The organism is Ideonella margarita (assembly GCF_038066635.1).
Taxonomy (GTDB): Bacteria; Pseudomonadota; Gammaproteobacteria; order Burkholderiales; family Burkholderiaceae_C; genus Ideonella; species Ideonella margarita.
The window spans coordinates 112925-168739 of sequence record NZ_JBBUTI010000010.1 but is presented as its reverse complement, the minus strand read 5'-3'; the positions used below and the strand labels follow the sequence as shown (position 1 = coordinate 168739).

At 66.5% G+C, this 55815-nt stretch carries 54 protein-coding genes (2 of these 54 only partly in view); 8 read left to right on the top strand and 46 right to left on the bottom strand.

Features of this window, described 5'->3' with window-relative positions; genetic code table 11:
• From AACH00_RS15260 to flgB, 13 genes are all read right to left on the bottom strand, one after another.
• Positions 1 to 2448 carry the 5' portion of a PAS domain-containing sensor histidine kinase gene (locus AACH00_RS15260; protein ID WP_341400026.1) on the bottom strand. Its footprint begins 528 nt before the window's first position, so the window shows 2448 of its 2976 coding nt (coding positions 1–2448); it begins with the start codon at positions 2446 to 2448; the stop codon falls past the left edge of the window.
• A 68-nt stretch (positions 2449 to 2516) separates the two neighbouring features.
• The gene (locus AACH00_RS15255; protein ID WP_341400025.1) at positions 2517 to 3713 is read right to left on the bottom strand and encodes an EAL and HDOD domain-containing protein; all 1197 of its coding nucleotides are present in this window, start codon (positions 3711 to 3713) and stop codon (positions 2517 to 2519) included.
• Positions 3714 to 3719: 6 nt separating this feature from the next.
• Complete coding sequence (gene flgL / locus AACH00_RS15250; RefSeq protein ID WP_341400024.1) at positions 3720 to 4916, bottom strand: flagellar hook-associated protein FlgL; 1197 nt, start codon at positions 4914 to 4916, stop codon at positions 3720 to 3722.
• 17 nt (positions 4917 to 4933) lie between these two features.
• Positions 4934 to 6904, bottom strand: coding sequence for a flagellar hook-associated protein FlgK (gene flgK / locus AACH00_RS15245; protein ID WP_341400023.1), 1971 nt, complete (start codon positions 6902 to 6904; stop codon positions 4934 to 4936).
• Between the two features lie 16 nt (positions 6905 to 6920).
• Positions 6921 to 7805 (bottom strand): flagellar assembly peptidoglycan hydrolase FlgJ, encoded by an 885-nt coding sequence (flgJ, locus tag AACH00_RS15240; protein WP_341400022.1) that lies wholly within the window; start codon positions 7803 to 7805, stop codon positions 6921 to 6923.
• Between the two features lies 1 nt (position 7806).
• Positions 7807 to 8946, bottom strand: a complete 1140-nt coding sequence (locus AACH00_RS15235) for a flagellar basal body P-ring protein FlgI (RefSeq protein ID WP_341400021.1) — start codon at positions 8944 to 8946, stop codon at positions 7807 to 7809.
• Positions 8947 to 8992: 46 nt separating this feature from the next.
• Positions 8993 to 9721, bottom strand: a complete 729-nt coding sequence (locus AACH00_RS15230; RefSeq protein ID WP_341400020.1) for a flagellar basal body L-ring protein FlgH — start codon at positions 9719 to 9721, stop codon at positions 8993 to 8995.
• Between the two features lie 72 nt (positions 9722 to 9793).
• A complete protein-coding gene (gene flgG, locus AACH00_RS15225; protein ID WP_341400019.1) occupies positions 9794 to 10576 on the bottom strand; it encodes a flagellar basal-body rod protein FlgG in 783 nt (260 codons plus the stop codon).
• 120 nt (positions 10577 to 10696) lie between these two features.
• Positions 10697 to 11428: a flagellar basal-body rod protein FlgF gene (flgF, locus tag AACH00_RS15220; RefSeq protein WP_341400018.1), complete on the bottom strand. Its 732-nt coding sequence runs from the start codon at positions 11426 to 11428 to the stop codon at positions 10697 to 10699.
• A 34-nt stretch (positions 11429 to 11462) separates the two neighbouring features.
• A complete protein-coding gene (gene flgE / locus AACH00_RS15215) occupies positions 11463 to 12734 on the bottom strand; it encodes a flagellar hook protein FlgE (RefSeq protein ID WP_341400017.1) in 1272 nt (423 codons plus the stop codon).
• A gap of 49 nt (positions 12735 to 12783) precedes the next feature.
• Positions 12784 to 13440 carry a flagellar hook assembly protein FlgD gene (locus AACH00_RS15210; protein ID WP_341400016.1) on the bottom strand — a complete coding sequence of 219 codons (657 nt, stop codon included), beginning with the start codon at positions 13438 to 13440 and terminating at the stop codon, positions 12784 to 12786.
• A gap of 34 nt (positions 13441 to 13474) precedes the next feature.
• Complete coding sequence (gene flgC / locus AACH00_RS15205) at positions 13475 to 13924, bottom strand: flagellar basal body rod protein FlgC (RefSeq protein ID WP_341400015.1); 450 nt, start codon at positions 13922 to 13924, stop codon at positions 13475 to 13477.
• 13 nt (positions 13925 to 13937) lie between these two features.
• Positions 13938 to 14360, bottom strand: a complete 423-nt coding sequence (gene flgB, locus AACH00_RS15200; RefSeq protein WP_341400014.1) for a flagellar basal body rod protein FlgB — start codon at positions 14358 to 14360, stop codon at positions 13938 to 13940.
• Between the two features lie 199 nt (positions 14361 to 14559).
• Here flgB and flgA point away from each other — a divergent pair, with 199 nt between their 5' ends.
• From flgA to AACH00_RS15185, 3 genes are all read left to right on the top strand, one after another.
• Positions 14560 to 15294, top strand: coding sequence for a flagellar basal body P-ring formation chaperone FlgA (gene flgA, locus AACH00_RS15195; RefSeq protein WP_341400013.1), 735 nt, complete (start codon positions 14560 to 14562; stop codon positions 15292 to 15294).
• A 174-nt stretch (positions 15295 to 15468) separates the two neighbouring features.
• The gene (gene flgM, locus AACH00_RS15190) at positions 15469 to 15765 is read left to right on the top strand and encodes a flagellar biosynthesis anti-sigma factor FlgM (protein WP_341400012.1); all 297 of its coding nucleotides are present in this window, start codon (positions 15469 to 15471) and stop codon (positions 15763 to 15765) included.
• Positions 15766 to 15855: 90 nt separating this feature from the next.
• Positions 15856 to 16266, top strand: a complete 411-nt coding sequence (locus AACH00_RS15185) for a hypothetical protein (protein ID WP_341400011.1) — start codon at positions 15856 to 15858, stop codon at positions 16264 to 16266.
• A 68-nt stretch (positions 16267 to 16334) separates the two neighbouring features.
• Here the strand turns inward: AACH00_RS15185 and AACH00_RS15180 are convergent, their stop codons facing one another.
• The 6 genes from AACH00_RS15180 to flhB all read right to left on the bottom strand — a co-directional run bounded on the left by AACH00_RS15180 (position 16335) and on the right by flhB (position 24878).
• Positions 16335 to 18272, bottom strand: a complete 1938-nt coding sequence (locus AACH00_RS15180; RefSeq protein WP_341400010.1) for a phosphatase PAP2 family protein — start codon at positions 18270 to 18272, stop codon at positions 16335 to 16337.
• Positions 18273 to 18519: 247 nt separating this feature from the next.
• On the bottom strand, positions 18520 to 19233 hold the full coding sequence (locus tag AACH00_RS15175; RefSeq protein ID WP_341400009.1) for an RNA polymerase sigma factor FliA: 714 nt from the start codon (positions 19231 to 19233) through the stop codon (positions 18520 to 18522).
• 20 nt (positions 19234 to 19253) lie between these two features.
• Positions 19254 to 20036 (bottom strand): MinD/ParA family ATP-binding protein, encoded by a 783-nt coding sequence (locus AACH00_RS15170; protein ID WP_341400008.1) that lies wholly within the window; start codon positions 20034 to 20036, stop codon positions 19254 to 19256.
• 5 nt (positions 20037 to 20041) lie between these two features.
• Positions 20042 to 21658: a flagellar biosynthesis GTPase FlhF gene (flhF, locus tag AACH00_RS15165; protein WP_341400007.1), complete on the bottom strand. Its 1617-nt coding sequence runs from the start codon at positions 21656 to 21658 to the stop codon at positions 20042 to 20044.
• On the bottom strand, positions 21655 to 23745 hold the full coding sequence (gene flhA, locus AACH00_RS15160) for a flagellar biosynthesis protein FlhA (protein ID WP_341400006.1): 2091 nt from the start codon (positions 23743 to 23745) through the stop codon (positions 21655 to 21657). The genes flhF and flhA overlap by 4 nt, the downstream gene beginning before the upstream one ends.
• Entirely contained in the window at positions 23742 to 24878 is a 1137-nt protein-coding gene (flhB, locus tag AACH00_RS15155) for a flagellar biosynthesis protein FlhB (RefSeq protein WP_341400005.1), read from the bottom strand. The genes flhA and flhB overlap by 4 nt, the downstream gene beginning before the upstream one ends.
• 260 nt (positions 24879 to 25138) lie before the next feature.
• On the opposite strand from flhB, the gene AACH00_RS15150 reads away from it, so the two are divergent.
• Positions 25139 to 26815, top strand: a complete 1677-nt coding sequence (locus AACH00_RS15150) for an alkaline phosphatase D family protein (RefSeq protein WP_341400004.1) — start codon at positions 25139 to 25141, stop codon at positions 26813 to 26815.
• Between the two features lie 13 nt (positions 26816 to 26828).
• Here AACH00_RS15150 and AACH00_RS15145 read toward each other — a convergent pair whose 3' ends face one another.
• From AACH00_RS15145 to fliF, 14 genes are all read right to left on the bottom strand, one after another.
• Positions 26829 to 28529 (bottom strand): response regulator, encoded by a 1701-nt coding sequence (locus tag AACH00_RS15145; RefSeq protein WP_341400003.1) that lies wholly within the window; start codon positions 28527 to 28529, stop codon positions 26829 to 26831.
• Positions 28526 to 29290: a flagellar biosynthetic protein FliR gene (gene fliR / locus AACH00_RS15140; protein ID WP_341400002.1), complete on the bottom strand. Its 765-nt coding sequence runs from the start codon at positions 29288 to 29290 to the stop codon at positions 28526 to 28528. The genes AACH00_RS15145 and fliR overlap by 4 nt, the downstream gene beginning before the upstream one ends.
• 20 nt (positions 29291 to 29310) lie before the next feature.
• Entirely contained in the window at positions 29311 to 29583 is a 273-nt protein-coding gene (gene fliQ, locus AACH00_RS15135) for a flagellar biosynthesis protein FliQ (protein WP_341400001.1), read from the bottom strand.
• A 15-nt stretch (positions 29584 to 29598) separates the two neighbouring features.
• Positions 29599 to 30399 carry a flagellar type III secretion system pore protein FliP gene (gene fliP / locus AACH00_RS15130; protein ID WP_341400000.1) on the bottom strand — a complete coding sequence of 267 codons (801 nt, stop codon included), beginning with the start codon at positions 30397 to 30399 and terminating at the stop codon, positions 29599 to 29601.
• Positions 30383 to 30751 carry a FliO/MopB family protein gene (locus AACH00_RS15125; RefSeq protein ID WP_341399999.1) on the bottom strand — a complete coding sequence of 123 codons (369 nt, stop codon included), beginning with the start codon at positions 30749 to 30751 and terminating at the stop codon, positions 30383 to 30385. Before AACH00_RS15125 ends, fliP begins: the two co-directional genes overlap by 17 nt.
• Before the next feature lie 48 nt (positions 30752 to 30799).
• On the bottom strand, positions 30800 to 31237 hold the full coding sequence (fliN, locus tag AACH00_RS15120; protein ID WP_341399998.1) for a flagellar motor switch protein FliN: 438 nt from the start codon (positions 31235 to 31237) through the stop codon (positions 30800 to 30802).
• Positions 31227 to 32231: a flagellar motor switch protein FliM gene (gene fliM, locus AACH00_RS15115; protein WP_341399997.1), complete on the bottom strand. Its 1005-nt coding sequence runs from the start codon at positions 32229 to 32231 to the stop codon at positions 31227 to 31229. Before fliM ends, fliN begins: the two co-directional genes overlap by 11 nt.
• Positions 32232 to 32271: 40 nt before the next feature.
• A complete protein-coding gene (locus tag AACH00_RS15110; protein ID WP_341399996.1) occupies positions 32272 to 32892 on the bottom strand; it encodes a flagellar basal body-associated FliL family protein in 621 nt (206 codons plus the stop codon).
• A gap of 147 nt (positions 32893 to 33039) precedes the next feature.
• On the bottom strand, positions 33040 to 34197 hold the full coding sequence (locus tag AACH00_RS15105) for a flagellar hook-length control protein FliK (protein ID WP_341399995.1): 1158 nt from the start codon (positions 34195 to 34197) through the stop codon (positions 33040 to 33042).
• A 26-nt stretch (positions 34198 to 34223) separates the two neighbouring features.
• Positions 34224 to 34682, bottom strand: coding sequence for a flagellar export protein FliJ (gene fliJ, locus AACH00_RS15100; protein ID WP_341399994.1), 459 nt, complete (start codon positions 34680 to 34682; stop codon positions 34224 to 34226).
• A gap of 25 nt (positions 34683 to 34707) precedes the next feature.
• A complete protein-coding gene (gene fliI / locus AACH00_RS15095; RefSeq protein WP_423221945.1) occupies positions 34708 to 36135 on the bottom strand; it encodes a flagellar protein export ATPase FliI in 1428 nt (475 codons plus the stop codon).
• Positions 36132 to 37019 carry a FliH/SctL family protein gene (locus AACH00_RS15090; protein ID WP_341399993.1) on the bottom strand — a complete coding sequence of 296 codons (888 nt, stop codon included), beginning with the start codon at positions 37017 to 37019 and terminating at the stop codon, positions 36132 to 36134. Before AACH00_RS15090 ends, fliI begins: the two co-directional genes overlap by 4 nt.
• Positions 37006 to 38016, bottom strand: a complete 1011-nt coding sequence (fliG, locus tag AACH00_RS15085) for a flagellar motor switch protein FliG (protein WP_341399992.1) — start codon at positions 38014 to 38016, stop codon at positions 37006 to 37008. Before fliG ends, AACH00_RS15090 begins: the two co-directional genes overlap by 14 nt.
• 32 nt (positions 38017 to 38048) lie before the next feature.
• Positions 38049 to 39782 (bottom strand): flagellar basal-body MS-ring/collar protein FliF, encoded by a 1734-nt coding sequence (gene fliF, locus AACH00_RS15080; protein ID WP_423221944.1) that lies wholly within the window; start codon positions 39780 to 39782, stop codon positions 38049 to 38051.
• A gap of 186 nt (positions 39783 to 39968) precedes the next feature.
• On the opposite strand from fliF, the gene fliE reads away from it, so the two are divergent.
• Entirely contained in the window at positions 39969 to 40292 is a 324-nt protein-coding gene (fliE, locus tag AACH00_RS15075) for a flagellar hook-basal body complex protein FliE (protein WP_341399990.1), read from the top strand.
• 26 nt (positions 40293 to 40318) lie between these two features.
• Here the strand turns inward: fliE and AACH00_RS15070 are convergent, their stop codons facing one another.
• From AACH00_RS15070 to AACH00_RS15040, 7 genes are all read right to left on the bottom strand, one after another.
• Complete coding sequence (locus AACH00_RS15070) at positions 40319 to 41080, bottom strand: flagellar brake protein (RefSeq protein WP_341399989.1); 762 nt, start codon at positions 41078 to 41080, stop codon at positions 40319 to 40321.
• A 14-nt stretch (positions 41081 to 41094) separates the two neighbouring features.
• The gene (locus AACH00_RS15065; protein ID WP_341399988.1) at positions 41095 to 41394 is read right to left on the bottom strand and encodes a flagellar protein FliT; all 300 of its coding nucleotides are present in this window, start codon (positions 41392 to 41394) and stop codon (positions 41095 to 41097) included.
• Positions 41395 to 41427: 33 nt separating this feature from the next.
• Positions 41428 to 41865, bottom strand: coding sequence for a flagellar export chaperone FliS (fliS, locus tag AACH00_RS15060; protein ID WP_341399987.1), 438 nt, complete (start codon positions 41863 to 41865; stop codon positions 41428 to 41430).
• A 175-nt stretch (positions 41866 to 42040) separates the two neighbouring features.
• Positions 42041 to 43468, bottom strand: a complete 1428-nt coding sequence (fliD, locus tag AACH00_RS15055; protein ID WP_341399986.1) for a flagellar filament capping protein FliD — start codon at positions 43466 to 43468, stop codon at positions 42041 to 42043.
• Between the two features lie 139 nt (positions 43469 to 43607).
• On the bottom strand, positions 43608 to 44453 hold the full coding sequence (locus tag AACH00_RS15050) for a flagellin N-terminal helical domain-containing protein (RefSeq protein ID WP_341399985.1): 846 nt from the start codon (positions 44451 to 44453) through the stop codon (positions 43608 to 43610).
• Positions 44454 to 44744: 291 nt separating this feature from the next.
• Entirely contained in the window at positions 44745 to 45587 is an 843-nt protein-coding gene (locus AACH00_RS15045; protein ID WP_341399984.1) for a flagellin domain-containing protein, read from the bottom strand.
• A gap of 320 nt (positions 45588 to 45907) precedes the next feature.
• Complete coding sequence (locus AACH00_RS15040) at positions 45908 to 46750, bottom strand: flagellin N-terminal helical domain-containing protein (RefSeq protein ID WP_341399983.1); 843 nt, start codon at positions 46748 to 46750, stop codon at positions 45908 to 45910.
• Positions 46751 to 47012: 262 nt separating this feature from the next.
• Between AACH00_RS15040 and AACH00_RS15035 the strand changes: the two genes are divergently transcribed.
• From AACH00_RS15035 to AACH00_RS15025, 3 genes are all read left to right on the top strand, one after another.
• Positions 47013 to 48098: a glycosyltransferase gene (locus tag AACH00_RS15035; protein ID WP_341399982.1), complete on the top strand. Its 1086-nt coding sequence runs from the start codon at positions 47013 to 47015 to the stop codon at positions 48096 to 48098.
• Positions 48095 to 49996, top strand: a complete 1902-nt coding sequence (locus AACH00_RS15030) for an O-linked N-acetylglucosamine transferase, SPINDLY family protein (protein ID WP_341399981.1) — start codon at positions 48095 to 48097, stop codon at positions 49994 to 49996. Before AACH00_RS15035 ends, AACH00_RS15030 begins: the two co-directional genes overlap by 4 nt.
• Before the next feature lie 98 nt (positions 49997 to 50094).
• Entirely contained in the window at positions 50095 to 50469 is a 375-nt protein-coding gene (locus AACH00_RS15025) for a hypothetical protein (protein WP_341399980.1), read from the top strand.
• A gap of 241 nt (positions 50470 to 50710) precedes the next feature.
• On the opposite strand, the gene pseF is transcribed toward AACH00_RS15025, so the two are convergent.
• From pseF to AACH00_RS14995, 6 genes are all read right to left on the bottom strand, one after another.
• The gene (gene pseF / locus AACH00_RS15020) at positions 50711 to 51517 is read right to left on the bottom strand and encodes a pseudaminic acid cytidylyltransferase (RefSeq protein WP_341399979.1); all 807 of its coding nucleotides are present in this window, start codon (positions 51515 to 51517) and stop codon (positions 50711 to 50713) included.
• Between the two features lie 23 nt (positions 51518 to 51540).
• Entirely contained in the window at positions 51541 to 52596 is a 1056-nt protein-coding gene (locus AACH00_RS15015) for a putative sugar O-methyltransferase (protein WP_341399978.1), read from the bottom strand.
• A gap of 23 nt (positions 52597 to 52619) precedes the next feature.
• The gene (locus AACH00_RS15010; RefSeq protein WP_341399977.1) at positions 52620 to 53768 is read right to left on the bottom strand and encodes a hypothetical protein; all 1149 of its coding nucleotides are present in this window, start codon (positions 53766 to 53768) and stop codon (positions 52620 to 52622) included.
• 144 nt (positions 53769 to 53912) lie between these two features.
• Complete coding sequence (locus AACH00_RS15005; RefSeq protein ID WP_341399976.1) at positions 53913 to 54128, bottom strand: polysaccharide biosynthesis protein; 216 nt, start codon at positions 54126 to 54128, stop codon at positions 53913 to 53915.
• Between the two features lie 107 nt (positions 54129 to 54235).
• Positions 54236 to 54715, bottom strand: coding sequence for an adenylyltransferase/cytidyltransferase family protein (locus tag AACH00_RS15000; protein ID WP_341399975.1), 480 nt, complete (start codon positions 54713 to 54715; stop codon positions 54236 to 54238).
• On the bottom strand, positions 54712 to 55815 hold the 3' portion of the coding sequence (locus tag AACH00_RS14995; RefSeq protein WP_341399974.1) for a CDP-glycerol glycerophosphotransferase family protein. 336 nt of this gene lie beyond the right edge of the window; 1104 of the gene's 1440 nt are visible here — the last part of the coding sequence; its start codon lies beyond the right edge, outside the window — the gene reads right to left on this strand; it ends in the stop codon at positions 54712 to 54714. The genes AACH00_RS15000 and AACH00_RS14995 overlap by 4 nt, the downstream gene beginning before the upstream one ends.

Sequence of the window (55815 nt, the reverse complement as noted above, 5' to 3'; positions counted from 1 at the left end):
GTTCTGCTGCAGCAGGCCGGCCACGCCCTGGAGGTTGTTCTTGATGCGGTGGTGCACTTCCTTGACCAGCATCTCGCGCTGCACGATGGCAGCGTCCAGACGGGCCTGGTCAGCCGCGCGCTGCTCGGTCACGTCGCTGGCCACCAGCAGCAGCTGCTCGCCGTCATCACCACTGGAGCGCAGCGACACGATGCGCACATCCCACACCTTGGCCGAGCCATCGCCGTCGGCATCCGGCTCACGGCGCCATTCGGTGCTGAGCGTGTCGTGCGTGGCCATGGCGCGGTGCAGGTTGGCACTCAGGTTGGCGGCCTCAGCGCCGGGAAGCCACAACGAGGGCTGCCGGCCTTGAATCTCGGCCGCCTGGCGCCGGGCAAAGGCGGCCATCATCTGGTTGAGCTGCAGCACCTGCTGCGTCGCACCGTCGAACAGGGCGATCGCCAGCGGCGCGGTTTCGATCATGCGCTGCAGGCTGGCCTGGGCCTGGGCGATCTGGTTCTCCGCCAGTCGCCGCCGCTCGATGTCGAGCAGCGCGAAGGTCAGCTGGTTGCCACCGTTGGCGGTGGTGGTCATCAGCGCATTGCCCACCACCCAGAACTCCCGGCCATCCCGGGCCGTGAGGCGGCACTCGAAGGTCTCGGCCTGGCCCTCCTCCAGCGTCGCCATCCAGTTGGTGCGGCGCAGCGGATGGTCGGCGTCCTGTGAGGCCACGACCGCGATCGGCTTGCCGACGAAATCCGCCAGCTCACCCCCGAACATGCGGCGCGCCGAGCGGTTCATCCACTCGATGCCGTCGTCGCCGACGGTGACGATGCCGACCAGCACCGAATCGAGGATGGCGCGCGTGCTGTCGGCCTGCATCAGCAGGGTTTCGTGGGCGCGCCGACGCTCGTCCACGCTCACCACCGAGCAGATCACGCCGGCAGAAATATCGGCGGCGTCGACCAGCCGCTGGCTCATCAGCACCCACAGCGGGCTGCCGTCGCGGCGCAGGATGCGGCGCTCACTGCGGCTGCGGCCCTGGGCCGCCAGTTCGCGGCGGTCATGGGCGTTGAACTGCAGCGCCACGCGCTCGTCTTCATACAGCTCCGCCAGCGGGAAGCCGCGCAACTGCGATTGTTCATGCCCCAGCAGGTCGGCCATGGCCTGGTTGGCGCGTTCGATGCGGCCATCGCGCTGGTAGAAGATGCCCACGTCCGACAGGCTGAACATCAGCTCGCGTTCACGCGCCAGCTCTTCCAGCTCGGCCTGCTGGCCCCGCAGGCGGGTCACATCGGCCAGCACGGCCACGATGTCGGCGCTGTCTTCACCCTCACCAGCCTGGCCTTCGGCACGCCGCAGCGCGAGTGAATACCAGACGGCAGCGCCACCGGCTTCGCCTTCCAGGCGGAACTCGGTTTCATGGTGGCCCTGGCGCACCAGCTCATCAAGCGCGGCATGGGTGGCGGCCGACGAAATGCCGACGCGCGCCAGCAAGGTGTCTATCGCCACGCCTTCGCCGGCGGCGGGGGCCAGCTTCAGCAGGTTCTCGAATTCACGGTTGCAATGCAGCAGACGCTGGCCTTGCAGGTGTGCGATGCCAGCCGGGCTCAGGTCGAGGATGGTCTGCATCTCGCGCAGGAGGGCATCACGCCGCTCGCGGGCCACTTCTTCCTCGGTCACATCCAGCGTGACGACGCTGAACACCGGTCGCTCAGGCCCGAGCCTGGCGGGCTCTACCCGGGTCAGCAACCAGCGGCGGCCCATGTCGCGGTGGCGAACGGCGTAGCGCACCGAAATGCGCTCGCCCTTGCGCAGGGCGAGTTGCAGCCGCTCATAGGCAGGCATGGAAGCCGGCTCCACCACGTCGCGGCCGATCGACAACAAACCTTCATTGCCCGACGACGCATTGCCGCCGCTGCCGGGGCCATAGCTGGGGGTCGTGCCCGCACCCGGCGGCACGGCCGTTACCCACACGCGCCGCTGGCGGTCATAGGTGGCCACACCCACGCCGGCGGTGCCCATCAGGGCGCCGATCTCGACGCGGGCCAGCTCCAGTTCGTCCACCACGGCCATGGATTCAAGCTGCGCCATCCAGCGCATGCCGCCCTGCGGCGCCAGGCCGCGCACCCGCACGCGCATGCGCTGGCTGCGTCCGGCGGCGGCATCCATCCAGCCCTGGCTTTCGCGGTGGCGGCCAGCGCCCGGCAGGCCGTTGGGCCAACCCAGCAACTGGGCCAGCACCGACGGCAGGCGATTCATCTGTTGGGTGTGCGGGCCGAGCAGGCTGCGCGCCGGGCCGTTGGCGCGCTGGATGTTGCCGGCCTCGTCCCAGATCATCAGCGCCAGCGGCGAGAGATCCATCAGGCTGGCCACGTCGTCGTCGATGCCCGCCGTGGCTGTCACCTCCCGGGAAGAAGGGTCAACCGGGGTCGGGAAACCGGGGCGTGGCGGCAGCGAAAAAGACATGGCGATGGCGAACCTGGGATGCCGTCGCAGTGTACGCCGCCCCCACCTCCCGGCGGGGCGGTTTCAGCTCACAGTGACTGCAACTGGCGAGCTGCCGTCAGGGTGTGCAGCACGGCGCGGCTGAGCTCACCCGGGGTGATCATCAAGTCGCCCAGCGCCGCTTCAATGTCCATCGGCAATTCCGATTCCACCGCCTTGGCCAGCGACAAGGGCCGGGCGAACGGCCCTTCGTCGTCGCACAGCGCCTGCGCCACGCGCTCGGGCACCGGCAGCGTTTCCAGCAACTGGGTGAAAGGCTGCCGCATCATGCGGTCGAGCAACGAGAACACGCCGCAGATGAAGGCCTCGCCGCGCAGCGTGTCGTCACCTTGCGGTGCGGCCAGCGCTTCCATGAACAAGCCTCGGCGCACCGCCAGGAACATCAGCGGCTTCAGATCGGGGTCGTCCACCGCACTGGCCAGCAGCAGCGCCAGCCAGCGCTTCAGGCGCCGGTAGCCGAGGATCATGATGGCGTGCTGGAAGCTGCTCACCTCCACGCTCAGGCCGAAGCCCGGCGAGTTGATGAAGCGCATCAGCCGGAACGCCAGCGCCGGGTTGGCACGCAGCGCGTCTTCGATGCGGTTGGCGGGCTCTTCGCGCTCCACCCGCTGAATCAGGTCCATCACGGCCTGCACGCTTGCGGGCACGTCACGACGCTGGGACGTGCCCTGCGGCGCATCGCCCAGCGGCCAGCCCTGCACGGCCAGTGCGCCACGGCGGAAGCTGTCGTTCGCCTCCACCAGGGTGTGCACACCGCCCTGCACGAACGGCAGGTGGCGTGGACGAATCGCATCTGGTGCGGGGCCGAGGCGACGGTCATCCTCAAGGTCAACCACTGCATGGCGGAAGGCCTTCAGCAACGGCTGCGACAGCGCGGCCAGCGGCCGGCCCTTGAGCACCATCGCATTGCCGCGCTCGGCCGCCGCCATCACGCGCGCAGCGCCGGCTTCGTCGGCCACCAGAAAGGCCGGCACCTCCAGCACCAGGTGCGGCGGCAGGGCCTGATTCAGCCAGGCCGTCAGCAGGCCTTCACTGGTCGGGTTCAACAGCAGCTGGCCAGATTCCTCGGGCCACGCTTCAGCCAGCACACCGGCCAGCTCATGCGCCTGGGCGGGGCCTGCACCATACATGCTGTGGCAGGTCAGACGGGCCGCGTGCACCTGGCGGCGGGCGTCCACCAGCACGCCATAGCCGAGGATCAGCTGGTCAAGAACGGAATGGTCCATGGACACTCACTTGATGTAGTCGAACAGGGACAGGCGCTGCACCGCTGCATAACTCTGCATGGCGGCCTGGTACCCCGTTTGCTGGTTCTGGAAATTCGAGATGGCCTGGATCATGTCCAGGTCTTCGGCGTCCGAGCGGGTGGTCTCACCGAACAGCTTGAGGTCACCCACACGGGTTTCCACGCCATCCACGCGATTGAGCACTTCACCGGTCATGCTGCGGGCCGATTGCAACTGGTTGGCGCAGGTGTCCAGATCACGCAGACCACTCTGGATGGTCTGGGTCACCTGGGCGCTGGTGCGCAGCGGCGTCTTCAATTCGTTCACCACCTTGTCGAGGGCATCGAACACCGACTGGTTCGGGCCGGACGGCGTGATGCTGAAGGTGTCACCGTCCTTCGGTGAGCCACTCAGCGTGAAGGCCATGCCGTCCAGCTCGATCGCCTGGCCCGACTTGAAATCGGCGCCCGAGATGGAGGCGGTCACGCCGTCGCGGATCACCGAATAGGTGGTCACGCCCGCGTTCACGCTGAACTGCACTTCGTACGACGAGCCGGTGATGGCGGAAGGGTTGGTCACCCGGCCCGCATCAATCCACGCACCACCGCTGCCCGCGCCCGGTGCGGTGGTGAACACGCCGTTGCCGCTGGGCGCCGACAGCCACACCTGCTCACCGTCGAGCGTGAGTGGCAAGGGCTCGTCGGTGGCCACCTTCACGGCACCGCCAACGCCCACATAACCCACGCCACCCGGGCGATCAAGAAACGGCGGCTGGCTGGAGCCCTGGCCGGAAAACACGAAACCGCCGGTGCCGTCACCGCGGTTGGCCACACCCATCAGCTGCTTGCGGATCTCCGCCAGCTGGTTGGCCACGTCGCGGCGCTCAGCGTCGCTGTAACTGGCGTTGCCGGCGGCCACCACCAGCTCGCGCGCCTGTTGCACCAGGCTCACACCGTCGCCCAGGGCAGATTCGGTGAGCTTCATGGAATTGCGGCTGGCGTCGATGGCGCGCTGGCTGGCATCTGCGCGCTGGATGAGCGCGCGGGCCCGCTCGGCGCGCGCGGCCGAGGTCGGATCGTCGCTGGCATTCAACACGCGCTTGCCGCTGGTCAGCTGCGTCTGCGCCGTGTCCAGCGAGCGTTGCCGCTGCTGCAGGTTCTCGATCGAGCTGTTGAAGGCGTTGGCCGTGGTGATGCGAATCATGGATCAGCTCCTGGAAATCACGCGCCCAGCTGCAGCATGGTGTCAAACACCTGCTGCGCCACTTGAAGCACCTTGGCCGCGGCCTGGTACCCCTGCTGGAACTGGATGAGGCGGGCGGCCTCTTCATCAAGGTTCACGCCCGTCTTGGACGTCAGGGTCTTCAATGCCGAATCAGCCGCCGTGCTCGAGATTTCCGCAGACGTCTTCGCACTTTGCACGCGCACGCCGACGTCGGCCATCACGGAAGCGTAAGCATCGGTAATCGTCGCGCCCTCGGCGATCGAACCATCCAGCTTGATGGTGCGACCGACGAACCGCTCATCACGCAGCGCGAACATCTGCAGCGCGTTGCCGTTGTTGGTCGCCGGGAACTGGGTCTTCGACACCGTGACCTTGTCGCCGCTCTTGGGCACGCCGTTGAGCGACAAGGCAAAGCCGTTGACCTCGATCGGCTCGCCGGCCGTCCAGGTGGCCGAGCCGCTAGAGAGCAGCGCGCCGGTGTCCTTGTCGCGCAGCTCCCAGTCGTAGTCGCCGGTGTCGGAGCTGAAGTTGATCGTAGCCGTCTGGTTCGGATCGATGGTGTTGTTGAGCACCTTCAACGAGCCGACCGTGGCCGTGCCCTTGTTGGCCGGGCTGAGCACCGCCGTCACCGGGGACGACGCCGCGATGCCGGACGGATCGTCCAGCACGCAGCGCATGTCGGTGGCGCCCATGCCGCACGGGCGCAGCAGCAGGCTGTCCGTCGCGGCCAGGTCGGGCGAGCCGATGTTGATGGTGAAGCCGTCGACCTCATCGCCGTCAGCGATGTTGCGGGTCAGGCCATCCGACAGCCGCACCAGCGTGTACGAGCCACTGACGCCCGAGCCATCCGGCTTGAGCTGGTAGTCAGAGGCCTGCAGCAGCGAGGCGTCGGTCACCGCCAGCGTGGCCTGGGCGGCGAAATTGCCCGTGGCGTCGCGTGCGTTGTTCAGGTTGGCAATGGACACCGGTGCGCCAAAGGCGAACAACGGCGCGCCGGCACCGGGCGGGTCGCCCAGGTCCAGGCCCAGCGACTGGGTGGTGTTGACCTTGGTGGCGAACGACACCGCCATCTGGCCGAGCAGGTTGCGCGCGTCGACCAGGTCCTTGTTCTGGAAGCGGATCAGGCCGGCCATCGAGCCGCCCGTCAGCATGTCCTGGCTGATCATCAGCGGCTGGTTCGGTGTTTCCAGCGCCAGGGCCGAGCGGCTCGGGTCGGCCGGGTCCTGCACCACCAGCATCTTGTTCGATTCAATGCCCAGCACCAGGCGCTGGCCACCGGCCACGAACACGCCCATCGTGCCGTCAGTGGCATCGATGGTGCTCACCTGCACGTACTTGCCGATCTCGGCGACGAGCTGGTCGCGCTTGTCGAGCAGGTCGTTCGGTGCCTGGTCCAGGCCGTGGGTGCGGGCGATCTCGGCATTCACCTTGGCCACCTGCTCCGCCAGTGCGCTGACCGTCTTGGCCGAGGTCTGCAGATCAGACTGCACGCCCTGCTGCAGCATGGCCAGGCGCGATGCGGCGCTGCTGTAGCGTGCGGCCAGGTCATTGGCACGGGCCAGCACCACCTGCCGCGCCGAGCTGTCGGCCGGCGTGTTGGCCAGGTCGACCATGGCATTGAGGAAGTTGCCGGTGGCCGAGCCAATGCCCTGCTCCCCGGGCGGAAACACATCTTCCAGCTGGCTCAACTGGCCGGCCCGGGCAGAGTCCATCGACGACAGCGACTGCGCCGCGGCCGTCTGCATCGTCAGGAACTGGTCATGCGCCCGCTTGACGTTGGTCACCACCACGCCCTTGCCAAAGAAGCCGGCGCCGTTGAACTGCCCCTGGGCCGTGGCCAGCTCTGCTTCCTGGCGGCTGTAGCCCGCCACGCCGTTGTTGGCGATGTTGTGGCCGGTCACGTTCAATGCCGCGGTGTTCGCAAACATCGCGCGCATGCCGATCGACATCAGGGCTGAACTGGCCATGGCGTGTCTCCCTGCTTCAAGCCGTCAGGCTGCGTTGCAGGCGCAACGTGGTGTTGATGACCCGCGACAGCTTGTCGGCGTAGGCCGGGTCGGTGGCGTAGCCGGCCTTCTGCAGGCCCTGGGCAAAGCCCTTGGCATCCGCACCGGCGGCCACCACCTTGCTGTAGCGCGGGCTTTCGGACATCAGCTTGGCGTAGTCGGAAAAGCTCTCGGCGTAGCTGCCGTAGGCGCGGAACTTCTGCGTCACCTTTCGGGCCACACCAGCGGTGTATTCCGTGGTGGTGATGTCGGTGGTCGGCCCCTTCCAGTTCGCCCCGGCCTTGATGCCGAACAGGTTGAACGAGGTGCTGCCGTCCGCGTTGCGGATGTCCTTCTTGCCCCAGCCGGTTTCATGCGCCGCCTGGGCGATCATGAACGAGGCCGGGATGCCTGTGGTGCTCTCGGCCGCCTTGGCGGCCTCCGTGTGCTGCTGAACAAAGGTGGCTGCGGCCTTCTGCGGCAGCTTCACCGTGGCGGCCGGGTCCAGCGACACCGGCGCCTTGCTGTTGGCACTGTCGTTGCGCGGGATCGGTCCGGGCGTCAGGCCCATCTGGCGTTCCAGCTGCTTGGCGATCACGTCAGACAAACCACCCGGCTGGCCGGCCAGCTTGGTCGACCACTGCGTGTCCAGCATTTCCGAGCCCAGCTTGGTGGCCTCGTTGTCCATCATGCCGCTGCTCTGCGCGGATTCGCGCATGGTCTTCAGCAGCTGCTGCATGAACAGCGACTCGAACTGCTTGGCGGCCTCGCGCACCGCGGCCTTCGGGTCTTTGCCCGCCTGAACCTTCAGCGATTCAATGCCGCGGGCATCGCCGAAATTGGTGCTGGTGGCACCCAGCGAAGAAGCAGGTACGGCAGGCATGTCAGATCACCTCCAGCTCAGCTTGCAGCGAGCCGGCCGATTTCATCGCCTGCAGGATGGCCAGCAAATCCTGGGGCGTGGCGCCGAGCGAGTTCAGCGCCTTCACCACGTCGGCCAGCTGCGCGCTGGCGGGCAAGGTGATGAGGGCGCCGCCCTGCTGCTGGATCGAGATGTCGGTCTTCTCGGCCTGCGCCGTGGTGCCGCCCGACAAGGCGTTGGGCTGGCTGATGACAGGCGTGGTGTTGATGGTGACGGACAGGCTGCCGTGTGCCACGGCGCACGGCGCCAGCGTCACGGCCTGGTTCATCACGATGGAGCCGGTGCGCGGGTTCAGCACCACGCGGGCGGCGGGCTTTTCCAGCGCCAGTGGCAGGTTCTCGATGTCGGCCATGAAGGCGACGCGGTCCGAGCCCTGCGGTGCCTTCACGCGCACCACGCGGCCGTCGAGTGCAGCGGCCGTGCCATCGCCCTTGGCCTTGTTGATCGCATTGGCCACGGCGCGGGCGGTGGAGTAATCGGCCGAGTTCAGATCCAGCTGGATGCTGTCGCCCACATTCAGCGGCGTGGGCACGGAGCGCTCGATGGTGGCGCCCTGCGGGATGCGGCCGCCACTCAGGTGGTTGATGGTGACCTTGGCGCCACCGGCCGATGCGCCGGCACCGCCCACGATCATGTTGCCCTGGGCCACGGCGTAGACCTGGCCATCGGCGCCCTTGAGCGGCGTGGCCACCAGCGTGCCGCCGCGCAGGCTCTTGGCATTGCCGATGGAGGCGATGCTCACGTCGATCTGCTGGCCGGGTTGGGCGAAGGCCGGCATCTGTGCCGTCACCAGCACTGCGGCGATGTTCTTGAGCTGCATGGCCGTACCGGGCGGCACGGTGATGCCCATCTGCTGCAGCATCGAGTTCAGGCCCTGGGTGGTGAACGGCGCCTGGGCCGTCTGGTCACCCGTGCCGTCCAGGCCCACCACCAGGCCGTAACCCAGCAGCTGGTTGCTGCGCACGCCTTGAACGGCAGCAACTTCCTTGATGCGCTGGGTGCTCTGGGCGGCCACCGGGGCCGCGAGTGCCGCCAGCATCGCGGCCAGCGCCACCATCACGGTGGTGCGAATCGACAGGCGGCGGTGTTGGAAGGTGGTCATGGCGTTGGTCAGGTAAGGAAGGGCCTGCCAACGATTCTGGGCAAACTTAAATGGGTAGAAGATTCAAAAAGAATCGTCCCAACCAGCCTATTCCCTGAGCATCGGCCATCGCGCCTTGACCTCGATGCTCCACACGCACGTTGGCGATCTGCGCGCTCTGCACGCTGTTGCCCGGAAGAATGGCGCGCGGATCCACCTGACCGGTGAATCGCAGCACATCCACGTGCTGGTTCAGGCCGATCTGCTTCTCGCCGGCGATCAGCAGGTGGCCGTTGGGCAACACGCCCACCACGGTGGCCGTGATGGTGCCGGAGAAGTCATTGCTGCTCTCGGTGGTGCCCTTGCCTTCGAAGGTATTGCTGCCCGACGCATCGGCCGTGGCCTTGCGGAAGGCATTCACGCCGAAGATCGGCAGGTTGGTGATCGTGCCCTTGGCCGCACCGGTCTTGTCGATGGTGCTGGTGGCCTTCTGCACCGCGCTGATCTTTTCAACGATCTGCACGGTGAGCGTGTCACCCACCATGCGGGCGCGGTGGTCCTCGAACAGGGGCCGGTAGGCCGCGCTCTGGTAGATCGAGCCCGTCAGCACAGGCTGGTACGCCGGCTGCAGGGGCAGCGGTTGCAGATCAGGCATGGCCGGCGGGCCGCTGGCAGGCACTTCGGGCGCGGTGGCGCTGGCGAACTGCACCTGCGGCAGCGGATAGATGGTGCTGCAGCCAGACAACACGGCGGCACTGAGGGCCGTGACGGCGAACAAGGCGAGGGGCTTGCGCATGGTCAAACTCCGGAAGGGGCGCGGCCTTGGCCACGCCGGACAAACAAGCAGGCCAATCTGGCCCATCAGCGATCAGAGCTGCGCGAGGCGCTGCAGCATCTGGTCAGAGGTGGACACGGCCTTCGAGTTGAGCTCGTAGGCGCGCTGGGTCTGGATCATCGAGACCAGCTCTTCCACCACGTTCACGTTCGAGGTTTCCAGGAAACCCTGTTGCAGAGAACCCATGCCGTTGGTGCCGGGCGCCGACTGGTTGGGCGCGCCCGAGGCAGCCGTTTCCGCATACAGGTTCTGGCCGCGCGGCTCCAGGCCGGCCGGATTGATGAAGCTGGCCATCTGCAGCTGACCCACGGTGGCGGGTGTTGCCTGGCCCGGCAGGCTGACCGTGACCGTGCCGTCATTGGCAATCGTCACGCTCTGCGCATTGGCCGGAATGGTGATGCCCGGCTGCACCAGGTAGCCGTTGTTGGTGACGATCTGCCCCGCGTTGTCCAGCTGGAACGAGCCGTCACGGGTGTAGCCCGTGGTGCCGTCGGGGTTGTTTATCTGGAAGAAGCCGTTGCCCTTGATCGCCACGTCCAGCGTGCCGCTGCTCTGCTGCAGGTTGCCCTGGCTGAAGTTGCGCGAGCTGGCCACGGCGCGTGTACCCAGGCCCACCTGCAGGCCGGTCGGCAGCTGCGTGGCTTCAGAAGACGCCGCACCCGACTGCCGCAGGTTTTGATAGATCAAATCCTCGAAGGCGGCATGCGAGCGTTTGTAGCCGGTGGTGGCCACGTTGGACAGGTTGTTCGAGATGTGGTCCAGCTGCATCTGCTGGGCTTCCATCCCGGTCTTTGAAATCCAGAGTGAACGGATCATGGCCAGGCTCCTGAGGGGTACTGCAAGTCGAAACCGATGATCCGCCGAACTTGAGCCCGGCAAGGGCATGAAAAAGGGGCCTCGAAGGCCCCGTTTTTCAATCTGCGCCGACGCTGTGCATCAACCGCCCTGCCCCAGCAGACGCGAGGCCTGCTGGTCCTGTTTTTCAGACAGCTGCAGCAGCTTCATCTGGTGCTCGAACTGCCGCGCCGCCGAGATCATCGCGACCATCGTCTGCACCGGGCTGACGTTCGAGCCTTCGAGCGCGCCGTCCTGCAGACGTGCGTTGGGGTCGGCATCCAGATCGTTGCCATCGGCGCTGCGGAACAGGCCGTCGTCACCACGTTTGAGCGCCACCTCCGGCGTCACCATCTTGATCTTGCCGATCGCCTGCGGACGGCCGCCAGGCACGGTGGCTGAAACGGTGCCGTCGGGTGCGATGTCGACCGACGCATTGGTCGGCACCGTCAGCGGGCCGGCGTCGCCATTCACCGGCAAGCCGCCACGCGCCACCAGCAAGCCTTCGGCATTCACATCGAGCGAGCCCGCCCGCGTGTAGGCCTCGGTGCCGTCGAGCGACTGCACGGCCATCCAGGCATTGCCCTTCATCGCCACATCCAGGTTGCGCCCGGTGGCGGCGATGGGGCCGGCATCGGGGTTGTAGCCCGTGGTGGTTTCGAGCGAATACACCCGGGTGGAGGCGCCATCGCCGCGCACGGGCACCGCGCGGAACGCGGCCATCTGCTCGCGAAAGCCGGTGGTGGCCACGTTGGCCAGGTTGTGCGAGAGCACTTCCTGGCGCTGCATCGCGGCCTTGGCCCCGGCCATCGAGAGGTAGATCATGCGGTCCATGGCGGCTCCCGTTCAGCTCAGTCGGTGAAGGACATCAACGCAGGTTGACCAGCGTCTGCATGACCTGGTCCATCGTCTTGATGGTCTGCGCATTGGCCTGGTAGTTGCGCTGCGCGGTGATCATGTTCACCAGCTCGCCGGTCAGGTCGACGTTCGACTCTTCCAGCGCGCCCGATTGCAGATCACCCATGTTGCCCACGCCCGGCGTGCCCACCACCGGGTCACCCGAGGCATAGGTGCGTTGCCAGCCGTTGCCGCCCATCGGCTGCAGGCCCTGCGGGTTGCGGAACGAGGCCAGCTCGACCTGGCCGGCCGGCTTGGACTGGCCGTTCGAATAACGCGCCATCACGATGCCCGTGCCTTCGATGACGATGCTGGTCAGCGAGCCCGGCGCATAGCCGTCCTGCGCCACGTTGGTGGTGGCGAAGTTGGTGCCGTACTGGGTCGAGCCCGACAGATCAATCTCCACGCCACTGATCGGCAGCGTGACGGCGCCGTTCACATTGGTGGACGCCGGGATGTCGACAGTGAGCGAGGACGGCGAAATCGTTGCGCCGTCGGTGGTGAAGCTCAGTGCATCGGTGCCGCTGATCGGCTGCGGATCACCGTCAACGCCGCCGATGGTCTTGCCGTTGGCGGTGGCGTAGACGTTCCACTTGTCGGTGTCCGTCTTCTGGAAGTAGTACGTCAGGGCCACGGGCTGGCCCTTCTGGTCAAACACGGTCACCGAAGTGGCCTTGTTGTAGGTGTCCGCATCGGTGAAGTCGATGCGCGGCGACACGGTGGCACCCGGGTCACGCACACCTTCGCGCGAATCGAGGTTGAACTCCAGGTTCACCTTGTTGGTTTCGGCAGGCGAGATGCCGGCGGTCGGCAGGCGCAACGGCACGGCCAGGCCCGGCTGGATCACGCCATTGCCGTCGGCCTGGTAGCCCATCAGCTGCAGCTTCTCGTTGTTGACGATGTAGCCTTCCTTGTCGACCTTGAACTGGCCGTTGCGGCTGTAGGTGACCGGATTAACGCCGTCGGTCAGCTGGAAGAAGCCGCCGCCGTTGATGGCCACGTCCATCGGATTCTCGGTCGACGTGATGCCGCCCTGGGTGAACTGCTGCGACACCGCCGCCAGCCGCACGCCGATGCCGATGTTGTTCACGCCGGCGCCGTTCAGCGCATTGGCATACATGTCGGCAAACTCCGCCCGCGACGCCTTGGCGCCATAGGTGTTGGCGTTCGCCACGTTGTTGCCGATCACCTCCAGGCTCTTGGAGGTGACGTTCAGACCGGAAAGTCCTTGTTGAAAGCTCATGGTGTGCTCCTGGCGAATTCAGTGGGGGTGTGCGTGTGCAGCACGGTGTTCAGAGGAAGGCCCAGATGGCGTCGTAGGCGATGCGGTTGCCATTGCCCAGCTCCACGGCCAGCTGGTTGCCGAAAGTGCTGACGGCGCTGATGCGCTCGTGCTGCAGCGTCATCGACTGAACCGTCTTGTCGCCTGCCGTGGCCGTGACCTTGTAGGTCAGCCCGGTGCCTTGCAACGACGACGGCACGTCCCAGTTGAAGGTGTGGCGGCCGGCATCCAGCGAGGTTTCGTTGATGGTCTTCACCACCGTGCCGTCGGCCGTGCTGATCTCGATCTTGACCTTGTCGGCCTTGCTGCTCAGCTCGTAGCCGCCATCGCCTTTGCCCGCGGTTTCACGCAGGGCATTGCCCTCGATCGCCACGTCGTGGCCCACCAATGCTGCGCCCTGCATAGCCTGCAGCTGGGTGAACTGGCTGCCCAGCCCGCCGATGGTGGTGTTGACCTTTTCCAGCCCGTTGACCGTGCTGATCTGCGCCATCTGGCTCGTCACCTGTGCGTTGTCCAGCGGGTTCAGCGGGTCCTGGTTCTGCATCTGGGCGACCAGCAGCTTCAGGAACCGGTCGGACTGCTCACTGGCCGAGGTGGCTGACGAGCCGGTGGCCGTGGCGCTGGAGGCCGCGGTGTTGGTGACGGTGTTGTTGGCGATGGTGGTCATGTCGGACTTTCAGAAGCGGGTGTGGAGGCCGGGCTCAAACGCCCTGGCCCATCTGCAAGGTCTTCTGCAACAGCGACTTGGCCGTGTTCATGACCTCGATGTTGTTCTGGTAGGAGCGCGAGGAAGAGATCATGTTGACCATCTCCTCCACCGCATTCACGTTGCTGTAGGTGACGTAGCCGTCCTTGTCCGCCAGCGGGTGCGCCGGGTTCAGCACCTTGCGGCCGGGGGTCTGGTCTTCGGTCACGTCAGACACCCGCACGCCGGCACTGGCCATCACCGGGTTGTCGGCCTCGCCACGGGCCGCGCTGCCGGCGGTGTCCATCATCACGGTCTTGAAGACCACGTTGCGGGCCTTGTAGACCTGGCCATCGGGGCCGGCCACGGTGTCGGCGTTGGCCAGGTTGGAGGCCACCACGTTCAGCCGCTGGCTCTGCGCGCTGACGGCGCTGCCGGAAATGTCGAAGACCTTGAACATGCTCATGACGTGCTCCTAATCAGCCCTGGCTGGGGCTCTTCATGGCATCGAGCATCGAGCGCACGCTGCCGTTGATGAAGCGCAGGGTGGCTTCGTACTTGACCGAGTTCTCGGCGAAGGACGCGCGTTCGCGGTCCATGTCCACCGAGTTGCGATCGAGGTTGGTTTGCGCGGCCGCGGCGTACTTCAGGCCCACCGGCCCGCCCAGGCTGCCGGCCATCGGCTGGATGTGGCCGGACTGCGTGGTCTGCATGCGGGCGGCACCACCTGCGGCCAGGCTGCCGGTGGCTTCCCGCAGGGCCTGCGAGAAATCCATCTCGCGGGCCACATAACCGGGCGTGTCGGCATTCGCGATGTTGCTGGCAATCAGACGCTGCCGCTCGGCGCGCAAGGTGAGCGCCTCGGTCTGAAAGTCCAGGTTTTGCGTCAAGCGGTTCAGCATGGTGAATCTCCCCTTCAGGAGTCGCTCTGGTGTGCCGACAACAACACGACACGGGCACACGGATCAGAACGTGGGGCGATTGTGAAAGTGCGGGCAGCCACCGGAAGGGGCGAATAGACCCCGCCGGGCAGCGCATTTCTGCGCACCCCGGCCCACGTGCGTCCCTACATTGGCGGCATCCCCGAATGACGTTGCCACCATGCCGCCCCGCCCCCTCGCCCGCACCGCTGCCCTGCTCCGGGCGCTGATGGCCAGCTTGTTGCTGGCCCAGGCCAGCCTGGCCCAGACCAACGAGCTTCCGCTGCAGGACATTGAAGCCCTGGCGCGCCAGGGCGCCACTCAATTGGCCCGAACCCCGGAAGCCGACGCCGCCAACGGCCGCATCGAGGTGGTGGTGGGCACGCTCGACAGCCGCCTGCAGCTGGCCCCCTGCCTCAAGATCGACACCTACCTGCCCGCTGGCGTACCCGCCCTGGGCCGCAGCCGCATCGGTTTGCGCTGCGTGGACGGCCCGAAGAACTGGAACGTGACCCTGCCTGTGACCGTGCGCCTGTGGCGCCAGGCGGTGGTGGTGGCCAGCGCCCTGCCCGCCGGCACCGTGCTCGACAGCACCCACCTGGGCCTGGCGGAAGTGGATGTGTCGGATGCGCCCGGCACCACCGTGGCCGTGCCCGGCCTGGCACTGGGCCGCAGCCTCACCCGTCCGCTGGCGGCAGGCACTACCCTGCGCACCACCGACCTGAAACAACGCCAGTGGTTTGCCGCCGGGGAAACCGTGCGCGTGCTGGCCATGGGCAACGGCTGGCAGATCGTGACCGAAGGCCAGGCCATGGGCCCGGGCCTGGAAGGCCAGTTCGTGAAGGTGCGCACCGAGAACGGGCGCACGCTCACCGGCCGCCCAACCGCCGATCGACAAGTCGAGGTGAAGCTGTGACCCTCAAGCGTCGGCACCAGGTGGCCGACATAAAGGGTGAAGTACAGACCAAACACCCATCTAAACGACCGCCATCTCCACGATGAAAACCATTAAAGTTCTTTCGTGGCCCTCCGATACTACGATCATGTGTACCGGGAGTTCTGAGGCCCTCAGGCCCCGCAGGAGATCATCATGAAAATCGGCTCACCAGACGTTTCCAGCTTGGCGACCACGCTGAATGCGGATCGCAAAGCCCAGACTGCCGACAAGAAAGCCGGTGCCACCGAAGCCTCGGAGAACGGCACCAAGGTCGCCCTGTCGGCCACCGCCAGCATGCTGACCAGCGCTTCCGGCGAAGGCAGCTTCGACGCGGCCAAGGTCGAGCGCATCGCTGCGGCCATCCGCAACGGCGAGTTCAAGATCAACCCGGAAAAGATCGCCGACAAGCTGATCAGCAACGCCGACGAGCTGTTGCAGCGCCGCCGCTGAGAGCAGGGCTGCTGCGGCCACCTGGTGGTCGTGATCCTCGTTGACGTTTGAATTCGCCTCTTTGCCGGCGCCGGCCGGCAACAAGCCATCATGTTGAGCTCGTCCCCCGAACAAGCGGCGGTGCGTGAAACCGCCGAACTCGAAACCTGCCTCGGGCAGGTCGAGCTGCACCTGGCTGCCCTGGGCACCGCCCTGAAACAACAAGACCCCGCCGCCACCGAGCAGGCGGCGTCTGACCTGCACCGCGCGCTCGCCGCCGCCGTTGACCGCTTCAGCAGCGCTGCCCGCCACGGCGGCGTGCCGCCCACTTTGCGTCGCCGACTGGCGATGACCGGTGGCCAGGTGGCTGCCCAGCGCGAAGCCGTGGCCCGCGCCACCACCGCCCTGGACCGCGCGATCGACGTGTTGCTGCCCGACGCACAAGCCGGCCGCCCGGGCTTGTATGGCGCACAGGGGCAGGCCTACCGGCCGCCCTCACAAGGCGGCGTGCTGCAGGCCTGAGGCTGCGGTTGATTTCCCCAAACAAAAGCCCACTCGCGTGGGCTTTTTTGCATTTCCGGGCGATTCGCTCAGCCACCCACCGCCGTGATCTTCAAGCTCACACCCGTGTCCGAATACACCGCCACGGCCTTGTAGCCGCTGACGGTAATGCGGCGGAAGTTGCCGAAGCGCGCACCGTGGGTCAGCACCGGCAGCACGTCGCCCACCTTCGGGGCCATGCCGGCAGCGAAGCTCACCTGCAGGTCGCCTTCGATGCGGGCGGTGCCCGACACGTTCAGGCTGCCCTGGCCCTTGGCGCCCAGCACCACCTGCAGCGTGCCGGTGGGCAGCTGGGTCAGGTTGCGGCTGACCTGCACCGGCTGGCTGGCCACCACTTGCAGCGCGCCTTGTTCGATGTAGACATCGCCGGCACCCAGTGCGGTGGCGGTGTCAGCGGCCAGCGTGCCGCCCTGCAGCCAGATGCCGCCGGTGAAGGTGCTGGCGGCGCCGGCCAGGCGCAGCTCGCCAGAGCCGGTCTTGAGCAGGCGGCCCGCGCCGGTCAGGTCATTGCGCCAGGTGTCGCGGGCGTGGAAGCCGCCCTGGGCTGCGTCCATCTGCACCGTCACGTCGCCTTGCAGCGCGCCGTAGCCTTGTGCGGCAGCGAACAGGTTCAGGCGGCCCCAGCCTTCGGCGTCGTCCATCGCGGGGTAGCCCGAGGGCAGCGCGGTCGACTTCAACACCACCCGGCGCTGCGTGGCGCTCAGGTAAGGGAAGCGGGTTTCCAGCAGCAGCTCCGCCGCCTTCGGCACCACCGCAGCCTTGTCGGTGGCGGCAATCGGGCTGAAGCCGAAGGTCAGGCGACGCAGGGCCGCCGCGCGCATCGCGGTTTGGTCGGCAAAGCGGTCGTTGGTGCTGGTGCCGGATTGGGCAAAGGCTTGCAGCGCCAGCGCGTCCTTCGCGCCCACGGCCGTCATCAGGGCCGTGCGGGCCTGCGTGCGGGCGGCGTCGCGCTGGTCAGCCACCACCAGCGTGCCGCCGGCCGGGTTGGGCACCTGCTTGTTGGCCTGGTTGTACAGGGCTGCAGCAATCACGGCCTGGGCCTGGATGCGGCCACCGATCACGTCGAGTGGGGAGTGCATGCCGGCCATGATGCGGTTCTCGCCCAGCTCCAGCGAACGGGCCACCAGTTCGGCATAACGCTCAGGCACCACGTAGGCCATCATCAGGCCGCTGCGCACCGCCTCGGCCGAGTGGCCGCTGATGAAGCCGCCGTCGGTGGCGGGCGTGCTGCTCTTGGCGGGCACCAGGCTCGGCACGACGCTCACGCTGGTGCTCCAGCGCCATGGGCGGGCGTACTTGAAGAAGCGCTTGGCGGGCTCGGTCGAGCCGTTGGGCGGGCTGTTCACGAAGTCGACCACGGTGCCGAATTCGGTGTTGCCGCCGGCCACGCCCACGCCGATGTTGTTGCCGCCATCGTTGTAAAGCTTGGTGGTGGCATCGGCCGGCACGCCGGTGATGGTGGTGGTCTGGCGGGCCACTGTGCGCCAGGCATCGGTCAAGGGGCCAAGGCCATCGGTGACGCTGTAGCCCTTCTGGCGGCGGTCATCAAGATAGGCTGCCGTGGCCTGCTCGGCCGTGCGGTTGGCGGTGAGGTTCACCACGTACTGGATGTTGGCGTCCAGCACAGCGGCGTTCACCTTCTTGCCGTCGGTGGCGTCACCGGGAATGCCGCTCCAGGCTGAGGCCGTCACTGCCGGGAAGTTGCCCGTGGCAGGCGCGGTCTGCCCGGCATCGACGATCAAGGAGCTGGGGGTCCACAGATCAAGGAAACCAGACACCACGCGAACACCCGCATTGGTGCTCAGCGTGGCGTACTGCGCCATGCCGCGCTGGTTGGTGTAGGCATAGTCCACATAGGGCAGCACCTTGGTTTCATCGGGCACCGGGGCGGTGTCCTCACGGCCCAGGCCCACGGGCGGGTTTGACAGGCTGCTGTCACCAGAGCCACCACAGGCAACGAGGGACATCGCCAGTGCGAGCGGGGTCAGGCGGAGGGCAAAAAACTTGATCACGAGGGCATCCAGGCTGGCTTCAGGCGGGCCGGCCAAGGGGCTGACCCGGAAAAGCAGCGGATGCTATTTACACCTCGTGACAGTGCAGTGAAGGGGGTTCATAAAGCTCAACCGGCATCAGACGATGAGCTCATCCAACGGGCAAGCCAAAACAAAAAGGGCGCCTCCAGGGCGCCCTCTTTTCAACCGCAAGCGTTGCGTCTCACCAGCTGCGCAACTTCGAGCGCAGGCGGGCAATCGACTGGCTGTGCAGCTGGCACACCCGCGATTCGGTCACGCCCAGCACGGCGGCGATTTCCTTCAGGTTCATGTCGTGCTCGTAGTACATGCTCATCACGTACTGCTCACGCTCGGGCAAGTGCTTGATGGCCTCGACCAGCGCCTCGCGCATGCGGTGGTCCTGCAGCAGCGACAGCGGATTCGCTTCTTCGCTGGCCACGTGCCGATCGAGAAAATCGTCGCTGCCGTCGTCACCGGTCATGTCCTCCAGGTACACCAGCTGGGTGCCGCGCACCTTGGTCAGGATGTCCTGGTAGTCGCCCAGCGAAATGCCCAGCTCGCCGGCGATCTCGCTTTCCTGCGGCGGACGGCCCAGGCGCTGCTCCAGCTTGTGCACCGCGCCTTCGATTTCACGTTGCTGGCGGCGGTTGCCCCGGCTCATCCAGTCACTGCCGCGCAGCTCGTCCAGCATGGCGCCGCGGATGCGCTGAGTGGCAAAGGTCTCGAACTGCACGCCCTGGCCCAGATCGAAGCGGCCCAGCGCATCGTTGAGGCCGATCATGCCCACCTGGATGAGGTCGTCGATCTCGACGTTGGCCGGCAGCTTGGCAATCATCTGGTGGGCCAGTCGGCGAACCAGCGGGCTGTACTGCTTGAGCAGGGCGCTGTTGTCGAGTCTTCCTGTGGCGGTATACATCTGGGTCTCCCGGCAAGGCTTCAGTAATGTGCAACTGCTTGCGGGCGCATCGAGGCGTCCGGCAGCAGCGCAAGTTCTCCCGCTCCGGCCAGGCCCAACATCTGTTGGGCGGCCAGGCGGCTCAAGGGTTCGGAGGCCGGCTGGTTCAGCGGCTCGGTGCGGTCCACCGGTACGCAGGCACGCAGCACGGCGCCCAGAAAGTTGTCGGCACAGGTGGCCAGCCGCTCGCCCACCGCCGCAGCGCGGCGCGGACGGGCCTGCATGCCCACCAGCAAATCAAAAACTCGCAGCCCCAGACGCTGCGACAGCAGCTTCATCGACGCGTAGGCATCGGTCAAGCTGGGCGACTCCACGGTGGCCAGCAGAATCGGGCTGATTTCACGAGGGCCGCACATGCGTGCCAGGTCACGCGCGCCGGCATGCAGCACGATGACGTCGGCCCAGGGCGCCGCCTGCTCCACCGCGGCCAGCCAGGCCTCGCTGGAGCCGCGCATGTCCACATGCCGGCGTGGCAGGCCACGGGCAGCGAGATAAGCCACATGGTCGTCCAGGCGTTCGATGCAGGCCGGCAGGTCGATGTCGACCAGTTCATGGGCAACGGGCGCGTTGTCAGCCGCGTCCACCACCAGGATGCGGGCACCGAGCTCGGCCATGGCCAGGCTCAGGCGTTCCATCAGCACGCCGGAACACACGACATGCGGGTTGTGCACCACCGGCACCAGGCGCTGGCTGCTGCCGCCAAAAAGGCGTCGCAGGCCGTCCGCCTGATCGGTGGCGTGAAGAGCGTTGGAAAAGGCCGCCATGGTGATCAGATGTGCAGGTTGCCGCTGCCAGGCACGGTGGGGCGCTGGTGCATGGCCGAGAAGACCAGCTGCACATCACCCGCTTCCATGCGCCAGGTGGCGCTGCCGCCGCCGCGCATGGCACGGTGCATCAGCGCGTTCGATGACAGACGGTGCCAGTCTTCCGGCACGCGCTGGCCGTTGGCCACGCCCAGCACCTTCAGGCGGTGGCGGATCACGGCGTCAAGCGCCGGAGCCAGCTTCACGGCTTCGTCGATCTTCGACAGGATCACGCCCTTGCACTGCGCGGCGCGCCAGGCGGTGACCACGTCGTCAATGGTTTCGCCCTGCGCTGCAGCGTCGACCACCAGCAGGCGCTGGATGGAGCGATGCGAGAGCATGTCGAGCAGCTCGCGGGTGCGGCTGTCGCGCTGGGCCATGCCGGCGGTGTCGATGAGCACCATCTTCTTGGCCGACAGCAGCTCGAGCAGGTCTTCGAGCGAGGTCTTGTCGTGGGCGGTATGCACCGGCACGCCCAGGATGCGGCCATAGGCGCGCAGCTGTTCGTGGGCACCGACCCGGTAAGCGTCCAGGGTGATCAGGCCGAGGTTGGCAGCGCCGTGCGCGGTGGCGAAGGCGGCGGCCAGCTTGGCGGTGGTGGTGGTCTTGCCCACGCCGGTCGAGCCGATCAGGGCAAACACGCCGCCCTGCTCTTCCAGCGCGGCTTCATGCTCACCGGTCAGCACGTTGCGCTCGAGCACCGTGGTGGCCCAGGCCACTTCGTCGGCGGCGGTGGCTGGCAGGGCGTCCACCAGCTTGCGCACCAGGCCGGGCGAGAAGCCGGTGTCCATCATCTTCTGCGCCAGCAGCGCCTGGCGAGGCTCACGGCCCAGCTTTTCCATGAAGGCCAGGGCGCCGAAGCGCTCTTCGATCAGGCCCTTCATGGCGCGCAGCTCGTTGACCATGTCGTTCTGTTCGCGACGGCCGCTGGCAGCCAGGCCAGCTTCGCTGAGCACCGGCAGGTCGGCCGGGGCCATGTCGTTCAGCGGTCGGGCCGGGGCGCGGCGCTGCGGCATGGCGGCTGGGGCGCGGGCCGCCGCTGCAGGGGCAGGTGCAAAGGCAGGCGCCGGAGCAGCGGGTGCCGGGCGCTGGAACTGCGGTGCCAGCACTGGTTCGGCATAGGCCGCCGGAGCGGGCTCGGCGTAGGCATCAGCTTCCGGTGCGGCTTGCTCAGGCGTGCCACCAAGGGCGGCGTGGCGGCGCTTCAGCATGCGCTCACGCACGTAATCCTGGAAGGACAGCGTGCTCATCGCCAGCTGTTCCACATCGTCTTCCACGTTGGTCGGGGCCGGCAGGCGGTCAGCCAGGCGGCGGCCCGGTGCGGGGCGCTCGGGCGTCTGGCGTTCCACCCGGGCGGCCAGGCTGTCAGCGCGCGGTGCGGCGGCACGTGCCGGCGCAGGCGCTGCGGTGCGGCCAGCCGACACCTTCTCCAGCTGGTCGACACTGTCCGGCGCCATGGCCAGCACTTCAACGCCATCGGGCGACGGTCGGGTGGAGAGCACGACGGCATCTTCGCCAAAGGCCTGGCGAACCAGGGCAAAGGCCTCACGCGACGTCCGCGCGGTGAATCGTTTGACGTTCATGCTGCACCTCCGATGATCGAGCCGATCCGGATCGAATGGGTCTCAGGAATCTCGCTGTGCGCCAGCACCTTCAGGCGGGGTGCTGCGCGCTTGAGCAGTCGGGCCAGCGGCGCACGCAGCGCATCCGGCACCAGCAGGCAGGCCGGGTGGCCCAGGCTCTCCTGCTTGTTGGCGGTTTCGGCGGCCTGGCGGGTCAGGGTGTCAGCCACACCCGGGTCCAGCACGGCGCCATGGGGCGAATTCAGGGCGTTGTTGACCAGGCGTTCCAGGTCGGGCTCCAGGGCGATCACGTCGAGCTCCTTCACCGGGCCGTAGATCTGCTGCACGATGGCCGGGGCCAGGTGGATGCGGATGCGGCGGGCCAGCTCGGCCGGGTCGGTCACCACGGCGGCATGCTCGGCCAGGCACTCCACGATGGAGCGGAAGTCACGGATGTGCACGCCTTCTTCCAGCAGGAGCTGAAGGACTTTTTGCAGCGTTGCGATGCCAACCATTTTGGGAACCACGTCTTCTATCAACTTCGGGGCCAGTTTGGTCACATGCTCAACCAGGGCCTGGGCTTCGGTTCTGCCCAGCAACTTGGCGGCATTCACCTGCATCAAGTGTGAAAGGTGCGTGGCCACGACAGTCGAGCAATCAACCACCGTAAATCCGGCCATTTGGGCCTGCTCCTTGTGGCGTTCTTCGATCCACACCGCCGGCAAGCCAAATGCCGGGTCGATGGTGCGGGTGCCCGGCAGTTGCGGCACGCCGCCGCCCGGGTTGATGGCCATGAACATGCCCGGATAAGCCTCGCCCTCGCCGATCACGGCGCCGCGCAGCGTGACGCGGTACATGCTGGGCTTCAGGTCGAGGTTGTCGCGGATGTGCACTGATGGCGGCAGGAAGCCGACGTCTTGCGCGAACTTCTTGCGCACGCCCTTGATGCGGCCGAGCAGATCGCCCTGGCGGGCCTTGTCGACCAGCGCGATCAGGCGGTAGCCCACTTCCATGCCCAGCGTGTCCACGGGCTGCAGGTCGTCCCAGCTGGCTTCGGCATTCGGTTGCGGTGCGCCGGTGTCCTTCGGCAGCGCGGGGGCGGCGGCAGCGGCCTTGTTCTTGCGGCTCAGCCACCAGGCGTAGTAGCCGATCAGGCCGCCCATCAGCAAAAACACCACATTCGGCATGCCCGGGATAAGACCCAGCAGGCAGATGATGCCGCCGGTCAGGCCGAGCGAGCGCGGCGAGCTGAACATCTGGCTGCGGATCTGGCTGCCCACGTCGGTTTCGCTGCCCACGCGCGACACCACCATGGCCGCGGCCACCGAGATCAGCAAGCCTGGAATCTGTGCGACCAGCGCATCACCCACCGCCAGCAGGATGTAGGCATTCGCAGCTTCGTTCACGGTCAGGCCGTGCTGGGCCACGCCGATGATGAAGCCGCCGACGATATTGATCACGAGGATCAGCATGCCGGCCACCGCGTCACCACGCACGAACTTCGAGGCACCGTCCATGGAGCCGAAGAAGTCGGCTTCCTCGCCCACTTCAGCGCGGCGCTTCTTGGCCTGCTCTTCGTTGATCAGGCCGGCGTTCAGGTCGGCGTCGATCGCCATCTGCTTGCCGGGCATGGCGTCCAAGGTGAAGCGCGCACCAACTTCAGCGATACGCTCGGCGCCCTTGGTCACCACGATGAAGTTGATGACCACCAGGATCGCGAAGACGATCAAGCCGACCGCGAAGTTGCCGCCGATCAAGAAGTGGCCGAAGGCTTCGATCACCTTGCCGGCTGCGCCTGCGCCAGTGTGGCCTTCCATCAGCACCACGCGGGTCGAGGCCACGTTCAGTGACAGACGCAGCAGCGTGGTCACCAGCAGCACGGTCGGGAAGGCCGCGAAGTCCAGGGGCTTGATCATGTTGGCCGCCACCAGCATCACCATCAGCGACATCGCGATGTTGAAGGTGAACAGCACGTCCAGCGCGAAGGCTGGCAACGGCAGCACCATCATCGCCAGCACCATGACGATGAACAGCGGCGCCATCAGCGCCTTCAGGAGCACGGCGTTGTCGCCGAACAGGGCCTGGAGTTGTTTGTTGAAGCCGTTCATGTACTACTCGGACGGACGTTGTGGGGGTCAAGCTCTGGCGGCACCACCACCACCGGGGCCGGCAAGGCCAGGCGGGGCGAGGCACGCAACTGATACACCCAGGCCAGCACCTGGGCCACGGCCGCGAACAGCGCGGCGGGCACTTCCTGGTCCACCTCCACATGGGCGAACAGGGCCCGGGCCAGTGGCGGCGCCTGCAGCACAGGCACCTTCGATTCACGCGCCAGATCACGGATCTTCAGCGCCAGCAAATCACTGCCCTTGGCAATCACGCGCGGCGCGCCCATGCGCTGGTCGTCGTACTTCAGCGCCACGGCATAGTGGGTCGGGTTCATCACCACCAGGTCGGCCTGCGGCACCGCGGCCAGCATGCGCTTGCGGCTCATCTCGCGCATGCGCTGCTTGATCTTGCCCTTGACCTCGGGGTTGCCTTCCGCTTCCTTGTGTTCCTGCTTGACTTCCTCGCGGGTCATCTTCAGCTTGCCCAGCCAGAGGTGACGCTGCAGCGGCACGTCAATCAAGGCCCAGGCGCCCAGCACCAGCAGCAGCAGGCCGAAGCCGCCCGCCATCGTGCCGCCCAGCATGTCCACGGCCACCGGCAACGGCGAGAGCATCAGCGAGGCCAGATCACCGAAGTGCGCCTTGAAGTAGTAGTAGCCCACCGTGCCCAGCAGCAGCGCGGTGATGGTCATCTTCAACGCGTCGATCAGATGCTGCTTGTCGAACAGGCGGCCGATGCCGGTGATCGGGTTGAAGCGCGAGAAGTTGGGGCCCAGGCTCTTGAAGCTGACATTCCAGCCGCCGGTGAGCATGGCGCTGAGCACCGCCACCGCGATCATCACCAGCCCCAGCGGCACGATGAACAGCAGCGCCTGGCCAAACAGGCCGGTCAGCCGCTCACCCATGGTGGCCGGGTTGGTGACCACCGCGTTGTCGAACCGCAGCGCATCGGCCAGCAGGTTCTGCAGCCAGGCCGACACCGGCCGCGCACTGGTCATCAGCAAGGCACCGCCCACGGCCAGGGCCGTGAAGTGACCCAGATCACGCGAACGCGGCAGCTGTCCGTCCTCACGGGCACGGCGCTGCTTCTTCGCTGAAGCGGGTAAGTTGCGGTCTTGGGCGGAATCAGCCATGTTGAAGCCGATGTTGCCCGGGCGCCCGCCAAACTTGAGCAGGAAAAGAGGGGTGAAACAGGCTGTGATCGGGCTTGGTGGACATGCCAGCCCCAAGCCAGCCATCGCCACCTCGGCCACCCCACACCAGCACCTCGCTGCCCCATGTTCAGGGGGTGCCCGCGTATCCGGCCGTGACAGCAAGATGCGTTTCGTCACCAAATTGTCTTGGCACGCACCTACCCTGCGGAGCTTCCACACCCGAATACTCAGGAGTCACCATGGGCCGCCCCAGCCAATTGCCACCCGCCCGCCCGGGCCCGCATCGTCGCGATTTCTTCAAGCGCTCAGGCGCCGCCGCCGTGGCCATGGCCGCTGTCGGCCCGCTGCTGCCGGGTGCAGCCGAAGCTGCCAAGGGCGAGTTCCAGCATGGCGTGGCCAGTGGTGATCCGCTGTCCGACCGCGTCATCCTCTGGACCCGCGTGACGCTGACCAAGCCGCGCGAGCGCTTCGCCGTGAACTACACCGTGGCCCTCGACCCCGCCATGACCCAAGTCGTGCGCAGCGGCACCACCCGTACCGACGTGGGCCAGGACTGCACGGTCAAGATCGACGTCGACGGCCTGCAACCTGGCACCACCTACTACTACGCCTTCAGCGTGGGCAAGTCGGTCTCGCCCATCGGCCGCACCCGCACGCTGCCGGTCGGCACGGTGGACCAGCTCCGCATGGCCGTGGTCAGCTGCTCGAACTTCGCCTACGGCTACTTCAATGCCTACCGCCGCATTGCCGAGCGCGCCGACCTGGACCTGGTCGTGCACCTGGGCGACTACCTGTATGAATACGGCAGCGGCCAGTACGGCAGCCTGCGCGCGTGTGAGCCCGCGCACGAGATCGTCAGCCTGGAAGACTATCGCCAGCGCCACGCCCAGTACAAGCGTGATGCCGACGCCCAGGAAATGCACCGCCAGCACCCGATGGTTGCCATCTGGGACGACCACGAAACCGCCAACGACGCCTACAACGCCGGCGCCCAGAACCACACCCCGGGCACTGAAGGTGAATGGCCGGCCCGCGTGGCTGCGGCCCTGCAGGCCTACTTCGAGTGGATGCCGGTGCGCATGGTCAGCAAGAAGGACCCGCGCAAGGACAACCGCCGCTTCCTGTTCGGCGACCTGGTCGACCTGACGATGCTGGAAGAGCGCCTTGGCGCCCGCAGCCAGCAATTGCCGGCCACCATTGATTCACCGCTGGGCAAGGTGTTTGTGCAGGCCGGCCCGTTCACCGACCCGACCCGCACCCTGCTGGGCGATGCACAGGAGAAGTGGCTGATCAAGGGCCTGCGCAACTCGCCGGCCCGCTGGAAGCTGCTGGGCCAGGGCGTGATGTTTGCGCAGCTGAAGGCCCAAGGCGCACCGAATTCGGCCGGTGGCGGCGCCTTCCTGAACTCCGACCAGTGGGACGGCTACCAGCCAGCCCGTGACCGCATCTACGCCGCCATCAAGGGCAGCGACGGTGGCGCCCCCATCGGCAACCTGTTGGTGCTGACCGGCGACATCCACAGCTCGTGGGTGGCTGAGCTCACGCAAGATCCGAACAACGCGGACGTGACCACCGGCGGCTACAACCCGGCCACCGGCCAGGGCGCGCTGGCGGTCGAGTTTGTCGGCACGTCCGTCACGTCGCCGGGTGTGAATGACCCGCAAGGCAGCACGGCCGCGTACCTGAAGAGCCAGAACCCGCACTTCAAGTACATCGACCTGAACCAGCGCGGCTACATGCTGCTCGACATCAACCGCGACCGCGTGGTGACCGAGTACTGGCACCTCGACACCGTGACCAGCATCAGCTCGGCACAGCACATGTCCAGCGCCTGGCAAGTGCGCAACGGCGTGGTGCAGGTGACCACCGCCAGCCAGACCCCGGCACGCCCGTCGGCTCCGGCACCCGCACCCTGATCGGGTGAGGGCTTCAGGCCGCCGACGCCGGGATGGCGGGCGGCGGCCTGCCCACCTGGCGGCGATGCGCCGGGCTCTTGGTGCGCAGGCGCAAGCGCCCTGCCCCGTCATCGTCCAGGCCCACCGGCACGGCGGTGCTGGGGCGCTGTCCAGCCAGCTGCCGCACCGCCTGCAGCTCCTGCTGCAAGGCGGGCAGATCCGGCAGGGCGTCAGCGTAGTTGTTGACCAGGCCCTGGGCGGTTTCCACGAACTTCAGGTTCAGCGTGCTGCGGCCATGCGCCAGCAGGGCGGCCACCGCACGGTCCGGTGCGCCGGAGAGGCTGAACATCATGGCTTTCTCGGCCAGCGCGGCGATGTGCTGGTGCTCGGCCCGCATCACTTCGGCATGCGCCGGGTGCGATTGCGACACCGTCACCAGCAACTCGGTGATGCCGCGTGCGCCAACGAAGCGGCGAGCAATGCGCTGCACCCACAGCTCGGCGTCCGGCAGGTTCAGTTCGGCCTCGGCCAGCTGTGACAAGAGGCTGAGCAGATTGCAGGCCGCCTCGATGTCGAAGTCAGGCGTGTGTATTGCCGCCGACATGCGCTTCAGGCGCTCGACCACCTGGCCCACCTGGCGCTGCAGCATCAGCTCCAGCACCTCCATCACGCTGCGGAAGCGCTGCAGACGTGGGCTGCCCGGCACGCGGTCCAGCACGCGCTGCAATTCGGTCTTGCAGCGCGACAGACCCTTGGCGTCGCGCTGGCGGAACCGCACGATGGCCAGCAGCACCAGCACCTGCAGGTCAAACAGCTTGGAGTCCTGGCCCAGCACCACGGCCTTGTCCAGCGACTTGGCCGCTGTTTCCAGATCACCGTTGTAGAAGGCGAGCATGCCGAGCTTCTGCTGACGGCGAATCGCTCCCGGTGTCAGATCTGCGGCGCGCTGGTAGGTGGCCACGGCGGCATCGATCTGGCCGAGGGCCATCTGGGTACGACCCATCACGTCATAGGCGTCGGCAAACGTCGGCTCCTGGGCGATCAGGCTTTCGAGCGTGCGCAGTGCGGGCGTCACCTGCTGCTGGCCCAACTGGGCGCGGGCAATGCCCAGGCGCGCCCACGGCAAGGCCTGGTGCTTCACCACTTCATCCAGCAGGTGGCGGGCAGCCGCGTGCATGTCCAGCCGCAGCAGCAGCTCTGCACCTAAACGCGCGGCATACAGCCAGTACGGCGCACGGGCATGGAAACACACCGTGCACAGCTTGGCGGCCTGCTCGAAGTCACCCTTGTCGACGGCGGCGTAGATGGGCTCCAGCGCCAGCTTGCGACGGCGCGACTGGGCCACGCGGTCTTGCAGCGCCTGGGCCGTGAACGGCTTGATCAGGTAGCTGTCGAGCGCTGATTCGGCGGCCTCGGCCACCTTGGCATAGGTTCGCTCACCAGTCACCATGATGAACACGGTGGACCAGGGCAGCAGGTTGGCGCGGCGCAGCTCGTCGAGCAGCTCGGGCCCGCTTTGCGCGCGTGAGCCATCGCCCACGTTCACGCTCTGGAAATCCATCTCGCAGAGCACCACGTCATAGCTATGGCGCTCCAGCAGCTTGCGCGCTTCGCTGGCCCGGCCGCACTGGGCGGGCTGGGCCATGCCGAACTCGCGGAGTTGCGTGGCCATCACGCTGCGCGAGGTCGGGCTGGAATCGATGATCAGGGCGGAGCAGCCGCGCAGGTCGGTCACGGCTGGAAGATCTTCAACATCTTCTCCAGCGTCACGATGAACGGTGTCTGCATCATCGGCAGCATCGCCATCATGCCGACCAGGCCCACGCCCATGGTGATGGGAAAGCCGAGCGAGAAGATGTTGGATTGCGGTGCCACGCGTGAGATCACGCCCAGCACCAGGTTGACGAACAGCAGCATGGCGATCATCGGCATCGCGATCCACAAGCCCATGCTGAAGATCTGTGCGCCCCACTGGTGGGGCATCGTGGCCTTCAGGAACGCAAAGGGCTCGGGCGATACCGGGAAGGCGATCAGGCTTTGCACCACGGCCTGGATGACCGTGAGGTGGCCGTTCACCACGATGAACAGGAAGGCCACCAGCGTGCCGAAGAAGCGGCTGGAGGCCGTGGCCTGCGTGGCCGAAATCGGATCGAAGAAGCCCGAGAAGTTCATGCCCATCTGCAGGCCGGCAATCTCGCCAGCGAACTCGACCGCCGCAAACACCAGCCGCACCGCGAAGCCGATCGTCACGCCGATCAGCACCTGCTGCACCGCCAGCAACACCGCCACGGCCGAATCCAGCGGCACCGGCTCGATCGGCGGCACCAGGCCTGATGCCGACAAGGCCACCAGCATCGACAGACAGATGCGCACCCGCGCCGGCACCGTGCGCTGGCCCAGCACCGGCATGGTCTGGAACAGCGCCAGCACCCGCAGGGAGGGCCAGATCACCGGCGTGATCCAGGCCAGCAGCTGGGCTTCGGAAATCGTGATCACCCGGCGCGGCCTTCGCTGGTTCAGCCGGCCGCGGCCGTCGGGATCGACAGCAGCATGCTGCGCAGGTAATCAATCAGCGTGGTCATCATCCACGGGCCGGCAATCGCCATCACCGCCACCGCCGACACCAGCTTGGGCACAAACGTCAGCGTGGCTTCATTGATCTGGGTGGCGGCCTGGAAGATGCTGACCAGCACCCCCACCACCAGCACCGCAATCAGCATCGGGGCCGACACCGTCAGCAACATCCACAGGCCATGCTGACCGATGGTGAACACTTGGGAGGAATCCATGAAGGCCTCGTCTCGTCAGGTGGCAAAGCTGGCAGCCAGCGAGCCCAGCAGCAGGTTCCAGCCATCGGCCAGCACAAACAGCATGAGCTTGAAAGGCAGCGCCACCAGCACGGGTGACAGCATCATCATGCCCAGCGACATCAGCACGCTGGCCACGATCATGTCGATGATCAGGAAGGGAATGAAGATCAGGAAGCCGATCTGGAAAGCGGTCTTCAGCTCGCTCGTCACGAAGGCCGGCACCAGCACCTTCAGCGGCACGTCCTCGCCCTTCACGGCGGGGTCGAGCTTGGCCAGCGAGGCGAACAGCTGCACATCCGACTGGCGCGTCTGCTTGAGCATGAAGGTGCGCATCGGCCCCTCACCACGCTTGAGCGCTTCGGTGAAGTCGATCTGGTTGGTCGAGTACGGCGCCCAGGCGGTTTCATACACCTTGTCCAGCGTGGGCGACATGACGAAGAAGGTCAGGAACAGGCTCAGGCCGATGATGACCTGGTTGGGCGGCGCGGCCTGCGTGCCCATGGCCTGGCGCAGGAGCGACAGCACGATGACGATGCGGGTGAAGCCCGTCATCAGCAGCAGCACCGCCGGCAGGAAGGACAGCGCCGTGAAGAACAGCAGCGTCTGCACCGGCACCGAGTAGCTGTTGCCACCGGCGCCCTGCCCCACCATCAGGGGCAGCACCGGCCCGCTCGGCGGCACGGGCTGTGCGCCGGCATGCAGTGGCAGGGCCACGGCCACGGCGGCAAGGGCCACCACGGCCAGGCTGCGGGCGATGTGTCGGGTGGCCTTCACGGTGTCAGCGCGCGTCGTCATTCGCGCCCCCGGGGTTGTTGCTGGTGCGCCAGCGGTGGATGAGCTGCTGCACCGGGTCGGCATGCGGGCTGCGCAGCGCTTCGGGCACCTGGTCGGGGGCGGCCAGCGTGGTCAGGTTGGTGATGCGGTCAGGGCTCACGCCCAGCACCAGCCACTGGCCTGCGGCACCGGTGTTGAGTTCGACGATCACCACGCGTTGCGAGGGCGACAGCGACAGGCTGGCCACATGGCGCAGCAGGCCGGCCTGGCCCGGGCCACCCAGGCCGCCGCGGCGCAGCAGCCACAGCACGGCCGGAATGGCCAGCACCACGGCCACCAGGGCCAGCAGCGGGGTCAGCGAAGAGAAGTTCATTCAATGCTTTCAGAGATCAGACGCAGCAGGCAGCAGGCAGCAGGCAGGTCACAGCCGGCTCAGGCGCCGCATGCGCTCGCTCGGCGTGACGATGTCGGTGAGGCGGATACCGAACTTGTCGTTCACCACCACCACCTCGCCCTGGGCAATGAGGAAGCCGTTGACCAGCACGTCCATCGGCTCACCGGCCAGTGCGTCGAGCTCCACCACCGAGCCCTGGGCCAGCTGGAGGATGTTCTTGATCGGGATGCGAGTGCGGCCCAACTCCACCGTCAGCTGGACAGGGATGTCCAGGATCATGTTGATGTCGTTGGCGTTGCCCGCGCTCACGCCGGTGGGCGAGAAGTTGGTGAACGAGGCCGGCGACACCTGCTCGGCCGGGGCGGCCACCTCACTGGCCACGTCCGGGCCCTTGGATTCAGCCAGGGCCGCGGCCCAGGCATCGGCCATGTCGTCTTGTTCGGAAGGTGCGGCGTCATTGGGCATTGGTATCTCCCAGCCAGCCCAGGGTGGAGCCGGTCAGCATGCGATCGATCTTGATGGCGTAGTTGCCATCGGAGGTGCCGTAGTGGCAGTCAAAAACAGGAACCCCGTCCACCTTGGCCTGGATCATGGGCTCGAGGTCGAGCTCGATGAAGTCGCCCGGCTTCAGCGCCAGCAGCTGCTCCACCGTGGCCGGGGCAGTGCCCAGCTCGGCCACCAGGTCCACTTCGGCCGACTGGATCTGCTCTTTCAGCAAGGTGATCCAGCGGTGGTCAGGTTCGACCGAGTCGCCCTGCATCGACGAATACAGCACGTCCCGGATGGGCTCCAGCGTCGAGTACGGAATGCAGAAGTGCACCGAGCCCGAGGTGTCGCCGATTTCCAGCGTGAACGAGGTGGCCACCACGATTTCACTCGGCGTGGCGATGTTGGCGAACTGCGGCTGCATCTCCGAGCGCTGGTATTCCAGCTCCAGCGGATAGATGCCGTGCCAGGCCCGCTTGTACTCGGCGATGATGGTCTCGACCAGGCGCTGGATGACGCGCTGCTCGGTGGCCGAGAAATCACGGCCTTCGATGCGGGTGTGGAACTTGCCGGCGCCGCCGAACAGCGAGTCGATGACGGCGAACACGATGCTCGGATCACACACGATCAGGCCCGAGCCGCGCAATGGCCGCACCTGGACGATGTTGAAGTTGGTGGGCACCACGATCTCGCGCAGGAAGGCGCTGTACTTCTGCACCTTGATGCCGCCGATCGAGACTTCCGGGCTCTTGCGGATGAGGTTGAACAGGCCCACGCGGATGTTGCGTGCAAAGCGCTCGCCGATGATTTCCATCGTCGGCATGCGGCCCCGGACGATGCGCTCCTGGCTGGCCAGGTCGTACGTGCGGATACCACCGGTGGGCGCTTCTTCCTGCTCGAGCTTCTGGCTCTCGCCGGTGATGCCCTGCAGCAGGGCATCCACTTCATCCTGGGAAAGAATTTGCTGGTTCATGGGCGGGCACCCTGTGGTCGCTGGATGCGGGCGCTGCCGTTCACTGGATGATGAACGACGAGAACTGCACGGACTTGATCGGCGAGTCGTCGATCGAGTCGTAGTTGCGCTTCTTCTTCTTCGACCCTGGCGGCGGCGGCTCCTCGTCCTCGTCCTCGAGTTCGATGTGCATCGGCTGCACCGCGACGCGCAGGATCTGGCGGGCCAGCTTTTCCTTGCCGTCAGGCTGGGTCATGTCGGCCGAAGTCTTGTGCGAGAGCAGCAGCAGGATGTTGTTGCGGATGGCCGGCATGTAGGCCTTGATGGTGTCGCCCGCCTTGGCGTCTTCCACCTCCAGCGTGATGCCGATCTGCGCATAGCGGTCGGCGTCGCGGTCGGCGAGGTTCACCACGAAGTTCTCGAGCGGCACGAAGGCCGGCAAGCTGTGCTTGTCGTCCTTCTTCTTTTCCTTCTTCTTTTCCTTCTTCTCGACGTGCGCGGTTTCTTCGCCGTCTTCACCGGCGGCCGCCTCTTCGTCAGCGGCCTTCTTCTTCATCATGAAGAACGCACCACCACCCACCAGTGCCAGCACGAGCACGGCGGCAATGATGATGATCATCTTCTTCTTGCCCTTCGGGGGCGCGGCATCACCGGCGGGTGCGGCGGGTGCGGCTGCAGACATGGCGACTCCTTGCGTAAGAGGGATGCCCGCTCGGCCGAGTGCGAACGATTTGGCATCCTGATGCGCTGATTATTGGGAGCCGCCCCCTTGGGCGAAGCCGTGAAAAGCGGGGTAAACCGGGCCACTCTGTGGCCGGATCACCCGGCTTCAGGCGTAGAGGTCGAGCAGGCCCTGGCGCCTCACGGCGGCAGCGGGCACGGCGGGCAGGCCACTGAAGCCGCCCCGCCCGCCCAGGCCGTCCCGGGCGTCGCGGTTGTCAGAGGCGGCACGGGCCTGGGCCGACGACTGGCCCTGGCCCTGCGCGTTCTGCCGGCTCTGGTCGCTCACGCTGCCACCACTCAGCGACAGGCCGACCTCGCCCAGCGCTTCCGCCAGTTGTGATAAGGCCTCACTCAAGGCGGCGCGGGTGCTGGCCACGTCAGCGCCCAGGTCGATCCGGGTCTGGCCGTCGGCCACGGCAATGCGCACTTCAATCGGACCCAGCTCACGCGGATGCAGTTCCAGGCGCGCATGCTCCACGCCGTCCTGCAGCCAGGTGCTGAGCTGCACGCCCAGCGCCTGCGGAAAGGCCGGGTGCTCGGGCGGCATCGGGAGGCTGGCTTCGGCCGTGGGCTTCGGCGTCTCCACGGCCGGCGTGCTGTCGTGCTGGGCGCGGGCAGACGGGTCCACCACGGCGCCGAGGCTGGGCAGGTTGCCGTCGCTGGCGGGCAGGCTCACCGGCTGCTCGTCAGTGCGGGCGCGGCTGGCCTCCGCAGCGGCTTCACCGGCCGCTTCACCTGCGTCGGGCAGGCGGAACACGGGTTTGTCGCGCTGCAGGCTGGTCTCTTCAGTGTCGGCCTGGCCACGGGCTGATTCCAGGCCGGCATCGGCGCGCAAGCCATGTCGGCCGCCCTTGCCGTGTGCGGCGGTGTCTTTCAGCGCGTCCAGCGCGTCGCCCTCGCCTTCGGCGTTGCTGGTGCCGGCCTGCGCGTCAACCGGCGGCAGCTGCAGGCTGCGCCACCAGGCGGGCTGTGCAGTCGCGTCATCGGGTCTGGCGGTGTCGGCGGGCTTGGCGGCGTTGCTGGCGGCCTGCGCGTCCGGATTGATGTCGCTCTCCTTGTCGCCCTGCGCATCATCGGCGCGCGCCTTGGCGCCCTGGCCACTGTCGGCGCGCGCGTCATCGGCGGCGGCGTCGGTGTGGCCCTTGAGCAACTTGGCGAAGCTGGCGGCCTGGGCCGCGTTGTCGGCCCCTTCCTGGCGGCGCGGGCCATGGCGGTGGCCGACGGGCTTGACGGGGGCGATGGGGGAGCTGGCGTCGACGGGCATATCGTGTCCTCGGTACTTCAGGAGGTTCAGTTGGCAGCCAGGCCGCCACGGGCAGCCCGGCCCAGCCGCTGGGCGGCTTCATCGAATGTCTTCTGTTCGCGGCGCTGGGCCACCTGCAGCGCGGCCTGCTGCCGGCGCTCGATCAGGCGACGCACGGTGGCCAGCTTCATCTCGCGGTGGCGCAGCACCTTCAGTGCGGCGGCCACGCGGTCAGCGGTCTGCCGCGCGGTGGCTTGCTGGGTGGTGATGGCCTGGTCCAGCCGCTGCACGAAGCCGTGGTAGCAGCGCACGATCTCGATCGGCGCTGACTTGGCAAATTGCGCCGACCAGCGATTGCGGTATTCCTCGCGGTACTGCACCAACGAATCGGCCTGCTGGCTGGCGTTCTCGGCCGCACGCTGGGCGTCGCGCCAGGCCGCCAGCGCGTCATCCCGCTTGCGGGTCTCGCGCTCGATCAGGATCTGCATGGTGTGCTGGCGGTCCATCGCGGCTCCTCGGTGGTATCAGTGCTCACGCTGACGGGTTCAGCCGCAGCAGCTGCTGGCTGCTGGCGATCAGGCTGGCGCCGTCGTGCATGTCTTGCTGCAGCAAGGCCATCAATGGCGGGTTCACGCGCACGGCGGCGTCCAGCTCCGGGTCAGCGCCGGGCACATAGGCGCCCAGCTGGATCAGGTCGCGGGCGCGGTTGAATTTCGAGAGCCACTGGCGGGCACGCCGGGCGCCTTCGAGGTGCTCACGCGGGGCCACGGCGTTCATCACGCGGGAGATGGATTTCTCCACGTCGATGGCCGGGAAGTGGCCGCTTTCAGCGAGCTCGCGCGAGAGCACGATGTGGCCGTCGAGAATGCCTCGGGCCGCATCGGCGATCGGATCCTGCGGATCGTCGCCTTCAGTCAGCACTGTGTAGAACGCGGTGATCGAGCCCACGCCGTTCAGGCCGTTGCCCGAGCGTTCCACCAGCTGCGGCAGCTTGGCAAAGCAGCTGGGCGGGTAACCCTTGGTGGCGGGCGGCTCACCGATGGCGAGCGCAATTTCACGCTGGGCCATGGCGTAACGGGTGAGCGAATCCATCAGCAGCAGCACATGCTGGCCGCGGTCACGGAAGTGTTCGGCAATGGCGGTGGCGTAGCTGGCGCCCTGCATGCGCACCAGCGGCGGCGCATCAGCGGGCGCGGCCACCACCACGGCGCGCTTCAGGCCCTCGTCGCCGAGGATATCTTCGATGAATTCCTTGACTTCACGGCCCCGCTCACCGATCAGCCCGACGACGATCACGTCGGCGGCGGTGTAGCGCGCCATCATGCCCAGCAGCACCGACTTGCCGACGCCGGTGCCGGCGAACAGGCCCAGTCGCTGGCCACGGCCCACGGTGAGCAGCGCATTGATGGCCCGCACGCCAGTGTCCAGCGGCTGGCGCACGGGGTCGCGGTCCATGGCGTTGATGGCGCGGCGCACCATCGGCTCGTTGTGCACCTGCTCGATCGGGCCGCCACGGTCCATCGGCTGGCCGTGGGCGTCCACCACGCGACCCAGCAGGCCGTCGCCCATCGGCAGGTGCAGGCCGCGGTCTTCGCTGCGGCGCCAGGGGTGGTTGTCAACGCCCAGGCGCGGGGCCACCTGGGCCACCGGCAGCGGCACCACGCGGGCACCGCTGGCCAGGCCATGCAGCTCGCCGGTGGGCATCAGGTAGGCGCGGTCGCCATTGAAGCCCACCACCTCGGCCGTCACCGGCTTGTCGCCCGGCATGTTGACCGAGCACACGGCGCCCACGGGCGCACGCACGCCGGCGGCTTCCAGCACCAGCCCGGTGACGCGCACCAGCGTGCCTTCCATCTCCAGCGGGCGTGGCAGGGCGGCGTAGTGGCGCATGTCCTGCAGGAAACGCGGCCAGCGCTCAGCCGGCGTGACAGGGTTCTCGGCGCGACGCTGGGCGCTCATGGGGCGGCCTCCAGCGTGGTGTCATTCGCAACGTCCGTGGCAACGTCATTCGCAATGGCGTCCACAACGCCGTTCACGAGGTCCGGCGCCACTTCAGGCAAAGCGTCGGGCGCAGCCATCGGCGCCTCCCAGGCCACCGGTGCGTTGAACACGGCTGCGGCCTGCATCCAGCGTTGCTCGATCCGGGCATCCACCCGGCCGAGATCAGATTCCAGCAGGCAACCACCGCGCTCCACCTGCGCATCGGCCAGCAGCAGCACATCACGCGACTTCAAGGCGTCGGCCGCGCCCTGCGCCACCAGCGCCACGTCGTCAGGGTGCAGGCGCATGCGCAGCTGGCGGGCCGACAACATCAGCGCGGCCACGGCGTCCTGCGCCACCTGCGCCACCAGCTCGGGGCGCGTGGCAAGCTCGCTGCGCACCACCTGGCGGGCCAGCATCACGGCGCTGTCCATCAAGGCCTGGGCCATGTCGATTTCAAGTGCAGCCAGGCGAGCCTCGGTGCTGGCCAGCAGCGCGGTCATCTGCGCGCTGGTCTGCTGGGCAAACTGGCGCTTGGCGGCTTCCAGGGCCTCCAGGCCGTCGCGGTGGCCGTCGTGCCAGCCTTGCTGGCGGGCCTCTTGAACGCGGGTCAGCCAGTCGGCCTCGGTCGGGCCGGCGGGCTCGACCACGGGCTCAGGTGCCACCGGCTCGGGCTTGGGCGGGGCCGGGGCGCTCAGGCCGCCTTGCTGGCGCGAAACACCGGCAAAGGCGTCGGGCGTCCAGCTGGCGAAGTCCTGCAGCTCTTCACGCGGAATGAAGCGCGCATAGGCGTTGGCAGCGCGCGGTGTCGTGCCTTGCGGCGGCGGCACCTGGCGCGGGCCGTAGGGTTTAGAGGAAGTCATCCGCGCCTCCGGACGCCAGCACGATCTGACCTTCGTCCACCAGGCGGCGAACGATCTTCAGCATTTCCTTCTGCTCGGCTTCCACTTCAGACACACGCACCGGACCGCGCGATTCCAGGTCTTCGCGCAGCGTTTCGGCGGCACGGCTGGACATGTTGCGGAAGACCTTCTCGCGCAGGTCGGAGGTGGCGCCCTTGAGCGCCAGGATGAGCGAGTCGCTCTGCACTTCCTTCAGCACCGACTGGAAGCCCTTGTCGTCGAGCTTGTTCAGGTCCTCGAAGGTGAACATGTTGTCCATGATCTTCTGGGCCAGGTCGTTGTCGGCTTCGCGGATGTAGTCCAGCGCCGAGGTTTCCACCGACGAGCCCATCATGTTGATGATCTCGGCCGCGGCCTTCACGCCACCCAGCGACGCCTTCTTCAGGCGATCACCACCGGCCAGGATCTTGCTCATCACCTCGTTCAGGTCCTTCAGCGCGGTCGGCTGGATGCCGTCGAGCGTGGCGATGCGGATCAGCACTTCATTGCGCTGGCGCTCGGTGAACAGCTTGAGCACCGACGAGGCCTGGTCCTGGTCCAGGTGCACCAGGATGGCGGCAATGATCTGCGGGTGTTCGTTGCGCAGCAGCTCGGCCACCGAGCCGGCGTCCATCCACTTCAGGCTTTCGATGCCGCTCACATCGCTGCCCTGCAGGATGCGGTCGATCAGCATGTTGGCCTTGTCGTCGCCCAGCGCCTTGCGCAGCACGGCCTTGACGTATTCGTCGGTGTCGGCCACCAGGCTGTGCTGCTCTTTCGCCAGCTCGGTGAACTTGTCGAGCACCTGCTCCACGCGCTCGCGCGGAATGATCTTCATCTTGGCGATGGTTTCGCCCAGCTTCTGCACTTCCTTCGGGCCGAGGTGCTTGAAGACGGAGGCCGCCTCCTCCTCGCCCAGCGACATGAGCAGGATTGCGGCGTTTTCCGCGCCTTCGTCGTCGTTGTTCTTGCCAGCCATGTGGATGCTCGCCTGCTTTGTCTTCGTCTGGATCAGGCCACCGGCTCGCCGGTAACCCACTCACGCATGATGTTGGCCACCGCCACCGGGTTCTCCCGGGCCAGCTTGCGGGCCGCTTCGAGCTTGCTGTTTTCCTGCGGTGCTTCGAGGGCTGGCAGGCCGCCCTCGGCCCCTTCGAGCGCCGGCAGGCCGGTCTCGTCGTCGATCACCGCATTCAATTGCCCGCCCTTGTTCTCGATGGCGGTCAGCTCGGTCTCAGCCGGTGCGGGCGGCGGTGGCGGCGGTGCCAGCGCGCTCATCACCGAAGGCTTGATGACGCCGAAGATCAGGCCCAGGGCCACCAGCGCCAGGGCCAGCGGCACGGCACCGGTGCGCAGCAGATCCAGCAGCCAGGCTTGCTTCCACCAAGGCAGCTCGTCGCCAGCGGCCGGCGGCTCGATCTGGAATGGCGCATTGATGACCTTGACCGAGTCACCACGCTCCTTGTTGTAGCCCACCGCTTCCTGCACCAGGGCGGTCAGCTTCTCCATTTCCTCGGGCGTCAGCGGCACGGTGCTGGTCTTGCCCTTGGGGTCGGTGCTGGTGCGGTGGTTCACCACCAGCGCGGCATTGATGCGGCGCACGTTGCCGGTGGCGTTGCGGGTCACCCGCACGGTCTTGTCGACCTCGTAGTTGGTGACGTTTTCCTTCTTGGCGCCGCCGCCCGAGCCGCCGGTCTGCGCCGGCTGCAGCGGTGCGGCCGCGCCGTTCACCGGAGCCGTGGCAGGCACTGGCGGCTGGTTGGTGGCAGCACCCGGCACGCCGGCCGGCACAGCCTGGCCCGGCAGGGTCGATTCCATCGATTGCTGGCTGCGCACGGCGGCCGGCTCATTGCCCTGGTTGGGGCGGTATTGCTCGGAGGTGGCTTCGCTCTGCGAGAAATCCACATCGGCCACCACGGTGGCGCGCAGGTTGTCGCGGCCCACCACCGGCTCGATGATGTCCTGCACCCGCTTGAGGTAGCTGGCCTCGATCTGGCGCACGTACTGCAGCTGCTGCTCGTCGAGCGACTTGCCGGCGTCTTCACCGGGGCCCGACAGCAACTGGCCGCGCTGGTCGAGCACGCTCACCGATTTGGCATTGAGTTCCGGCACGCTGGACGACACCAGATGCACGATGGCGGCGGCCTGGCCACGGTCCAGCGTGCGGCCGGGGTGCAGCGTCAGCATCACGCTGGCACTGGGCTTTTGCTGTTCACGGAAGAAGCCATTCTGGTTCGGCAGCGCCAGGTGCACACGCGCCTCTTCCACGCCATCGAGCTTGGTGATGGTGCGCACCAGCTCGCCTTCCAGGGCGCGCTGCATGCTCATGCGCTCCTGGCGGTCGGTCTGGCCGAATTTGGCGTTGTCGAGCAGTTCGTTGCCCGCCACCTGGGCCTTGGGCAGGCCGGCTGCGGCCAGCTTCATCTTCACGTCGTACATGCGTTCGGCAGGCACCAGCAAGGCGCCGCCGCCTTCGCTATGCTTGTACGGCACGTTCATCTGGGTCAGCTGCGCAATGATGGCGCCGGCTTCCTTGTCGGGCAGGTTGGCGTAGAGCACCTTCCAGTCGCCCTTGTTGGCCCACAGCACCATCGCCACCACCGTGGCCAGCAAGGCGGCCACCGCCACCCCGAGCTTCATCTTGGAAGCGGGCGGCAAAGCAGTCAGCTTGCCAACCACCGTGGTCGGCGCATCCGCAGGCACAAGCGGAAGAGGGGTAGAAGCAGGAACGACAGCTTGGTCCATGGTCGAGGCAGCAACTCGACCGTGGTTCAGACGGCCGATTGGATAGGAACGCCCTGATTGTTGGACAGCCACCCGCCTGGCCATGGGGTGAGAAGCCCCGCGAACGCCCGGCAGTTCCAACCATCAGGAGCCCCGCTGCTCCCTAAGATGACGACCCATGCATCCCCGACCCTTCGGAGGCGCCCCATGGATCTGAAACTCAAGCCTTTCGACTTCTCCCAAGCTGTTGCGCGCGCCGGCCTTGCCCCGGACGGCACGCCGCTGGCCAAGGCACGCCCGGTCGAGAAAGCCGACTTCCAGAGCGCCATGACGCAGGCCCTGAAGCAGGTCAGCGACAGCCAGCTGGAGTCGTCCCGGCTGCAACGCGAGTTGCAGCTCGACAACCCTTCCGTCAGCCTGGAGCAGACGATGGTGGCGATGCAGAAATCACAGATCGGCTTCCAGGCCGCCCTGTCGGTGCGCAGCCGGCTGGTGCAGGCCTACACCGATGTGATGAACATGCAGGTCTGAGCGCGCTTCGAGCGCCCTGCCCTTGCTCAATCCAGCGACAGCGTGCGCCGGCGCTTCTGGGTCTGGTCGATGTAGAGCTGCAACTGCCGCGTCGCCACCGGCGACAGGTTGCGCAGCTCGCAACCCAGGCGCACACCCTTGGCTTCGGGCTGCAAACCCGTCACGTGGTGCACCACGAGCCCTGAGCGGAAGTCGGTATCGGCGTCCAGTTCCAGCCGCGCGTCGTTGATCAGCCCGCCCGGCTCCAGCATCGGCATGTCGCTGGGCATGAACAAGGCACAGCCGCCCATGCTCACATCCACGACCCGCAATTTCAGCTGCATGTCGGGCATCGACGGATGGCGGAAAGTGGCGGTCGGTGAGCTGCGCTCGATCGTGCGCACCCGGTAGGCATTGCGGCGCTGGAAGCGGTAGACCTCGCGCGGCATCGCGGCCTGCAGCACCGAGGCCTGGCGGCCATGCACCAGCACGCGGTCATGCACGTCGAACTGCACCTTGATCTGGTCGAGGTAACACACCGCGGCGACATCTTCGGCTTCCACCAGGTACTGCACCGACGGCGAGAGCTTGTCGGCCGTGAAGGTGATCTTGCCCTGCTGGGCGTCCACGGCCCAGAGGGTGGAGGTGTAGCCCGAGCCATCCGATCCGCTCAGGTTCACCAGCACCTCACGGTCCTGCACGGTCTTGAGCAAAGCCCGGATCTCGAAAGGATCGTCGACCCGGAACTGCGCGAAGCTGTCACCGGAACCCATGGGATCAAGCGAAGCAGGTTGGGTGTCGGAAAACATCGCCGCGGCCTCCTTCAATGCAAGGTCTTGGACTTGCCTGACATCATCATGTCGAGGTCTTCCAGCCAGGGCTCGGCCAGGTGTCGGATCTCCGCGTCGTTCAGCAAGATACGCTGCATGATGCGCGACTTCACCTTGGTTTCATCCTGTTGCAAGGCCTCGGTGTGGGCGGCGTTCTTGAGCTGAGCGATCAGCACCGCGCAAGCACCCTCGAGCTTGACGACTTCATCCCATTGGCCATTGCGGGCGGCTTCCAGCATGTCTGCACTGGCGCGCTCGATGGCCTCGTAGTAGTTCAGCAAAGTATTGTTCATGGCGCTGGTCCCCAAAGACATCCGAATCCCCGATCAGCTCTTGGTGCCGTTGACTTGGGGGGCGATGTCACGCCAGGCCTGACGCAGCGGCTCGATGAGGCGAACGCACTCGTCCAGCATGCTTTCGTCATTGCGCACATTGGCCAGCGTCAGCCGCAGGCCCACGTATTCGTAGAGTGCGGTCAGGTCTTGCGCCAGGTCGCCGCCGGCCGTCACGTTGAGACTGGCCTTGAGGCCTTCGTCCACGATGCGTGCGGCACGCGACAGGGCCTTGCCCTTGGCTTCGATCTCACCGGTCTGCATGGCACCACGCGCCTGGGCGATGGCGGTCATGTAGCCGTCAAACAGCATTTCGATCAGGCGGTGCGGGCTGGCTGCCTCGACACCGGTCTGGACGCCCACCTGGTGGTAGGCCTGAGCAAAGCTGCCGCCACGGCCGAAGGGGGAGCTGACACTGGGGTGGTTGTACATCTTGGTTCTCGCAAATCAGTGACCGTTGAGAAGTTATCGGCCGCCCCGCCTGCCCACTTGAGCCGACGAAAGAACCTGTTTAACCCCCGGTTTCCCGCTTGAAATCGCTGGAATCAGCGCCTCGGGATGCAAAAAGGGCGCCCGCAGGCGCCCTTGTCGCTGGCCGCGACTGCCGTCACAACAGACTGAGCTGCTGCGACACGTACGAAGACAGATTGCTGAGCTTGGACATGTTGGTGTCCAGCGTCTGGTACTGGGCGCGCAGCCGGGCTTCCACGCTGGTGATCCGCGTTTCCATCTGCGCTTGCCGGTCGTTGTTGCGCTTGACCTGCTCATTGAGCGCGTCTTCACGCTGCTGCAGGCTGCCGTCGACATCGAGCACACGCTTGCCCAGGTCACGGAAGCGGTCCATGAACCCCGAGTTGGCGGTGGTGCTGCCGTCGGTGGCCAGCAACTTGCGCAGCTCATCGGGCTTGGCCAGGGCATCCGACAGCTTGGTGGCATCGGTGCCCAGCGTGCCGTCGGCCTTCATCGCGATGCCGATCTCGGACAACCTTGACCAGGTGCTGGAGGCCGATGAGTTCTGGTTCAGCATGCCGCGCAGCTGCCACTGGAAACCGATGGTGGCCTGGTCGCCCTGCAGCACCCCACCCTTCTTGGATGCGGCGTCGTACTTGGTCTGGTCCTTGATGAAGGTGGCCAGCTCGTTGAACGCCTTGACGAAGTCCTCGATGCCGGTCTTGACCGCGCTGTTGTCAGCGGTGATCGTCAATTCCACCGGCGTGGCACTGGCCTTGGCCACGGTGAAAGACAGCCCGTCCGCCACGCCGTCGAAGGTATTGGTCTTCGACTCGACCTGGATGCCGTTGACCATCGCCTTGGCGTTGTTCGACCACTGGTTCAGCGTCATCGTGGTGCTGGCGGTCAGCGGGCTGTAGGCCAGGGCCGACAAGCCGGTGGTGGCGTCGCCGTCATCGGTGGTCTCGGCGGCCGAGATCCGGAAGCCGTTTTCTTCACCGGTGGCCGTTGAGCGCAGCGACAAGCGCGCGCCGGTGGCGTCGTTCACGATGGTGGCCGTGACGCCAGCGCTGGCGGCATTGATCTTGTCGCGGATCTTGCTCAGGCTGGTTTCACCGGCACCGATGGTGATGGTGGTTGGCGAGGCACCGCTCTTGGGCGAGAACTGCGTGGCGGGCGGGCCGTCCCAGGCGCCCAGCTCGATCGTCAGGCTGCCTTCATTCAAGGTGGCGCTTGATGACGCGAAGGCATTCGACGTGACCGTCTGGCTCGACGCCAGCTGGCCCACGGTGACCGAATACCGGCCGGCCACGGCCGCCGAGGTGGCGCTGCCGGTGATGGCGGTGGCGTCCCCGGAGGCAAATGTCTTCTGACCCCACAAGGTGACCGACGACAGGGCGTTGGCCTTGTCGGTCATGGTGGAGGTGAGGCTTTGCAGCTTGCCGATGGACGACAGCTGCGTATTGGTATCGGTGGTGCGCTGCTTGAGCAGATCGATCGGGCGACGCTCCACAGCCAGCAGCGCAGAGATGATCCCCTCGGAATCGAGACCGGAACCCACACCCAGTGAACTGATGGCTGCCATGACTATTTCCTCGCGTCGTCTGTCTGGGTTGTCGGCCTGGTCCGGAAGAACTTGAGGCCTTTCCAGCAAAAATGCCGCCGCCGGCCAACCCCGTCAGGGGATGGCGCCGCGGCGGCCTGATCGCATGCCTGGTCTCGACTTATTGACCCAGCAATCGCAAAACCTGCTGCGGCAACTGGTTGGCCTGGGCCACCATCGCATTGCCGGCCTGCTGCAAGATCTGCGCTCGACTCATGTTCGCCGTTTCCTGCGCGTAGTCGGCATCCATGATCCGGCTGCGCGCCGCCGCCTGGTTCTCCACCGACTGCTGCAGGTTGGAGATGATGGCGTCGAAGCGACTCTGCGTGGCACCGAAGGTGGCTCGCGTGTCGTTGACGGTGTTGATGGCGCCGTCAATGTTGCTGATGACCGTGGCGATGGCGCTGGCATCAGCCGTGGCACCGATCGTGGCGCCGGTGGTGACCGCCGTGATGGTCGTGTCCGAGCCCATGTTGACGGTATCGATCTCGATCACGTCGTCCACGGTGACATTGGCGCCGATCTGGAAGGTCAGCGTCGTCGCGTCGGTGCCCAGAATGTGTTTGCCGTTGAAGCTGGTGCCGCCAAGCACCCGGCTGATTTCCTTCTGCAGCTGGGCGAATTCCTTGTTCAGGGAATCCTTGTCCGAGCTGGAGTTGGTGGCATTGCGGGCCTGGACAGCCAGTTCCCGCATGCGCTGCAGTGAGTCGCCCACCTTGGAGAGGGCGCCTTCTGCGGTTTGCGCCAGCGAGATGCCGTCGTTGGCATTGCGGACTGCCACGTTCATGCCGCGCACTTGCGCGTTCATGCGTTCGGCAATCGCCAGGCCGGCGGCGTCATCCTTGGCGGAATTCACCCGCATCCCCGAAGACAGTCGCTGCATCGAGGTGGCGAGTGACGACTGCGAGGAATTCAGGTTTCGCTGCGCATTGAGCGAAGCGAGGTTCGTGTTAATCGTCTGTGGCATGCGAGCACTCCTCAAGAATCAACCACACCCGGCGAACGTGCCGGACCTTCGAGGCCACGCCGGAACTGCGCGTGGCTTCCAAGCCCGGTACTGGTCACCGTCGAACGTGGCACCTTGCGGCACCGCGCGTCTCGGCAGTGATTCCGGACGACGCCTATCCCAAATGGAGAGGCGTTGGAGTGATTCTGAACAGGGTGCCCCCTGTGCAAAGCAGCGAAATAAAGCAAATTCGCCCGCCATCTTCAATCGATGGCGGGCGAATCAGGCGCTGGTGGCGCCTGGGGGTCAGTCTTACTGCAGGAGACGCAGGACCTGCTGCGGTGCCTGGTTGGCCTGGGCAATCATCGCGGTGCCGGCCTGCTGCAGGATCTGCGCTCGGCTCATGTTCGAGGTTTCCACCGCGAAGTCCGCATCCATGATCCGGCTGCGGGCGGCGGACTGGTTTTCCACCGACTGCTGCAGGTTCGAGATGACCGCCTCGAAGCGGCTCTGGGCGGCACCGAAGTCGGCACGCTGGTCGTTCACGGTGTTGATGGCCGTGTCGATCGCGCTGATCACATCGCCGATGTCGGAGACCGTGGCATTGCCGTCGATCGCCACCCCGGTGGTCACGGCCTTGATGTCCGCGTCCGAGGTCATGTCGGTCGTCTCGATCTGGATGATGTCGTCATCCGTCACGTTGGCGCCGACCTGGAAGGTCATGTTGGTGGCGTCTGCCCCCAGCATGTGCTTGCCGTTGAAGGCCGTGCCACCCAGCACGCGGTTGATTTCCTTCTGCAGCTGACCGAATTCCTTGTTCAGCGAATCGCGGTCCGAGCTGGAGTTGGTGGCATTGCGGGCCTGGACAGACAGCTCACGCATCCGTTGCAGCGAATCACCCACCTTGGCGAGGGCGCCTTCTGCGGTCTGCACCAGCGAGACGCCGTCATTGGCGTTGCGGATGGCCACATTCATGCCCTTGACCTGGGCATTCATGCGTTCGGCGATCGCCAGACCGGCGGCATCGTCCTTGGCCGAGTTGATGCGCATGCCGGAAGACAGGCGTTGCATCGAAGTCGACAGCGAGCTTTGCGACGAGCTCAGGTTGCGTTGAGCGTTCAGCGAAGCGATGTTGGTGTTGATGGTTTGCGGCATGTTGATACTCCTATTACAGGTTCCAAAAGTCTCCGGTTAAAGCACCGGCGTCGTTTCATCGACCAGCGCCAGGTGCTCCTCCGATCGGGTGGAGAGCTGTGCTCGCCGCCTGACCTTTGGCCGTCTCACCGGACCGCAGAACTGTGTAAATCACGTCCTGTTGTGTTGGGTATCGGAAAGCCGCTTTCTCAACTTGAGAACTTTTTTAAAAGAACCTGCAGGCTGAAGGTCCCTTGCGGGTCCTTCAGCCAGGTGCAGTCACGGGGGGTCCTCTGCCAGAGGACGATCCAGGCGACCCACCTATGCGGGTCGCCGCAGTGTCATCGAAGCAATGACAGGACGTTCTGCGGCAACGCGTTCGCCTGGGCGATCATCGCCGTGCCGGCCTGCTGCAGGATCTGCGCTCGGCTCATGTTGGCGGTTTCCTGCGCGAAGTCCGCGTCCATGATCCGGCTGCGGGCGGCGCTCTGGGCTTCCACGCCTTGCTGCAGGCTGGAGATCACCGACTCGAACCGGCTCTGGGCTGCACCGAACTCGGCACGCTGGTCGTTCACCGTGTTGATGGCGGTGTCGATCGCGCTGATCACGTCACCGATGTCCGACACCGTGGCGTCGCCATCGATCGACACGCCGGTGGTCACGGCCTTGATGTCGGCATCAGACGTCATGTCGGTGGTCTTCACCGAGATCATGTCGTCGTCGGTCACGTTGGCGCCCACCTGGAACTGCAGCGTGGTGCCATCGGCGCCCAGCATGTGCTTGCCGTTGAAGCTGGTGCCACCCAGCACGCGGGTCATTTCCTTCTGCAGGGCCGAGAACTCCTTGTTCAGCGAGTCGCGGTCCGAGCTGGAGTTGGTGGCGTTGCGCGCCTGCACCGCCAGCTCACGCATGCGCTGCAGCGAATCGCCGACCTTGGAAAGCGCGCCTTCTGCCGTCTGCACCAGCGACACACCGTCGTTGGCATTGCGGATGGCCACGTTCATGCCCTTGACCTGGGCTTGCATGCGTTCGGCGATCGCCAGACCGGCGGCGTCGTCCTTGGCGGAATTGATCCGCAAGCCCGACGACAGCCGCTGCATCGAGGTCGACAGCGAGCTTTGAGAGGTAGCGAAATTGCGCTGCGCATTCAGCGAAGCAACGTTGGTGTTGATGGTTGCGGGCATTTGAGCTGCTCCTTCACGGGGTGTTGAACTGGACCCGGGTTCGGGCCCGGAGATTGCGCCCCCGTCAAAGTTTTGGGGCCGTACACTGGATTTCGGAGAGGTGATCGCTGAACTTGAGGTTTTTTTTTGCCTCTTTTCCTTCGATCACTTTCGGACGAGCTGGCTTCTTGAGTCGGGCCGGGGCACTTGAGCCCCATGGAAGCCCGCCTCTACCCTGCTTATCGGCCTTTAAGCGCAGAACCTCAGACCTAAAGTTCCGCGCATGCCTGCCGACATCCAGCCCCGCCAAGGCCCGCGCCGCGTGGCGCTGGTGATGATCGTGCGCAACGAAGCCGCACATCTGGGCGCTGCCCTCGCCAGCGCCCGACCCTGGGTGGACGATATGCTGGTGCTCGACACCGGCTCCACCGACGGCACGCCCGAGGTGGCCCGCGCCGCCGGTGCCCGCGTGGCCCACCTGGCCTGGCCGAATGATTTCAGCGCTGCCCGCAATGCAGCCCTGGCGCTGGCCGGCGCCGACTGGCACCTGGTGCTGGACGCCGATGAGCGCCTGACCGAAGGCGGCCCCGCCATTGCCGCGCTGCGCCACACCCCCCCTGACCACGTGGGTTGCGTGCGGGTGGACAGCAGCTACGACCAGGGCGACGCGGTGGCCACTTCGCCCAGCTGGATCAGCCGGGTGCTGCCCGGCCACGTGCGCTACACCGGCCGGGTGCATGAGCAACCGCAGCACCAGCTGCCCGTGGTGCGGCTGCCGGTGCGCATCAGCCACGAGGGCTACCGCCAGCAGGCGCTGCAGGCCAAGGCCGGCCGCAATACCGCGCTGCTGCAGGCCGCGCTGAAAGACGATCCGCACGACGCCTACCTCTGGTACCAACTCGGCAAGGACCACGACGTGTACGAGCGCTACACCGACGCGCTGCACTGCTTCCACCGCGCCGAAGACCTGCTCGAACCCGACCCGGACACCCCGCCCGCCGCCCTGCCCGCCTGGCTGCATGACCTGGATGTGCGCAGCCTGCATGCGCTCAAGCGCTGCGGCCGTCATGCGGAAGGCCTGTGCCGCGCCGAGCAGCAGCTGCAGCGCTGGTCCGAGTCGCCCGACTTTTTCTTCGCCCTGGGCGATCTGCTGCTCGACTGGGCCGCCGACGAGCCTGCCCGCGCCCCTGATCTGCTGCCAATGATCGAAGAAGCCTGGCAGCGCTGCCTGCTGATCGGCGAGCGGCCTGAACTGGAAGGCGCCGTGGCCGGCCGAGGCAGCCACCTTGCCGAACAAAACCTGGCGCTGCTGAGCGCCTGCCTGACTGACAGCGCCCCGGCGCACCCTGAACTGAGCCCCACGCCATGAGCAATGCCACCCTCCAGCGCGCCGAGCGCCACCTGCAAGCCGGCAAGAAGGCCCTGCAGGCCCGCCACTGGCTGCAGGCCTGCTCCGAGTTCGAGCAAGCAGCCAGCCTGCACCCCGGCAACCCGCGGCTTTGGCTGCAACTGGCCGGAGCGCTGGCCAAGGCCGGCTACCCCGAGCGGGCCATCGACCACGCCCAGCGCGCCGTGCGCATGGCCCCGAAAGACGAGATGTCGCGGCGCCTGCTGGCCGAATGCCTGATGAAGATGAACCGGCATGCCGAAGCCGCCCGGGTGCTGGACGAGCAAGACGCCGAAGCCCCGCGCGATTTCGCCTGGCATGACCTGCACGCCACCGCGCTGTTCCAGTGCAAGCGCTTCAACGACGCCATCCAGGCCAGCTTCGCCGCACTCTCCATCAAGATGGACTCGCCGATGGTGCATTACCGGCTGGGCCTGATCTTCAAGGACATGAACATGGCCAAGGAGTCGGTGGAGTGCTTCCGCACCGCCTCCCTGCTGGACACCGGCTCGGTGCGCGCCCTGGCGCTGTCGCTGCTGGTGCATGAAGGCCGCCAGTGCTGCGAATGGAGCCAGATCGAGGACGACACCACGCAGCTGCTGGCCGCACTCGACAGCGCCGACACCAGCACCGGCGAGCAGCTCTCGCCCTTCGCCTTGCTGGCGGTGGACGCCACGCCCGCCCAGCAGCGCCGCATCGGCGAGCTGCGCACCCGCCAGCTCACCCGCCACATCAAGCCCTTCGACAAGCGCGGCGAGCGCCGGCCCGGCCCGATCCGGGTGGCTTACCTGTCAGGCGACTTCCACCACCACGCCACCGCCGTGCTGATGACGCAGATGCTGGAGCAGCGCGACACCAGCCGCTTCGAGGTGCATCTCTTCTCGCACAACGGCGAAGACAGCTCGGCCACCGGTACCCGCGTGCGCGCCGCCTGCGAGCAGTTCCACGACGTGACGCACCTGACGAACGAAGCGATTGCCCGGCGCATGCGCGAGCTCGACATCGACATCGCGGTCGACCTGAAAGGCCACACCCGCAACAGCCGCTTCGATCTGCTGGCCTTCCGCCCGGCTCCGGTGCAGGTGGCATTTCTGGGCTACCCGGCCACCAGCGGTGCTGACTTCCTCGACTACATCGTCGGCGACCCGGTGGTCACCCCCATCGAGCACGCAGGCAATTACACCGAGTGCATCGCCCAGATGCCGAACAGCTACCAGCCCAACGACCGCCACCGCGCCCTGCCCCCGGCGCCCAGCCGCGCTTCACTGGGCCTGCCTGAAGACGCCGTGGTGCTGTGCTGCTTCAACCAGACCTACAAGATCTCGCCGCACATGCTGGACCTGTGGGCCCGCGTGATGGCGGGCGCTCCCAAGGCGGTGCTCTGGCTGCTGGCCTGGAACCCCACGGCCAAGGCCAACCTGAACCGCGAGCTGGTGGCGCGCGGCGTGCCGCCCGAGCGCATCTTCTGGGCCGGCACCAAGCAGATGAATGATCACATCGCCCGGCTGCGCCAGGCTGACCTGTTCCTCGACACCTGGCCCTGCAACGCCCACACCACCGCCAGCGAGGCCCTGTGGGCCGGTGTGCCGGTGCTGACCGTGCCGGGAGCCACCTACGCCTCCCGGGTGGCGGCCAGCCTGGTCACGGCCTGCGGCCTGCCCGACCTGGCAGCGGCCGATGAAGACAGCTACGTGGCCCTGGCCACCGCGCTGGCGAACGAGCCAGAGACGCTCGGCGGCCTGAGCGAGTACCTGGAGCAGCATCGACTGGAGTTGCCGCTGTTCGACTCGGCCCGCTACACGCAAGACTTTGAAGCGATGCTGGTGCGCATGTTCGAGCTTGAGCAGGCGGGTGAGCCGCCCACGGCGTTGCTGGCCTGAGCGCGCGCCCGGCAGACCAGACCGGGCACGGAACTGCCGGAAGCCCTGAGCATCGAAGGGAACGCGGAGAGAATGCCGCAACTCTCAGGGAAGCCGCCGTGAACACCAGCGTCGAGAAACCACACGACCAGACCCCCGCCAAGCCAGCCGAGCCCGGGCGCAACGCCATGTGGGTGCGGGAAGAACTGGTGCAGCTGCTCTCACTCTCGGCCACGCTGGCCGGCCTGTGCATCACCGGCGTGACCCTGATCCAGACCACCAGCAAGGCCTCGATGGCGCAGACGGTGGCCGATGACGTGCTGGCCTCGTCGTCGCTGCTGTTCCTGCTGACCACCTACATCATCTTCTTCGCGCTGCGAACGCGAAAGCCGAAGCTGGCCGAGCGGCTGGAGCGGGTCGCTGACGGCCTCTTCCTGGTCGCCCTGACCGGCATGGTGCTGTGCGGCTTCATCATGGTGTATGCCATCTGGTGATGGCGCCCTGAAGCATCAGGAAGAGCCCCGGGCGACCGGTGCTGATGACGCGACAGGCCCGTCCGCAAACCACGACGACACACTGAACGAACCTGGCACTGCAAACCAACAGCGCCCGTCAGGCAAACAGCGATGAAAAGCGCCGAGTCCGCCTCGCCTTGCGCTTGACACAGGGGGCAGTGCCTCTCTGCAAACTCGGCGATCCCATGGCTCGGGCGAGCCCGACAGACAGTCGACCCGCTCAGACGGGTGCTCGGCCCGGGCGATGTCGACTCCACGCGTCAACGGCACTTCGACCAACGCCTGGCAATGAGTCAGGTGTCCCCAGCCCTGCCGGGCGCATCCGACGACGTGGAGCCCAGGCAAGACCCAGCTTCAAGGCAAGGAGCGCCTCTGCCCGTGCCCAGTCTTCCGGCACATCAATATCGACCACGCTATGCGCTGGCAACACGAAGGTCGAGGCATGTCCATGCACACTCCAGCCACCCAGCCATGTTGCGGTCTCTGCCCAGTAGAACTGACCGGCGTCATAAAAGGCTGGCTCCAGATCCTGGCTGCGGGTCTGCACATGCTCAGGGTAAAGCGGTGCAGTACGGCCATCCGCTTCACGGCGCAGCGCGCGCTGGATGGGTGACTCAAATGCCAGCACCGGAAACGCATAGACGGTAGCGCCGGGCTGCCTTTGCAGCAACGCAAGGCCCTCCTGCAAGGCAGACACACTCAGCAGCGGGACGGCCGGATACAGGCAACACACCTGCCTTACTGTTGAGCCAGCGTCGAGCAATGCCTGCACCGCATGTGCCACCACTGGCACCGTCGGCGCAAGGTCGTCTGCCAGCGCGGCAGGTCGGACAAACGGCACCTCCGCGCCCCATGCGCGGGCCACGGCGGCAATTTCCTCGTCGTCGGTCGAGACAACCACGCGCTCAAACAACCCGCTGTCCCTGGCTAGCGCAATGGCATGAGCCAGCATCGGCCGTCCTGCAAACATGCGAACGTTCTTGCGAGGAATGCGCTTGCTGCCGCCCCGGGCAGGAATGATCGCCACGCGACCGGTTGTAGCGGACTGTGTCATGACTGCCGCCGAAGCAAGGTGAGTTCAGAGTGGAAGCCGTCCACGGTCTTGAACCCGAAAGGCAAGGTCGCGCGTTCCACCACGTCATACCCCGGCAGCATGTCGGGGTAGTCATCCCCCGTCACCGGATCGTCCACCCCGTGGCGCTGGCCAGGGACACGCTTCTGCTTGCCCTCGCGCAGATTGCGCAGCAGCACCCAGCGGGCCTGCAGGCGCATGGCCTGGGCGAGGTAATTGCGGACGATGTGGGGCTCCATTTCCTGGAACGAAATGAAGTTCACGAATAGGTCAACCCGGCCCTGCAGCTGCTCGATCTGCCAGGCTGCAAGCACGGACGCCGGTGGCAGCGTCTCGATGTGCAGGCTGGCCTGCCCATGGGTCTGTGCCCAGCCCGTCACCCGGGACGCACCCAGGGCCTGCTCCAGGTACCACTGGGCGACGAAGCTGGTGGGGGGAATGTCAATGTCGATGTAGCGCCAGTCGGGCATGCCGCTGGCAGCCAGCACCTCGCCGAGCGTGCCGAAGCCACCCCCCACCTCGAGCACAACCCGGGGCAGCTCGGCACCGAGGTGCTTCTTCAGCATCGCCAGTCCAAGCAGGTAATTCATGGACGAGCGGCTGAAACGCCGACCCTCGAAGCTCATCTGGCCCACCGGGCTGCCGGCCTCGCTTTCGCTGAAGGTGTGCAGGTGCGGCAGACGCGTCGGATCGTCGGCGGCCTTGAGCACGCGGTAATCAGCCTGGGCTGCCGATTCACCTGACAGGAACTGCGCCATCGCCAGTTGCGCCTTGGTAGCGCCGGGGTAGTCACGCGCCAGCAAACCGGTCAGCGCCTGCACCTGTTCCGCGGTGAAGCCGCTGACCGGCACACCCCAGGTCGGCACGAAGTAGTTGAGCGGTGTTTCCATCGACCGGAAATGCTCGATGCCGCCAGCGCACAACTCATCCACGATCGTGGCCGAGGCGTCGCGCCAGAACACGGAGGGCTGGTAGATGTCTGGCGCCGTGGCCATGGCTGCGCGCACGGCAGCAAGTTCAGGATAGGCCTTCATGGGTAGTCCCGTGGTGAATTCATTCAGTCCAGCAAAGGCAGAATCTGGCCGGCGGCCACCAGCTGGTTGTCTACCAGCCACTGAACCAGTGGGCCGTCACTGCCGCCCTGGGGGGTGTCAGCACGACACAGCACGGCGTCCACCATCGAGGCCGGCATGGTCAGATGAAAGGTGCTCAACACGCCTGCCACACGCTGCGGCAGCAGGCCGGCCATCAGCAGCACCTCCAGCGGCACGCGCTGCGGCAAGGCGATCACGTCGGCGCCGAGCGCAGCCTGAATGGCCGCATCGTGGTCGCCGTTGGCCGGATGGCCCTTGTAGCCAATCGCCCGCAGGCCGTCAAAGCAGTGGTGCTGGTGCAGCGTGGCGATGGCGCGAAGCTGGCTGTCGCGCAGGCGCAGGTTCCAGGCCTTGTCCCAGGCGCCGGTGCCGGTGAAGAGCACGGCATCTGCAGCGCCGGCCAGCGGCACCAGAGTGTCGGCCACCTCCGGGGTCAGGCCGAACAGCGCGAGGTAATGGTCGCTCTGCGTCTGGGTCAGGCCGGGCAAGCCGTCAAACACCATGGGCTGGATGTGCTGATCAAGCAGGGCGCAAAGCGCTGCGCCCTCGGGTGTGCGCAGCAGTGCTTGTGGATGCAGCCAATGGAAGGTGGTGGGCAGCACCATCGGCCAGGCGTGGCTGTGGGGCAATGTCCAGCTCAGGGGCTGGCCGCTGAAGAGGTGGACCTCCAGTTCACGCGCAGCCACAGCCAGCGCGCTCGACAGATCAGGCCATCGTGCCAGCTCGTCGCGTTGCAGCGGCCCCACCGAGCCGTCGTCATAGAGGTGGAGTCGCACCCGCACCGCGCCACTGCGCAGCGCCGGGGCCAACGCCTGCAGCAGCGGCGCCACACCGCGCCAGGCGTGGTACTGATTGGAATGGATCTCGATGTCGCGGTGGCCCTGCTTGACCAGTGTGCACACCTGACCCACGAAGGCTGAGCTGATGGCGGCCATCTGCGGCAGGTACAGTGCGCCGGTGCCGGCCAGCTGCGCTTCGCTCAAGGGGAGGCGCAGCCAGGTGATGAGCTTGGTGATGGCCGGGTCGTCAGCGCAGCGCACGAAGTCCGCCATCTGGTGCACCAGCGGCAGCGACGTCGAGTCGATGTATAGCTTGAGCAATCGTGCGGACATGGTGCGCCCTTCTGGGTGTTCAGCGTGCCGCCAGCGCAAATCGCATTACGGCCACAGCCTGATGCTGATGTGGGTCAGTGATCGCGAAGTTGAACGGCAGCGAGATCGAAAGCGGCGTTGTGCGGACGGATGTGCGGCGCACATTCACCTCGATGAATGCCGAACCCACTGCATGGATGAGCCAAGCGCGCAGCGCAAGCGGGGACGGAACTGCTGCTGCATCTCGAACTGCTTGAGTTCGTCCCGCGAGAACACCACCAGGCGGCGGACGCCCGGGTAGCGGGCCAGCACCGTCTTGACAAAAGCCTTGCCAAAGGAGCCGGTGCCCCCGGTGATCAAAACGGATTTGTCGTTCAGCATGTGCGTGGCCCTGTTGGATCGTCTGTCAATCCAGTGTGGCCGACGGCCTGCGGAACTAAAGCACGAATATCACCGGTTTAGGGGCGCCTTTTTGCGCCCTGTTCGTCTCAGCCCAAGGCCTTGACGCGCGCCAGCACGTCGGCCTTCAGCTCGGTGGTGGACACCCCTTCCGTGCGCGGCAGGTAGACCACGTCGCACAGGGTCTTGAACTCGTTGAAGCGGTCGGTCCAGTCGCTGCCCATCACCAGGGCGTCCACGCCGAAGGCGCGGATGTCGCGGGGTTTCTGGTTCCAGGCTTCTTCGGCGATGACTTCGTCGACGTAGCGGCAGGCCTTGACCATGGCCACGCGGTCTTCAAACGGCACCACCGACTGCTTGCCCTTGATGGCATTGAACTGGTCGGTGGAGACGGCCACGATCAGGCGGTCGTAACGCTGGCGGATGCGCTCGAACAGGCGCACATGGCCGATGTGGAACAGATCGTAGGTGCCGTAGGTCAGCGCCACGGTGCGATGCTCGGTGGGCTGGCGCGGCACGCTGCCCATGGCCGGGCGGGCGAGCAGGTGGGCAGGCAGGGGCAGGTTCATGGGCACTCTCCTTGGGCGCTGTCCAGCGCCAGGTCCAGCTCTTCCAGCAGCAGGCCGGCGAAGCGTTCGCCGGCACCGCCGTCGACGTGGTCAAACAGCCGGCCGCGCAGCGCGGCCCGGTTCGGGGCAAATTCAGGGCCGTGCGCGTCATACGGCTTGAGCAGGTTCAACAGGCCCGCCACATCGCTGGCCATCGGGCCCGGCTTGGCCTCGAGCTTGTCGTCGAACAGCTGGCGCGACTTGGTGATGTAGTCCTGGTGATCGGGCCGGAACAGCAGAACAGGCCGGTCGAGCAGCAGGTAGTCGAACATCACCGACGAGTAATCGGTGATCAGCACGCTAGCTTCACGCAGCAGCGGGTAAATGTCTGTGCGCGGCGTGACAAAACGTGCCGTGGGCAGCGCCTGCACCAGCTGCGGAATCATCGGTGACTCCACCGGGTGCATGTTGATGATGAGCACATCACCGCGGCGGGCCAGCTGCGCCGCCAGGGTTTCCAGGCCGGCCTCGATGATCCAGCTGCCGCGCTTGGCATTGCGGAAGGTGGGCGCATACAGCACCACGCGCCGGCCGGCGGCGCGGGCGGCGCGAGCTTCTTCCAGCACCACCATGTCCACGTTCAGCAGGTCGGCGGCATCGGGCTCGCGCAGCAGCACGTCGTTGCGCGGGTAGCCGATGGGCGCATAGCGTTCGAAGCCGAACCAGCGGCGGAACTCGCCCTCCTGGCTGCCCGAGGTGCCCACCATGCGGGTGAACGGGCCGCAGGTGGCCAGCACCCGGGCGAACTGCGGCGTCATGTTCTTGAGCGGCGCGAGGTTGCGCAGGCCGATCTCCTTGATGGAAATGCCGTGCCAGAGCTGCACATGGCGCGCCCCGGCCAGCAGCGAAGCGGCGTAGGGGTTGGGGTTGAGCAGGTGGTCGCAGGTCACCACCACCGCCGCGCTCAGCGCCGCCGTGATGTGCTCAGGCCCCCAGTCCGAAGCCTTGAGCGGAAAGCAGGCCTCGCCCAGGCCGTTGACGGCCTCCACCTGCTGGTTGGTTTGCGGCAGGAACCAGGTCTGGATGCCGGCGGCGCGGGCCTTTGCCCGGAACGCCAGCCA

What these genes read in the sequence shown, in the direction of transcription:
- AACH00_RS15005 (WP_341399976.1), bottom strand. Translation starts at nt 54,128, where the DNA reads ATGCTGAACGACAAATCCGTTTTGATCACCGGGGGCACCGGCTCCTTT.
- AACH00_RS15035 (WP_341399982.1), top strand. Translation starts at nt 47,013, where the DNA reads ATGCCTGCCGACATCCAGCCCCGCCAAGGCCCGCGCCGCGTGGCGCTG.
- flhF (WP_341400007.1), bottom strand. Translation starts at nt 21,658, where the DNA reads ATGAACGTCAAACGATTCACCGCGCGGACGTCGCGTGAGGCCTTTGCC.
- flgB (WP_341400014.1), bottom strand. Translation starts at nt 14,360, where the DNA reads ATGCTGAACCGCTTGACGCAAAACCTGGACTTTCAGACCGAGGCGCTC.
- AACH00_RS15230 (WP_341400020.1), bottom strand. Translation starts at nt 9,721, where the DNA reads ATGCGCAAGCCCCTCGCCTTGTTCGCCGTCACGGCCCTCAGTGCCGCC.
- flgJ (WP_341400022.1), bottom strand. Translation starts at nt 7,805, where the DNA reads ATGCCTGCCGTACCTGCTTCTTCGCTGGGTGCCACCAGCACCAATTTC.
- fliQ (WP_341400001.1), bottom strand. Translation starts at nt 29,583, where the DNA reads ATGGATTCCTCCCAAGTGTTCACCATCGGTCAGCATGGCCTGTGGATG.
- AACH00_RS15040 (WP_341399983.1), bottom strand. Translation starts at nt 46,750, where the DNA reads ATGCCCGCAACCATCAACACCAACGTTGCTTCGCTGAATGCGCAGCGC.
- AACH00_RS15235 (WP_341400021.1), bottom strand. Translation starts at nt 8,946, where the DNA reads ATGACCACCTTCCAACACCGCCGCCTGTCGATTCGCACCACCGTGATG.
- AACH00_RS15010 (WP_341399977.1), bottom strand. Translation starts at nt 53,768, where the DNA reads ATGTCCGCACGATTGCTCAAGCTATACATCGACTCGACGTCGCTGCCG.
- fliN (WP_341399998.1), bottom strand. Translation starts at nt 31,237, where the DNA reads ATGCCCAATGACGCCGCACCTTCCGAACAAGACGACATGGCCGATGCC.
- flgA (WP_341400013.1), top strand. Translation starts at nt 14,560, where the DNA reads ATGCCGCCCCGCCCCCTCGCCCGCACCGCTGCCCTGCTCCGGGCGCTG.
- fliI (WP_423221945.1), bottom strand. Translation starts at nt 36,135, where the DNA reads ATGAGCGCCCAGCGTCGCGCCGAGAACCCTGTCACGCCGGCTGAGCGC.
- fliE (WP_341399990.1), top strand. Translation starts at nt 39,969, where the DNA reads ATGGATCTGAAACTCAAGCCTTTCGACTTCTCCCAAGCTGTTGCGCGC.
- fliS (WP_341399987.1), bottom strand. Translation starts at nt 41,865, where the DNA reads ATGTACAACCACCCCAGTGTCAGCTCCCCCTTCGGCCGTGGCGGCAGC.
- flhB (WP_341400005.1), bottom strand. Translation starts at nt 24,878, where the DNA reads ATGGCTGATTCCGCCCAAGACCGCAACTTACCCGCTTCAGCGAAGAAG.
- AACH00_RS15015 (WP_341399978.1), bottom strand. Translation starts at nt 52,596, where the DNA reads ATGAAGGCCTATCCTGAACTTGCTGCCGTGCGCGCAGCCATGGCCACG.
- AACH00_RS15110 (WP_341399996.1), bottom strand. Translation starts at nt 32,892, where the DNA reads ATGTCTGCAGCCGCACCCGCCGCACCCGCCGGTGATGCCGCGCCCCCG.
- AACH00_RS15045 (WP_341399984.1), bottom strand. Translation starts at nt 45,587, where the DNA reads ATGCCGCAAACCATCAACACCAACATCGCTTCGCTGAACGCTCAACGC.
- AACH00_RS15050 (WP_341399985.1), bottom strand. Translation starts at nt 44,453, where the DNA reads ATGCCACAGACGATTAACACGAACCTCGCTTCGCTCAATGCGCAGCGA.
- AACH00_RS15180 (WP_341400010.1), bottom strand. Translation starts at nt 18,272, where the DNA reads ATGTCCCTCGTTGCCTGTGGTGGCTCTGGTGACAGCAGCCTGTCAAAC.
- flhA (WP_341400006.1), bottom strand. Translation starts at nt 23,745, where the DNA reads ATGAACGGCTTCAACAAACAACTCCAGGCCCTGTTCGGCGACAACGCC.
- flgG (WP_341400019.1), bottom strand. Translation starts at nt 10,576, where the DNA reads ATGATCCGTTCACTCTGGATTTCAAAGACCGGGATGGAAGCCCAGCAG.
- AACH00_RS15000 (WP_341399975.1), bottom strand. Translation starts at nt 54,715, where the DNA reads ATGAACCTGCCCCTGCCTGCCCACCTGCTCGCCCGCCCGGCCATGGGC.
- AACH00_RS15210 (WP_341400016.1), bottom strand. Translation starts at nt 13,440, where the DNA reads ATGACCACCATCGCCAACAACACCGTCACCAACACCGCGGCCTCCAGC.
- AACH00_RS15065 (WP_341399988.1), bottom strand. Translation starts at nt 41,394, where the DNA reads ATGAACAATACTTTGCTGAACTACTACGAGGCCATCGAGCGCGCCAGT.
- flgM (WP_341400012.1), top strand. Translation starts at nt 15,469, where the DNA reads ATGAAAATCGGCTCACCAGACGTTTCCAGCTTGGCGACCACGCTGAAT.
- fliP (WP_341400000.1), bottom strand. Translation starts at nt 30,399, where the DNA reads ATGACGACGCGCGCTGACACCGTGAAGGCCACCCGACACATCGCCCGC.
- fliJ (WP_341399994.1), bottom strand. Translation starts at nt 34,682, where the DNA reads ATGGACCGCCAGCACACCATGCAGATCCTGATCGAGCGCGAGACCCGC.
- AACH00_RS15255 (WP_341400025.1), bottom strand. Translation starts at nt 3,713, where the DNA reads ATGGACCATTCCGTTCTTGACCAGCTGATCCTCGGCTATGGCGTGCTG.
- AACH00_RS15090 (WP_341399993.1), bottom strand. Translation starts at nt 37,019, where the DNA reads ATGACTTCCTCTAAACCCTACGGCCCGCGCCAGGTGCCGCCGCCGCAA.
- fliM (WP_341399997.1), bottom strand. Translation starts at nt 32,231, where the DNA reads ATGAACCAGCAAATTCTTTCCCAGGATGAAGTGGATGCCCTGCTGCAG.
- AACH00_RS15030 (WP_341399981.1), top strand. Translation starts at nt 48,095, where the DNA reads ATGAGCAATGCCACCCTCCAGCGCGCCGAGCGCCACCTGCAAGCCGGC.
- AACH00_RS15125 (WP_341399999.1), bottom strand. Translation starts at nt 30,751, where the DNA reads ATGAACTTCTCTTCGCTGACCCCGCTGCTGGCCCTGGTGGCCGTGGTG.
- AACH00_RS15170 (WP_341400008.1), bottom strand. Translation starts at nt 20,036, where the DNA reads ATGGCGGCCTTTTCCAACGCTCTTCACGCCACCGATCAGGCGGACGGC.
- fliF (WP_423221944.1), bottom strand. Translation starts at nt 39,782, where the DNA reads ATGGACCAAGCTGTCGTTCCTGCTTCTACCCCTCTTCCGCTTGTGCCT.
- AACH00_RS15185 (WP_341400011.1), top strand. Translation starts at nt 15,856, where the DNA reads ATGTTGAGCTCGTCCCCCGAACAAGCGGCGGTGCGTGAAACCGCCGAA.
- fliG (WP_341399992.1), bottom strand. Translation starts at nt 38,016, where the DNA reads ATGGCTGGCAAGAACAACGACGACGAAGGCGCGGAAAACGCCGCAATC.
- AACH00_RS15150 (WP_341400004.1), top strand. Translation starts at nt 25,139, where the DNA reads ATGGGCCGCCCCAGCCAATTGCCACCCGCCCGCCCGGGCCCGCATCGT.
- AACH00_RS15105 (WP_341399995.1), bottom strand. Translation starts at nt 34,197, where the DNA reads ATGCCCGTCGACGCCAGCTCCCCCATCGCCCCCGTCAAGCCCGTCGGC.
- AACH00_RS15070 (WP_341399989.1), bottom strand. Translation starts at nt 41,080, where the DNA reads ATGTTTTCCGACACCCAACCTGCTTCGCTTGATCCCATGGGTTCCGGT.
- flgC (WP_341400015.1), bottom strand. Translation starts at nt 13,924, where the DNA reads ATGAGCATGTTCAAGGTCTTCGACATTTCCGGCAGCGCCGTCAGCGCG.
- flgE (WP_341400017.1), bottom strand. Translation starts at nt 12,734, where the DNA reads ATGAGCTTTCAACAAGGACTTTCCGGTCTGAACGTCACCTCCAAGAGC.
- flgK (WP_341400023.1), bottom strand. Translation starts at nt 6,904, where the DNA reads ATGGCCAGTTCAGCCCTGATGTCGATCGGCATGCGCGCGATGTTTGCG.
- flgL (WP_341400024.1), bottom strand. Translation starts at nt 4,916, where the DNA reads ATGATTCGCATCACCACGGCCAACGCCTTCAACAGCTCGATCGAGAAC.
- AACH00_RS15175 (WP_341400009.1), bottom strand. Translation starts at nt 19,233, where the DNA reads ATGTATACCGCCACAGGAAGACTCGACAACAGCGCCCTGCTCAAGCAG.
- flgF (WP_341400018.1), bottom strand. Translation starts at nt 11,428, where the DNA reads ATGGACCGCATGATCTACCTCTCGATGGCCGGGGCCAAGGCCGCGATG.
- fliD (WP_341399986.1), bottom strand. Translation starts at nt 43,468, where the DNA reads ATGGCAGCCATCAGTTCACTGGGTGTGGGTTCCGGTCTCGATTCCGAG.